The organism is Ruegeria sp. AF5 (assembly GCF_056541905.1).
In genome coordinates this window covers 563,879-619,865 of record NZ_JBQFYZ010000001.1, presented here as the reverse complement: position 1 = coordinate 619,865, position 55,987 = coordinate 563,879, and the positions used below count along the sequence as shown (strand labels likewise).

The window sequence follows — 55,987 nt, the reverse complement described above, 5'->3', positions numbered from 1 at the left end:
GGGCGCAGGTTGGTGTTCAGGCTTATGTGAAGGATTTTGAGCTTGAGGCTGACCAGATGGGCACGATCATTACACATAATGCGGGCTACAACCCGCTGATCGGGGCAAAGTTCTTTGATCGCATTCCGGATCCCGGTGACAGGTTTCTGGGCACCCACCCGCCAAACGCGCAGCGCGTTCACATCGTGCTTGAAACCGCGACGCAACTGGGACTGACGCAATGACCGATCTTGTGCGCCTTGGCGTGATTTTGACGGATCGCGGGTCGAAATATGCGGTATCTGGCGCGCCTGTGGCGTCACGCGCGGACGTCGACGCGGTTTTGGACCAACTGAAGTCCGATAAATCTTATGCCAAGGCCACACATAACACGTGGGCCGCCTCCTTGCCGACCGGCGCGCTGAAGGCCGATGATGGGGAAAGTGGCGCCGGTATGGTAATCCTGCGGATGATCGAGCGTGCAGGGCTGGACAATCACGTGATCATCGTCACCCGCTGGTACGGAGGCAAAAAGCTGGGTGGGGACCGTTTTCGCCGCGTTCAGGATGCAACCCGGGCCTATCTGGACCACATCGGCGCCCAATCTTGACCTGTATCAAAGTCTGACCTTCCGGATGCGCTAGGATTTCGTAAAGCGCGAAAGGGAAAGGATACAGCATGCCCACCCGAGAGTCCTTGCGGCTTCATGCCGGATTGGTGGACGATATGGCCAGAATGCTGGACATCGATCTTGAGGAAGCAGCCATTGGCGGCAAGCTATCTGTCGACCAGATTTCTGACGCAGTTCTGCGATGTACCGATTGTCCGAACCCGGATCATTGTCAGGATCTGCTTAAGAAAATGGCGACCGCTGGGCGGACACCTGAATATTGCCGTAACCAGGAGTTACTGCACAAATTGATGCCTTAACTGTCAGGTTCGCCATGCCACGTCTCGGTGAAATCATGGCCCACCTGCGCTTGGTACTGCGGATGGGCGAGGTCACAGGAACCGACCTGGCCGCAGCCTATCGGGACGGTCACCTGAAACATGAGGATTGGGCCGAGATCGTGCAGCAATGCCGAGGCTGTGCCTGGGCCAGAACCTGCCCTGAGTGGCTGGAACGGCGCGAACAGATTGATCATGCCCCATGCACATGCCCGAACCGTGAGCGTTTCAAGGCCATCAAAGCTTTGCAAGCGGAGGACGCGTGATGCCTCGGGATATTCTGGGTGAGGTCGAAAAGCACTTTTGGTTGACGCGCTCTGTCTCGCGAAGCATGGGAATTTCACTGAGCGAAGCAATGGCCGAAGGGCGGCTTTCGCCCGAAGAATACGCCGAACTGGTCACGCGCTGTCGCGCATCGGGCTGTGATGCGCAATGCACCAGCTGGCTGGCTCAGCGGCAGCATCCAGCGGACACGCCCCCGGATTTCTGTGCAAATTCAGAGACACTGAACCGATTAAAAGGTTGATCAAAGGTCTTTATGCGTTCCATCGCATAGCGGCGCGTTTGCACTGTGTTTGCACCCGCAAAAGTAGACCTTTTTGCTGGTCTCGGCCGTGTATTTCACCGGTTCGAACCCGCTACCTTTATGTGAGCCATCGCAAAAGGGTTGCCGGTTCGACTTTCCACACGCGCACCAGAAATAGGTTTTCCCTTCGACAACCTCGACTGAAAAAGGGGTTTTCTGGGCAATAACGGGTGTGTCTGACATGTGGCTTCTCCGTCTTTAGCTGAAACGTCGCACAGTTTAGGACGATGCAGACAAAAAGGTAGCTGTAATGCCGCAAGGATCATCATTTGGGCTTCGAACTGGCATGGAATCGCTCTTCCTCACAAGGAAGTGACCGTTTCAGTTGCCAGATTGCCGTTCAGCCCGTACTCTGGAAACAGCCCGAAAAGCTGGGCAATATCAGAAAAGTAATAGAGGATTGACGGACATGAAACTGAAACTTGCAGCCGTTGGCGCATTTGCTCTGGTCCTGACCGCTTGTGCGCAGCAGGAAGAACCGACCCCTGTTTACGTACAACCCGACTACGACAAGTATGGCTCGGCCAGCTGCTCGGCAGGCTATGAACTGGCAACAACCGAAGCAGGTCAGACTGTCTGCAACCCGGTTTCTCAGTAAGCTTATCGCAGGCGGTCTGATTGCGGACCGCCTGCACCATTTTCAGGAATTATCGCCGCCATTCATGGCGGTTTTTTTCTACCTGCGCTGTACGGGGTAACTATTCACCCGAGGGCATTATGGGCAGGTTACTGGCGTCAAACGGGTTTCCCCCACAGATCGTATTCCCCCGCCTCGTCCACTTCGACCGTGACGATATCGCCGGGTTTGAGGCCTTCGAAGCCCTCGTCAATGAACAGGTTGCCGTCGATCTCAGGCGCGTCCGATTTGGTGCGGCAGGTGGCGGCTTCGTCATCCACTTCGTCAACGATTACTTGAAGCGTTTGTCCGACTTTAGCTTGCAACTTGGCTTCTGAAATGGCCTGAGCCTTTTCCATGAAGCGATCCCACCGCTCTTGCTTGATTTCGGCCGGGACATGATCAGGCAGGTCGTTTGAGCGCGCACCATCCACGTTTTCGTATTGAAAACAGCCGACACGATCCAGTTGCGCCTCGTCCATCCAGTCCAGCAGGGTTTGGAATTCGGCCTCGGTCTCACCCGGATAACCGACGATAAAGGTCGAACGCAGGGTGATATCGGGACTGATTGCGCGCCAGGCCTGAATTTCGTCCAGAGTTTTGGCCGCTGCGGCGGGGCGGGCCATCCGTTTCAGAACATCCGGGTGGGCGTGCTGGAACGGGATATCCAGATAGGGCAGTATGTTGGACCCGGCGTCCGCCATCAGCGGGATCAACTCGCGCACATGCGGATAGGGATAGACATAGTGCAGCCGTACCCAGGCATCCATCTGACCCAGTTCTCGGGCCAGATCGGTGATGTGGCTGCGCGCCTCGCGGTCTTTCCACGGGATCACATCGTATTTCCGGTCCAGCCCATAGGCCGAAGTATCCTGCGAGATCACCAACAGTTCACGCACGCCATTTTCGACCAGCTTTTCCGCCTCGCGCAGAACCGCATGGGCCGGACGGCTGGCCAGTTTTCCCCGCATATCGGGGATGATGCAGAACTTGCATTTGTGGTTACAGCCCTCGGAGATTTTCAGATAACTGTAGTGGCGGGGGGTCAGTCGAACGCCGCTGGCGGGCAGCAGATCAACGAACGGGTCAGGGTCAGGGGGAACGGCGGCGTGAACCGCATCCAGAACCTGCTCGTACTGATGCGGTCCGGTGACCGCCATGATGCGGGGGTGGTGCTCGCGGATGTAATCCGGTTCGGCCCCCAGACAGCCGGTGACGATGACCTTGCCGTTTTCAACCAGCGCCTCTCCGATTGCGTCCAGCGATTCCGCCTTGGCGCTGTCGAGGAACCCGCAGGTGTTCACAATGACGGCATCGGCCCCGGCATAATCGGGCGAAATGCCGTATCCTTCAGCACGAAGCCGGGTCAGAATGCGTTCGCTGTCGACCAAAGCTTTTGGACAGCCCAGCGACACCATGCCGATCGTCGGCTGGTTTGAACGGGGTGTCTCGGTGATCCGGGCGGCCGGAGCCAGGTCGGGGCGGAGGTTTGGCGGGTTCGTCGTCATGGCGCGGCATATAGTGGGGAAAGCTTCCTCTTGCAAATGTGACGTGCGATTTGAATGATCGCGGCAAAGACAAGCCAAAAGGCGGAGAGCAGATCATGAAATGGCTGATACGCATCCTGTTTATTGTTGTGGCAGTGATTGCGCTGGTAATTGGCGCGCTTTTGCTGATGCCCGGAGACAAGCTTGGCGCGATTCTGGCTGAGCAGGTCAAAGCCCAGACCGGGCGCGAACTGAGATTGAGCGGCGACGTGCGCCTGTCGTTCTGGCCGGTGCTGGGGATGGAAACCGGGCCCGTGCGTTTTGGGAACGCCAGCTGGGCCGGGCCAGAGCCGATGCTGAGCGCTGATAGCCTTGCCGTGGGCGTGGATGCTGCTGCGCTTTTGAATGGGGATCTGCGGATCAAACGCGTTTTCGCGGAAAACCCGGTGCTGCGGCTGGAGCGTTCGCAAGGGCGCGGAAACTGGGAGCTGAGCGCGCCTGTGACCACCGCGACGGCCACACCGTCTGCAGGGACGGTTCCGGCCAGCGCATCGTCGGCCGTAACTTTGGAAGAGTTGCAGCTTAATAATGCGCGACTGATCTATGTGGAAGACGGTGCCACGCAGATGGACTTTCCTGATGTAACCTTGTCGGCCAGTTGGCCTCAGGTCACTGCACCGATGGTAATGGAGGCATCAATGCCTGTACCCGGAGGTGCTGTTCAGGTCGATCTGAAGATTCCGGACTTGCCAGCTTTTGCCGCAGGGTCCGTAACCGCGCTTGAATTGGCCTTGACTGCACCGGGCGGCAAGATCGGCTTTGACGGCCACGTCAATCTGGCCGGAGAGATGGACGGAACCACAAAGATCATCACCCAAGATACAGAAAAGATGCTGGCGGCCTTCGGTCAGGCGGGCGTGACTGTGCCGTCTGGATTGGGTAACGTTGCCGATATCTCTGCGCAAATGACCTATACGCGGGACGGTCGGATTTCCCTGCGAAATATGACAGCGCAGTTGGATGGCAACCGGTTTGTCGGAGAGGCGGATATCACCATTTCCGATCCCCCTCAGATCGTCGCACGCCTGGATGCGGGCGATCTGGACCTGTCGAAGATATCCGAAACCGGCACCGGGTCGGGTGGCGCGTCTCAACCTGCCTCACCAGCTCAGGAAGGTTGGTCAAAAGACCCAATCGACGCATCCGCGTTGGCTTTGGCGAATGGCAATATTCGCCTGACGGCCAACTCAATCGCAGTTCCCGGCATGACGTTTGGGAAAAGTGACCTGACGCTGACACTGGATCACGCGCGGGCGGTTCTTGCGATGCATCCGGCGACGTTGTTTTCGGGTCAGTTGAACGGGCAGGTGGTTGCCAACAATCGCAATGGCCTGTCCGTGGGCGGCAAGGTGACGGCAAGTGAGATTGATCTGAAACAGGCATTGTCAACGTTGGCCGGTGTCGAACGCCTGTCGGGAAGCGCGGCAGGAACCATTGAGTTTCTGGGTGTCGGTCAGTCTGAGGATCAGATCATGCGGTCTCTCAGCGGTAAGGGGAATCTGGATGTCGGGACGGGGGTAATATCCGGTTTCGATCTGGATCGACTTATGGGGCAGGGGACCGGATCGGGCGGAACAACGGTGTTCAACAGCCTGTCGGCCAGCTTCACCATCGATCAGGGTGTGTTGACGAATAACGATCTGCTTATGTCGCTTAAGAATTTCCGCGCCGATGGTCAGGGGGTCGTGGGGCTGGGTGCGCGCAATATCGATTATCTGTTCACGCCCGTAGCTTTGCGGGCCAATTCGGGGCAGGGCATATCGGTGCCTGTGCGTATCGTTGGCCCGTGGAGCAACCCGTCAATCAAGCCGGATCTGACCAAGGTCATCGAAGCAGCGGCAGATGTGAAGGTCAAAGAGCTGGAAAACGACGCGAAACAGAAAGTTTTCGAGAAGGTTGGAAACGAGCTGGATACCACCATCACGGACAGCGATCAGATCGAAGATGCGCTTAAGAACAAGCTTGAAGAAGAGGCGAAGAAAGGGCTGCTCAAACTGTTTGGCGGCAACTGAGCAAGTGTTGCGCTTGGGGCAATCAGATATGCCCCAAGCAGTTTTCTTCAGATGGTCTGGTCGTAATCTCCAACACCGGGTTCGGTTCTGATCACCGCATCGATATCGACAAAGATCGCCCGCATCTCAGCCTCGCTTTCGCTGCTTTCACAGACGACCACCAGATTGGGTGTGTTGGATGAAGCCCGCACCAGCCCCCAGCTGCCATTGTCCAGAATGACACGTGCGCCGTTCACCGTAACGACCTCTTTGATCGCACGGCCTGCGAGTGTTTCGCCCGCATCTCCCTTGGCAACGAGCTTGTCGACCAGACGCTGCAGGATATCGTATTTTTCGGTATCTGCTGCATAAGGTGACATGGTGGGCGTCGACCATGTCTTGGGCAGCGCCTTGCGCAGGTCGGACATGCTTTGATCCGGGTTGCGGTCCATCAGCTTGCAGATCTCGACCGCGACGCGCATTCCGCAGTCGTAACCGCGCCCGACCGGTTCGGCCAGAAAGTAATGGCCCGACTTTTCGAACCCAGCCAGCGCGCCGATTTCTTTGACGCGCCGTTTCATGTGGCTGTGGCCGGTTTTCCAGTAATCCGCCTTGACGCCAAGGGACTGCAACTCGGGATCGCTGGCAAACAGGCCGGTAGATTTCACATCTGCGACAAAGGTCGATCCGGGGTGCAGCTTGGCCAGATCGCGGGCCATGATCACGCCCACCTTGTCGGCAAAGATTTCTTCACCTTCATCATCGACGACGCCGCAACGATCACCGTCACCGTCAAACCCAAGTGCCAGATCGGCACCGCTGGATTTTACCGTTGCCGCCATGTCATGCAGCATTTCCATCGCTTCGGGGTTCGGGTTGTAATTCGGGAAAGTGTAATCCAGCCGGTTATGGCTGGGGACGACCTCAACCCCCATCCGTTCGAAGATTTCGGGCGCAAAGGCCGAAGCGGTACCGTTTCCGGTTGCGCAGACAATCTTTAGCGGGCGGGACACTTTGAAATCACCGACGAGGTCGTCGATATACGCTTCCTTCACGCCCTCGACGAATTCCCAAGATCCACCCTCATGCGTCTGACCTTCGCCGTTTAGAACGATGTCGCGCAATTCAGACATCTCGTCGGGGCCGTGTGTCAAAGGGCGGTCAAAGCCCATTTTGACCCCAGTCCAGCCGTTTGGATTGTGGCTGGCCGTAACCATCGCCACGGCCGGTACATCCAGATGAAACTGCGCGAAATAGGCCATTGGGCTAAGCGCAGGGCCAATGTCTTTCACGCGGATACCGGCCTGCATCAATCCCAGGATCAGGGCGTTTTTGATCGCCAGTGAATAGTCACGATAATCGTTTCCTACGGCGATCACGGGTTCGATCCCGCGCCTGCGCATTTGGGTACCCAGCCCAAGGCCCAGCGCTGTCATGCCTGGAAGGTTGATCTCTTCCGGATATTTCCAGCGGGCGTCATATTCGCGAAACCCGGTGGGTTTGATCATCGCGTCGCGCAGAAAACTCCAGGTGTTCGGTGTTACCTCGGGAATTGGTTTGGTCATAACAAGTCTCAGTAGTTAAATCTGAATAGGATCAGCTTTGGCCAGCGCATCGAAGCGCATCAAAGTGTCAATGAGTTGGGGCATCTGATCCAACGGAATCATGTTGGGCCCATCCGAAGGGGCATTGTCCGGATCCTGGTGTGTTTCAATGAACACCGCGCCAATACCCAGCGACACGGCGGCGCGCGCCATGACCGGTGCAAATTCGCGTTGCCCGCCCGAGGAGCCACCTTTTCCTCCCGGTTGCTGCACGGAATGGGTCGCATCCATCACCACCGGGTATCCGGTTTGGGCCATTTGCGGCAGGGACCGCATATCAGCCACCAGCGTGTTATAGCCGAACGAAGTGCCACGTTCGGTCAGCAGGATATTCGTGTTGCCTGTGCTTTCGATCTTGGACACGATATTGGGCATCTCCCACGGCGCAAGAAACTGACCCTTTTTCACATTGACCACTGCTCCCGTATTGCCCGCAGCCAGCAGCATATCCGTCTGGCGGCACAAGAACGCCGGGATTTGCAGGACATCTACCGCCTTGGCAGCGATGGCGCACTGCGCTTCGGTATGAACATCGGTCAGGACCGGTATGCCCATTGTCTTGCGGATACCGTCCAGAACCTGCAACCCCGCATCAATGCCCATGCCGCGCTTGCCGGACAGCGAGGTCCGGTTCGCCTTGTCATAAGATGCCTTGAAGACATATTGCGCACCGGCTGCATCGCAGGCCTCTTTCATCTTGCCAGCAATCATCTGTGCGTGGTCTGCCGTTTCAAGCTGGCAAGGGCCTGCAATGATGGTCAGCGGAAGGTCGTTGCCGACTGTCAGGTCGGAGATTTTTACATGTTTCATGAGTCTTATGAGGATACCTGTTCACGAAGGACCGACGCGGTAAGCGAGATCATGAGGTAGATACCAGCAAACAACAGGAATGCCAAAATCGTATTTTCGAACTTGCGCGGATAGCTGGGTTCCTGACTTGGGATCGGGTTCACCGAGACGGTCAGGTAACGCACCTGCCGGTTAGCTTCGGATCGGGTCGATTCCATTTGCTGCATTGCCGTTTGCAGCATCATGTCCCGTGCCGCCAGATCCGCCTGAGCGATCTGGATGCGCACGCTCAACCGCGCCAGCGAATTTTCGCCATCGGAAGCATCCTGCATCTCGGCATTTAGTTGTTCCAGCACCTTTTCAAGCCGGGCAATGTCAGCCTTGACGCCGTCGACCTTGGCTTTGTTCGGACGCAGGTTGTCTTGCAGGGCGGCAAGTTCAAGCTCTTTGTCCTGCACCAATATCTCGATCTCGTTGATGCGGGCGCGGAGGCTGGCAATGACATTCTCGGGGTCCAGTACCGCCCCTTGAAGCTGAAGCTCGATCAATTCCTCCTGCGCCTGCCGCCGCGCCTCCTGCGCCGCTTCAAAGCTTTCCAATGCGTCGCGCATCTGGTCTTCGCGCTTCTTGCCGGACAGGGCATTCACCCGGGCTTCGGCGTAAGAAATCAAACGCTCCGAGAACTCGGTCGAGGTCTGTGCGTCTGGTGCAACAACCTCCATCCGGATGACCCCTTCGGTTGGATCATACCCGATTGTAATCATGCGTTTGAACAGCTTGTATGCGTCTTCCAGCGTGGCGTCGGGTGATAGCCTTTGAATCGGATCAATCACTTCCTGCTTGAAGACATCAGAAAAACCGGCGTCTCGATCCAGCAGCAACAAGGCCTCTTTCGATTCCAGGAAAGATTGAACCGAGATTGAATCCTGCGTGGTGGCGAATTGCGTCCCGGCAAGCAGCCCGCCGATGGAACCCGGCCCGCCATCGGCTTGCAGGATCAGAAACTCGGAATCGCTGGCATACATCGGGGTGGCGATGCGATAGAAATAGAACCCCACAACAAAGGTCGGCAGAAACACAAAGGCGGCCAGACGCGCGAACAGGCCAAACAGTTTACGCCTGCGTCGGCGCGCGATGTCCTTCTGAATCTGACCGATTTCAAGGTTCCGCCGCTCAGCCGGGCTGAGCTCGGGTCCCGGAAGGTTTGGCGTGCTTGCGCCTACGGATTGCGGCAACTGAATGCTGATCTTGTCTTTGACCTTCGAACTGTCGCCCTGTGCCGAGGGCTTTGCCGCGGCAAGATCAAGAAGGTTCGTGCGCTGAAACGGATCAATGCCTTTCTTGCGCAGCAAGCGCACCGCATCATAGTCCGATGTTGCTGCCAGTCCGTGTTTCTGCGCGAGTTTACGCGCAATGCGCAACTGGCGACCTGTCAGACCTTCGCGCTTGATGTCGTCAATTTGCGTGCCTGGCTGGGCCTCGGCCGCCGGCGCCTGACCTTGCGTCGCGCCCCGTATGCGCGAGATTGCATCCGCTCGCGCCTCGGCCGAATCGTCCACCTGTCGATTGCTGCGCCAGTTGTACTTTCTAACCTTGGGTTTCGTAGTCATATAGCTGCTTTGCCTCTTCCAAGGAGTCAAACATGTACAATTGCCCGTCCAGCAGAACGGCGGCCTGCTGAGCGAATTTTTCCAAAACAGTCGGGCTGTGCGACACGATCACCAATGTCGTGGTGCGCAACCTTTCCTTCAGGATCGCCCCTGCTTTTTCGTTGAATTCAACATCTGTAGACGCTGGCATCCCTTCATCGACAAGATACATGTCGAAATCCAGCGCCAGCATCAAAGAAAACGTGAATCGTGACCGCATCCCCGAAGAATAGGTGGACAGCGGCTGTTCGAAATATTCACCCAAACCGCAGAGCCATTTGCAATACGCCTCAACATAGTCCGGGTCCATGCCGTAAATCTTGGCGATGTATCGCGCGTTCTCAAGCGCCGACAACTTGCCGGTTACACCCCCGGTGAAACCCATGGGGAACGAGACCCGGCATTCGCGGCGGATCACACCCTCGTCGGGTTTTTCCAGACCGGCCATCATGTTGATCAGCGTGGTTTTGCCAGTACCATTCGGGGCCAGAACGCCCAGCGACGTGCCCAGTTCGACACGGAACGAGACCCGGTCCAGGATCACCTTGCGGCGCGTCCCGGTCCAGAAGGACTTGCTGACATTGTCGAACTCTAGCATTCGGGGCCTGCTGCTCGTTTCCGTTGTGTCGCCGCGCTTTCAGGCGGTCAGAAAGGATGGTTTTTACCGTTCCATGTTGGCTACATTATGTCGAATTATGAAACAAATGTTCAATGCATTGCTGCCGACCCCTCAAACAACTGATCGGTTGTCGGCAATTCCGCTGCACTTCTAGAAATCTACCGCACCATTATTATGTGGTTTCACACCCGATCCTTGCAAAACAGCTTTGGGAGGTTTTGCAACAAGATGAAAGATTTAGATGGCGAAATCCGAGCGTGCCGCCTGTGCGCCGCGTCCTTTGCGCAAACCAAAACAGCCCATGAACCCCGCCCGGTGGTTTGGTTTCGGCGCGGAACACCCATCCTGGTCGCGGGGCAGGCACCGGGTGCGCGCGTGCACGAGTCAGGGCGGCCCTTTACAGACCCGTCAGGCGACAGGCTTCGCCAATGGCTTGGGGTCAATGAACCTGTTTTTTATGATCGTGACCTCGTGTCGATTGTGCCCATGGCATTCTGTTTCCCCGGCTATGATGCCCGCGGCGCGGACCTTCCTCCGCCCGCGATATGCGGTAAAACTTGGCATGACAGGGTGATGCAGGAACTGGGGCAGGTGCCGTTGACGGTGTTGGTCGGTAGCCATGCGCATAAATATCATCTGGGTGCGCGGGGGTCGGTGACGGACACCGTTCGGAACTGGCAGGACCATGCGCCGCGGGTCTTTGCCTTGCCTCATCCGTCCTGGCGGAATACGGCATGGGTAAAGAAAAACCCGTGGTTCGAGGCAGAACTGCTGCCGGTTCTGCGCGCGCGGGTCCAAGAGGTGCTGAATGACTGAAACCACAGCGTTGGACACGGCGCATGCCGCGATGCTGGCAGATCCGCAGAACGATGCTGCCCGTCTGCAGTTTTTTGAACGGCTTGCTGATAGTGAGCTGTTCTTGATGCTGACCGAAGAAGCGGTGGGCGAAAACATCTCGCCCGAAGTGTTCGATGTGGCCGACGGGCGCTTTGTGTTGGCTTTCGACCGCGAGGAACGATTGGCGCGGTTTGCCGGGCGGCCCGTGCCTTATGTTGCGCTGTCGGGGCGCGTGTTGTCGGGGATGCTGGCAGGGCAGGGTATCGGGCTGGGCCTGAACCTGGAAACTGCGCCATCATCCATGCTGGTGCCTGCCGAGGCCTTGGGCTGGCTGGCCGAAACGTTGCAGCATGGCCCCAAAGAGGTCGAGGAAAAGCTGGCCGAGTTCATGCCTCCCGCCGGTTTGCCGGACAGCCTGTTGACCGCCCTTGATGCAAAACTGGCAACTGCTGGTGGGCTTGCCAGTGCAGCCTATCTGGTCGCCACGAAATCCGAGGCGGGCGCTCAGGGTCATTTGCTGGGGTTTGTCGGTGCGGTCGAGGGGGCCGAGCCAGCGCTGGCCAAGGCAGCTTCAGAGGCGTTGACGTTTTCGGGGATCGAAGCGGGGGCGATGGATGTCGGGTTCTTTGCCACAGATGACGCCGCTGCAGCGCTGCTGGCGAAGACGGGGCTTCGCTTTGACCTGCCCGAACCGCAGGTTGCAGATCTGGTGCGCGAGGTTCCGGGCAGCAATCCCGCGAAACCGCCAATTCTGAAGTAACGGCCAAAACGCAAACACGCGGCGCACAATGCACCGCGTGTCACTAGGATGGGACTCTGCTATTCCGCAGCAGCTTCCAGTTTGTCCTGCGTACGTGTTTCGAAATCACTGGCGTCGTGACGCTCGTGAAGCTGCGTGTGCGGCTCGCCAAAGGCGCGGTTGACCATACGGCCACGCTGAACCGCAGGCCGTGCGTCAATCGCCTTGGCCCAGCGCACCACGTTCTTGTAGGATTCCGCATCAAGGAACTCTGCCGCGCTATACAGACGGCCCAGAACCAGTTGACCGTACCACGGCCAGATCGCCATGTCGGCAATCGTATATTCCTCGCCCGCGATATAGGTCTTGTTCGCCAGTTCCCTGTCCAGAACGTCCAGCTGGCGTTTTGCCTCCATCGCAAAGCGGTTGATCGGGTATTCCCACTTTTCGGGCGCGTAGGCGTAGAAATGGCCAAACCCGCCGCCCAGATAAGGGGCGCTGCCCATTTGCCAGAATAGCCAGTTCATGACTTCGGTCCGTTCCGGCCCGGACGCGGGCAGAAACTCTCCGAACTTCTCAGCCAGATGAAACAGGATCGAGGCACTTTCAAACACCCGAGCCGGCTTGTCGCCAGAGCGATCCCAAAGGGCGGGGATTTTCGAGTTTGGGTTGACCTCGACAAACCCTGAACCGAACTGGTCGCCCTCGCCGATGTTGATCAGCCAGGCGTTGTATTCAGCGCCTTCGTGACCCAATGCCAGCAACTCTTCCAGCATAACGGTGACTTTGACACCGTTGGGCGTGGCAAGGGAATACAACTGCAATGGGTGGCGTCCAACCGGCAAGTCCTTGTCATGGGTTGCGCCGGCAATAGGTCGGTTAATGTTGGCGAACTGTCCGCCACTTTCACTGTCCCATGTCCAGACTGCTGGTGGGGTATACGAAGATTGGTCGCTCATGTCTTGCCTTTCATGCCTTTGTCCGGGCCGCGTTCGATGCAGTCTTACAGGTAGTGTTGCAATCCGCCGAGTCCAACCCAGCTTTTCCGGCATAATTTGTAATAATCCGCGACCAAACTCTCACGTTTGCTCGAGAGGGGTCACAGCGGCGCGAGGAGGGCTACGAACAGAATGGGAATCGCATATTGTTTTGCCAGACCTGCCATCACGGCGTCACCGATACCGCTGGAACGAAAAGGATAAACTACATGAAACGCTTTGCTTTGACCTTTGCTGCGGCCATGGCCCTGGCCGTTCCGGCATTTGCCGGGCCGCAATATATTGACGGCACAGGGTTTGCCGTCTCGGGGTATGATGTTGTCGCCTATCGCAACCTGGATCAGGTACCGGTAGGTCAGCCACAGCACGAAGGCGTGCGTGGCAATGCCAGCATTACTGCCGAATACAATGGTGCAACCTGGGCATTCTCGTCCGAGGAAAACCGCGACAAATTTCTGGAAAACCCGGCCTATTATGCCCCGCAATATGATGGGCACTGCGCCTATGGTGTGTCGCGCGGTGGCAAGGTTCCGGCAAACCCGAACTTGTGGCGGATCGTTGACGACAAGCTGTATCTCAACATAACGGATGTGGTCGTCGGGTTCTTCGAAGAAGACATTCCGGGCAACATCAACCTTGCTGAAGGCAACTGGCCGGGTATCGAGCCGTCTGACGCCTCGACCAGCGTGATCCCGAAATTTACCTCGGAAGGTCCGGTGAAAAACTGACCCGGCCAAAATTGCACAAAGCCCGGCTTACCCAGCCGGGCCTTTTCGTTCAGCCAGCAAGCCAGAACTGATCCCGTATCGTCTGGTCGGCGTCAAACCGGATCCTGACGCTCTTGGCACCCGGAAATTTGCGTTCTCGGATCGTATCGGGAATGACGACTTCCCCAGCGCCCGTATCGCTGGATTGAAAGCTCAGGATTTCCGCTGTGGTGTGCCGCGCACTGGTCAGAACGGTCGTTGGCAAAGCCACACGATTTGCGCCTTGATTGACGGGTGTCGTGACGAAGTAAGTCAGGTGCCGCCCAAAGCATCCGACCGCGTCGGGAACATGGTCAGCAACACCGCTGCCGCATTTGGGTTGAATACCAGGCTGACTGTTCATATGCGACAGCGCTTGCCCCGGATTCAGCATTGCCTCACAGGCGGCAATATCTTCCTGCGGAAGCTCGATGATACGTTTCTTCAACCGTGCCCGACGTGGTTGTGGCGGGCCAGCAGCGGCACCGCCCTTTGTCGCCAGCCCTTCTTTGCGTAGAAAATCATAGGCTGCCTTGGCGCGCGAAAACCCGGAACTGTCGCCTTCCTTGTGATCAGGATGCGTGTGAAAGGCGATGTGACGCCAGGCCTCTCGTATTTCACTGGAATTGGCAGACGGGTTCAGGCCCAGATCTGCCAGGGCATCCGTGCGTGCCCTAACCTTATCGACAGGTTCCATACTCAAAACACTCATTAAAAACTACACAGCCCTAGTGTTGCCGAGGGCATGGTTTTGTCAAATTTCATGGTTGATTGAGAGGGAAGCTGACAACAATCGCGATGCGAGGATTCCATTGTTCCGCAAAGGCGTGAATTCGCGGATGTAACTGTGAAACAGGTCACGCATAAGAAAAGGAAAACGCCCGGGAAAATTCGTAACCCGGGCGAATCATTGAATTTTTCAGTTGTCAGGCGACGTTTTGAAGATCGACTTGTGGCGTAATTCCAAGGGCAAAGCACACATCGCGCGTCAATTCCGGGCGGTTGAGGGTATAGAAATGCAGCTTGTCCACGCCACCTTCGATCAGGTCCGAGCACAACTCGGTGCAGATCGCAGTTGCCAGCAGATCCTCACGCCCGTCGCGCACGGCCTTTTCAAAGGCTTGTTCGACCCAATCGGGAATATGCGTGCCGCAACTTCTGGCGAACTTGCGCGCACCTGCCCAGTTTTCTATCGGCAGAATGCCCGGAACGATCGGTTTGTCGATACCCGCCTTTGCGCAGGCATCACGGAAACGGAAGAAGGTTTCGGCCTCGAAAAAGAATTGCGTCAGCGCTTCGTCAGCGCCCGCGTCAAGTTTGGCCTTTAGCCAGTCCACGTCTGCTGACATGTCGGCAGCTTCAGGGTGCTTGTCAGGATAAGCCCCGACACGGATGCTGAACATTTCGGTTTCAGCCAGCGCCTCAATCAACTCAATCGAACTGTTAAAGCCTTCGGGGTGCGGTACGAACCGATCATGCCCTTTTGGCGGGTCGCCCCGCAGGGCCACGATGTCCTGCACGCCCGCACGTGCGAATGTGTCGGCGATCTCCAGCGTTTCCTGCCGCGAAGCGTCAACACAGGTCAGATGCGCAGCGACGTTCAAACCAGAGGATTTATGCAGGGTTGCGACCGCGTCGCGCGTCAGTTCCCGGGTCGTACCGCCTGCACCGTAGGTGACGGAAACAAAACGGGGCTCCAGCGGTGCCAATGTCTGGACCGTATCCCAAAGGCGGAAAGAAGCCTCCAGAGTTTTGGGCGGAAAGAACTCGAATGAAATTTCGGGTTTGGACATGGCTGCCTCACTGGATCAACTGACTATCTTGTGCCATGACGGGCATTGTGAGACAAACTCATATTATTCAACAACAACATGAACGATACTTGAGATGCACATTGAATTCCGCCACCTGCGTACCATCAAGGCGATCCATGAATGCGGTGGGTTGGCGCGCGCTGCCGACCAATTGAACATCACTCAATCCGCATTGAGTCATCAGATCAAAGGGTTGGAGGATCAGGCCGGGGTCGAGCTGTTTCTGCGACGTTCAAAGCCGATGAAGCTGTCAGCCGCCGGTTTGCGTCTGCTGCGGTTGGCCGAGCAGATCCTGCCGCAGGTCGAGGCGGCACAGAATGAGTTTTCATCGCTGCGGGACGGGCGTACCGGGCGGATGCATATCGCCATCGAATGCCACGCGTGTTTCGAATGGCTGTTTCCGGTTCTTGAATCCTTCAGGAAATCCTGGGGCGACGTGGATGTCGATATCCGACCCGGTCTGGCCTTCGACGCCCTGCCAGCCTTGCAGAAGGAAGAGGTTGATCTGGTGGTCTCATCCGATCCCGAAGACCTGCCGGGTGTCGAGTTTGTGGAGCTGTTTGACTACAACCCCGTCTTTGTCGCTGCATCAGCCCATCCACTGGCGGAAAAAGCCTATGTCGAGGCTGAGGATTTCCGAGGCCAGACCCTGATCACCTACCCGGTGGAACGCACACGTCTGGATGTGTTCAGCCAATTGTTGATCCCTGCACGGGTCGAACCCGCCTCGATCAGGCAGGTGGAACTGACAGCTGTCATCCTGCTTCTGGTGGCCTCAAACCGAGGCATCTCGGTTCTGCCGGATTGGGTCGTGCGCGAGGTCAAATACAACTCGGACTATGTGACCCGCCCCCTGACCAAAGAGGGGATTACGCGTCGCCTTTATGCAGCGGTCCGATCAGAAGATCTGGACAAGCCCTATGTGCAGGAACTGGTAAAACTGGCCCGCGAAGAGGCGCGCAAGCTGCAATCCCGGTAGAGGCGTTTTCTGCGGGTCTGTTATGCACATCATTCCTCTTGGCAAGGAAGCCTTGCGGCAGTATACGCGCGGTTTGACCGGACAGGAGCCTTTTTACAATGGTTGGCAGTGCAAATCTCAACATCATGATCAAGGCCGCGCGCAAGGCGGGGCGTTCTTTGGTCAAGGATTTCCGTGAAGTCGAGAATCTGCAGGTGTCGATGAAGGGCGCGGGCGATTTTGTGTCTAAGGCCGATATCGCGGCCGAAGCCATCCTGAAGGACGAGTTGCTGGGTGCGCGCCCGACCTATGGCTGGCTGGCTGAAGAGGGTGGCTCCATCGACGGAGAAGACCCGACCCGCCGCTGGATCGTTGACCCGTTGGACGGCACCACCAATTTTCTGCATGGCCTGCCGCACTGGGCGATTTCCATCGCGCTGGAGCACAAAGGCAAGATCGTAGCCGGCGTGATCTATGACGCCGCCAAGGATGAGATATTCTTTGCCGAAAAAGGCGAGGGCGCGTGGATGAACGACACCCGAATTCGAGTGTCGGGGCGTCACCGCATGATAGAATCGATCTTTGCAACCGGCCTGCCCTTTGGGGGTCGTTCTGACCTGCCTGCAACCCTGCAGGATCTGGCGCGTCTGATGCCCGCTTGCGCCGGTGTGCGCCGTTGGGGTGCTGCGGCGCTTGACATGGCATATGTGGCTGCGGGCCGGTACGAAGGCTTCTGGGAACGCCGCCTGAACGCGTGGGATGTCGCCGCCGGTATCATCATCGTGAAAGAGGCGGGCGGCTTCGTCCAGGCCCTGAACCCCGAGGGTAACGCGCTGGAAGATGGTGAAGTGATCTGTTCGAATGAACCGATCTTTGATCAATTCGCCAAAGTCATCCGGGGCTGATCGCCCACAGGCGCTAACTTAAGCGATCCATAAATCAGTCTTGCTCTGTTTTGGAAGGCGTAAGACTGGTTTCAATCCCGAGTTAAAGGGCCGGAGCGGGCTTGTTTCCGTTCATGGTGATGTAGTTGACATTTGGGTGGCCACACGGGAAGCCGGTGCCTGCCAACGCAGCCGGAAGGTCGCGGTCTCCCAGTCATTTTTGCGGCTTGCCAGCATTTTAGGTCCTGTGGCCATTCACTGTCGTCCGCTTCGGCCTGCGCAGCGTCTGCCGGGATCACGGTTTGTAGGACGTTGGTGTATTGAAGCGGCCCCGCGGGAGTGCAAGCTGGCTGGAAACAACATGCCAGATGCTTTTGGCGGATAAGATCAAGATCTGGTCACATGAACGTTCGGTTGCCTCATTGGTTGACGGAATAACGGTCATGGGACCCGGAAAGTTCGGTCAGGCGTGGCGATTGCACTATCGTTGCGGGGTGACGGACATATTACGGGCCATTGAGGTTACCGACGGGCATAGTGGTGAATGCCACAAGCACTTTCCGGTTCATACCGGGGATATTGCCGATGGTGCCCGCGCCAATGAGAGGCCGTCGCGGCTGGAGTATACTCTGGAGAGCGGTGCCGATTTCATTGTCCGCTCGGGATGGCCCGCGTATCAACAATCGTCACCAAATGGCGATGTGTTCAGCATGACGTGTACAAGTTCGGCTAAAACTGGCTTAGCCGCGAAAGCCAGAGACCGGCGAAGCGCGAGTGGATGGCCTCGCGGAAGGAGAACCTGCTTCCCATAGAGTACTTCCACACTTTGTCTTCACGCTGCCAGCCGATCCCGAGCACCACGTCTGGACATGACAGCTGTGCTATGGGGCCGCTGCTATCCTTCGAGGTGCTTGCTGATGCGCCAGGTCGATTCTCAGATCACCTCTCCAGTAAGTCCCGCAGACGAAAGTACCAGATCGCGGCGGTGCCGTAATATGGGTGCAAGCGATGAAAGGGGAGCTGCTTCATCCGGTCCGCCGGCAACGGCAGAGGAATGGAAGAGTTCGCCAGATGGGCACCAATTGCCGCCCCCAATGCACTGCCAAGCGCCAGACCTCTGCCATTATACCCCAGTGCGGCCGTGACTCCGGCAGCCGGTTGATAGATATGAGGCAGGTGGTCCAAATTCATTGCAGCGCGACCAGACCACATAAATTCCAACTCTTGATTTTCCAAAGAAGGGAAAAGCGCCTTCAAGTCAGCATGGATACGTTTGAAAGAGTTCGGCCCGCGTGGTTCTGCAAAATGTCCTCGCCCCCCCACCATGAGACGGTTCCCCGGGCCAATCCGAAAATAATTAGCGATACGCCGAGTGTCCGATACAACGCAGCCTTCGGGCAAGATTGATTGGCTAATGCTTTCGGGCAGAGGCTTTGTGGCCACCTGAAAACTGTTGGCGGGCACCATTGTCTGGCGCAATCCGGGCCACAGGTGGCTTGTATAGCCGTTGGTCGCCAGCACCACCTGATCTGCTTTGATCTGCCCTTGCTCGCCTACCGACAGTTTCCATCCCGCTCCATCTGATTGTATCCGGGAAACAGGGCTCTTGCCGTAAATCTTACACCCGGCATCCGCAGCCGCTTGTGCAAGCCCGGTGGCATAATTCAGCGGGTGCACACAGCCAGCCCTCCGGTCTTTCCAACCTGCAACAAACCTTCTTGAACCCGTCTGACGAGCGACCTGCGCAGCATCCAGCCATTCGACGGAGGCCCCCCGCTTTTCCCATTGCTGCATCCGGCTTTGCAAAGTGGGGATATGCGAGGTTTTTACAGTTGTCTGAATCCAGCCGTCCTGGCGGTGGTCACATTGGATGTTATGTCTATCGATAATATCAAACACATGTTGCGCAGCACCGCCGACAAATTCGGTGGTTACCTCGCCATACATGCGGTCCAGCTTGTCAGGATCGTACTTGAGGCCGGGAATGACCTGACCACCATTTCTCCCACTGGCACCAAATCCAGGTTGCTCAGCTTCAACGACGATGACGTTTGCACCCGCTTCAGCAAGAGAAAGAGCACAGGAGAGGCCAGTGTAACCTGCGCCTACGATCGCGACATCAGCCTTGCAGTTGCCGGCCAAAGCGGGGAATTTTGGGGTGCTATTTGCCGTAGCGGACCAGATAGAGTCTAGCATTGCGGTCAAACTCCGAATCTCAAAATACGGTCGTCAATTTGCGTTCTCTACCAGGAAATAGAGCTTGCGGACGTGGGAGTGGATTGCCCAGGTGCCTTTCCAACCTTTGGGCAGGGCAAGAAAATCATTCGCGCCAAGGGTTACGGAACGGCCACCATCGGCATCAGTGATCGTCGCCGAACCGGACAGAATGTGACAGTATTCTGCCATGCCACTACGGTCTGCGGTGAACTCGCCCGGAGTGCATTCCCAGTACCGATCTTGGTATCGCCTGTTGGCGATGTGTAAACGTGCGCAGTAGCTTACTGTTGCCCCGGCGTCAGGGTTGTCGGTTTGGGTCTGTAGTCGCCAACTTGGATCGCATCGAGATCTTTCAGGCCAACAAGATTGAACATTGTTGTTCTCCGTAAATGTCATTGGGGCAGCGGCTGGATTTAACCAGCATCATTTCACCCTTGTTCAGGGTGTGTGACCCGCCTTAGGAATTCCTGGGTGCGCGGATGTGTTGGATTTCGCAAAACTTCCTGCGCCTTACCCTGCTCAGCGATTTGACCCTTATCCAGGAACAGCACGCGGTCAGCGACTTCCCGGGCAAATTGAATCTCATGGGTCACCACAAACATGGTCATGTGCTCCTCAGCGAGGGCGCGCATAACCTGTAACACCTCGCCGACCATTTCCGGATCAAGTGCCGATGTTGGTTCGTCGAGCAAAATGGCTCTGGGTTGCATAGCCAAGGCCCGGGCAATAGCGACCCTTTGCTGTTGCCCTCCGGACAGCGAGGCAGGGTAGGCGTTGATTTTTTCGGCTAATCCGACCCGCTCCAGATATCCGATTGCGCGATCCCGCACCTCGGACTTGTCCTGTTTCAGAACATAAAGCGGCCCCTCCATGACATTCTCCAAAGCCGTTCGGTGGGGGAAAAGGTTGAAACGTTGGAACACCATAGCCACTTGCGCTCTAAGTTGGTGAATTGTCGGTGATGCGACATCGACACGCTTCCCATCGATCAGAATGTCACCTGCCTGGTAAGATTCCAGACCGTTTACGCACCGGAGCATCGTTGATTTACCAGAGCCCGAAGGCCCGATAAGGCAAACAACTTCGCCCACTTCGACATTGGCGTTGATACCTTGCAACACGTTCAGTGAGCCGAAGGATTTATGAACCTCCTTGAATTCGATCATTTTGCGTCGCCCATTTTGTTTTCCATTCGCCGGATCGCGATGTTCAGGGGGATGGTCAAGCTCAGGTAAAGCAGCGCAACCAAAGTGAAAATTGTCATGTTGTCGAAGGTTGAAGAAGCCAGTGTTTTTCCCCGCATGGTCAACTCGGCAACTGAAATAACAGAGATCTGTGAACTGTCTTTGAGTAGCATGATCGTATTGTTGCCATAGGGTGGCAGGACAATTCTAAACGCCTGCGGCAGTACCACTCGACGCATCATCATACCGTGCTTCATTCCGATGGCTTTTGCCGCCTCTACCTGGCCGCGGTCTACCGCCTCTATCCCCGCACGAAAGGTTTCGCCGATATAGCAGGAATAGGTCAGCGCCAACCCGATGATGCCAGCCTGAAACGCGGTAAGGTCGATGCCGATTTCGGGCATCACAAAATAGATATAGAACAAAACCACGAGGATCGGGATGCCGCGTATGAATTCTGTCAGATACCGAATACCTTGAGCAAGGACTGGGATTCCTGAAGTTCTGAGCAGAGCCCACAATAATCCCAACAAGGTTGATAAAAGCAGTGCAAGCACTGTGACGGCAATTGTAAGCTTCAATCCACTCCAAAGCAGAGGTAGATACTCGATCGAGCGTTCAAGAAAGGTTGACATTGGCGCTGTTCCTACGGTCGTAGCGCTGGCACATCACTTGGTGAGCTGCCAGCGCCCTCTTGCTGGATAGGGAAGTTTCTCAAAGGCCGTATTTGTTGAAGATGGCCTTCAGCTCACCCGAATTCTGCAACTTTGCTAACGCCCCGTTCACCTGTTTCAGCAGCTCGGCATTTCCTTTGTCTACAGCCAACCCGACTCTGCCCGGTTTCATTGGTTCATAGCCTTCAACCAGACGAACACCCAGATTGGGATATTGTGAAATCTGGTATCCGACAATGGGGCCGTCGCCGAAACCCGCTTTGATCCGACCAAGTTGAACGTCGCGCATGATATCTACGATCGAGTCATACAACTTGATCTCGCCGAATCCCCCAATCTCCGCCAGGGAATCCGCGTACACAGTTCCAACCTGCGCTCCAATCACCTCGCCCGCTAGATCGTCTCGCGTATAGTTTTCAGGGTTGTCCGCAGCGACGAACATGGCGTCCCCATAGCTGTAGGGGCTGTCTGAGAAGTCAACGACCTCTGCGCGTTTGTCGGTGATCAGCATGCCCGCAGAGATAAGATCAATCTTTCCTGTGGTCAGCGCGGGAATGAGTGCCGAAAACGCAGTAACTTCAAATTGCATCTCCATTCCGATTTCCGCACCAATCGCATTTGCAATGTCAACCATGGCTCCTGTCGGTTGTCCGGTTTGGATATCAACAAACGTAAACGGCACACCCGTGGTCGTTACCCCGGCATTAAGAGTTTCCGCGAAAGTGCCGTTCGCAACAGACAGCCAGGTCGCTGCAGCGAGTGTGGTAAGTATTTTCATGTTCATGAAACTTCCCCTTGTTGGTTCTTCACTGTTCTGAGGTCCTGCGGACCCGCCTGACAGGTCAACATTCCTCGAATGTAGATGAGATTGAAAAATTTTCGACATTCTTTCATTAAAATGAAATATTATGCTTATGCGGGCTTCTTCCACGGTCAATGTGAAAAGCTGGGTGTATTTCATGGACATGAAGAGTGGTGGAAGGTATTCTTCGTATTCAAGCAACGAAGAGAGCGTGTCTTTATCATTATGCCAAACAACTCAAATCACTCAGCAGCGGCTGCAACGGATGGAGTAAGCGAAGACGTGCGACTTGGTCGCGCGATACGCGATCGGCGTAAAGAACTGGGACTTACACTGACTTATATCTCTGACGAGGCAGGGATATCGGTGGGCCTACTTAGCCAAATCGAAAGGGGGTTATCGTCGCCGTCGGTTCGGGTCTTGCGCTCGATCAGTGGCGCGTTGCGGTTGTCGGTACTACAGCTGTTCAGTGTAGATGAAAACGAGGCGGCAGATGATGAGAGCTATATCGTTCGGGCCAATCACCGCAGGTCAATTGATCTCAGCAGTAAGGGGGTGCTCAAGTCCTTTTTGACAGCGCACGACGAAGGTGAATTACAGGTCATGGATCTAGATCTTGAGCCGGGAGGCGGATCAGGTGATGTACCGTATTCTCATGCCGGTGAGGAATGCGGGGTCGTGATTGAAGGATGTCTGGAAATATCGATTGATGGCAGGCCGCATATCCTGAACCAAGGGGATTCATTTCATTTTGAAAGTAGCCTCTCTCATCGGTATCGAAACCTTGGCGAGGGAAAATGCAGGGTTATCTGGGCAACGACTCCTCCAATCTGGTAGTGTTGAGGCAGGGGGTTCAGCAATGAACCGCTCAACGTCAAACTTTTTTCGGAGCTTGGGCAACGCACCTGGCTGCTCGGAGCGAAATCTGACACCTCAGGTGCGAACAATTACCGTGCCGGTGAACGGCGAGCGTGCCTTGCAACCCTGAATTTGGAATCTAGTCTCGCAGGGCCAAGCTTGAATGGCTGGTTTTAACCCGCGCGGCGGCGTTGAGAATGAAGCAGCCGCGGCGGTTCCCATGCTGCGAACACGCGCACCAAAACTGGCATGCTGACCCCGAGTTCTCTTGGCACCTTCGCCGCGTTCTGCACGAACGGCAACAACCGCTCACAGGATGCGTAGGCTACCCAATTTTGGTATTCGATCTGGTAAGATAGCGCCCATGGGCTGATCGCCCCTCAGTTCAGCTTTATCGACGCGGAACGCGCGGTATACGTGACTGCGACAGCTTATACTTTGCCTCAGGGTGGGGCGGGTGCCCGTGCGTGCGGTTCCAGAATTGCACGCCACCGCGTCGCAGCCATAGCGGCACACATAGGATCAGCCCTACTGCAAATCCGCCGGTATGGGCCCAGTAGGCGATACCGCCTTCGTCCGGGTTGCTGGTGACGCTGCCAAAGAACTGAATCGCCAGCCATACGCCCAGCATGATGAAGGCGGGGATGGTAAAGACCCTGAAATAGACAACCAGGATCAGCAGAATATCCACACGCGCCTTGGGAAACAGCAGTAGGTATCCCCCCATGACACCCGCAATCGCGCCCGAGGCGCCGACGGTAGGCACCTGAGAGTCCGGCCCTGTAACCACATGGATCAGACCTGCGCCGATACCTGCGACCAGGTAGAACAGCAAAAAGGGCAGATGGCCCATTTCGTCTTCCAGATTGTCGCCGAATATCCATAAGAACAGCATGTTCCCGGCCAGATGCATCCAGCCTCCATGCAGGAACATGGATGTCACAAAGGTTTCCAGACCAACCCCATCGCTGACCCGCGCCGGGATGATGGCGTAGTCGAAGAACAGCCGGTTGATAAGTGGCGCATCATTCATGATCCCCACATAGCTGAGGAAGATCAGGATGTTGGCCGCCAATAAGACGTAGACAACATAAGGCGTGCGCCCCGAGGGGTTATGGTCACGTATCGGAAACATGAGGTGACGCTGGGCTTTTGCGCGCCCAGCGTCAAGGCAAGCTTATGCCGCACCTCCCAACAACGCAGCGTTTCCGCCAGCTGCGGTCGTATCGACACACACATGGCGCTCACCCAGCACACGCGCGCGGTCGGGTCTGCCCGGAATCAGGGGAAGAATGGGGCCGTCCCGACGGGCCAGATGCAGTTCGATCTGCTGCGCGGTTTCAGCATCGCCCCACCAAAGAACACCAGAGATACCGGTCAGGTTCTCCAACCGGTGAAGGTCAAGCATTCCGGTTGCCTGAATGGCCGTGCCACCCAGTGCCTGTACGGCTTCAGCCTGCGCGCGCGCCGCCGTTTCCCCCGGCCCCACGCACAGAAGTGGTGGGCGGGGATATTCGCTCAGCCGGTTCGATTCTCCGGTTGGGCCGGGCAGAGAACGGGTCCGGATTGGGGCAGGTTGGCCTTGAGGGGCAGGTAGGTCTGCCAAATGCTCCCAGGATTCTGTCGTGATTTGCCGATCCGGTGCACAAAACCGGGCCATGTAATTCGGGCCGCCCGCCTTCGGGCCGGTGCCTGACAGCCCTTCACCGCCAAAAGGTTGGGAGCCAACGATGGCACCAATCTGATTGCGGTTTACATAGATGTTTCCGGCATGGATTGCTTCGGTCACATGCTGCACCCGGTCGTCGATCCGGGTTTGCAGGCCAAAGGTCAGCCCGTATCCGGTTGCGTTGATATCCGCGATGACCTTGTCGATTTCCTGCGCTTTGAACCGTGCCACGTGCAACACGGGGCCAAAAATCTCGCGCTCCAGCGCGGCAATGCCCGAGATTTCGATCAGCGTGGGGGCAACAAAGATGCCCTCTGTCGGCGGAGGCAGCTCTTTCAGAACGCGCCCTTCGGCCCGTGCAATAGCGACGTGATCGGCGATGACCTGCCGGGCCTGCGCGTCAATCACCGGGCCGCAATCGGTAGAGATCAGCCAGGGGTCCCCGATGCGCAGGGCGTCCATTGCCCCTTTGAGCATGGTCAGCACGTCATTTGCGATATCCTCTTGAAGGTACAGGCATCGCAGTGCGGAACACCGCTGGCCTGCGGATTGAAAGGCACTTTCAATGATCGATTGCACGGCCTGTTCGGGAAGTGCGGTGCTGTCAACGATCATGGCGTTCAGGCCACCAGTTTCCGCAATCAGCGGCGTGCCGGGGCGCATGGACCCAGCCATTGCCGACCGGATTCTGAGAGCGGTTGTTGTCGAGCCGGTGAAGGCCACGCCAGAAACGCGCGCATCCGATGTCAGCGCCGCGCCCACGGTCGGACCACCCGGCAGCAATTGCAGCGCGTGGCGCGGCACACCAGCCTCATGCAGCAATTGAATGGCGCGGTGCGCGATCAGGGGTGTCTGCGGCGCAGGCTTGGCCAAAACGGCGTTCCCGGTTGCCAAAGCTGCCGATATTTGCCCTGAGAAGATCGCCAGCGGGAAGTTCCACGGGCTGATGCAGGTGAATACTCCAGCGGGCTCGGCGTCAGGTATGTTGGCGGCGTAGTAACGCAGGAAATCCACCGCCTCACGCAGTTCCGCCACGGCGTCAGGTAGCGATTTGCCAGCCTCGCGCGCCAGCAGGGCGAACAATTCGCCGTAGTGTGTTTCATAAAGATCGGCGGCAGAGTTCAGGATGCGGGCACGTTCGGCTGCCGGGGCCTGCCACGGCTTTGCCGAAGACAGCGCCAGTTCCACATCTGCTTCACTTGCCGAGGCGACCGCGCCCGGCTTGTCGGCAGGATTCGCCGGGTTGATTACCTGCTCATCCACCTGTGGTTTGGCAGCGTCAGCCAGCAACGGCTGCGCATACCAGTGATACGCACGGAACTGATCCCGCGCTGCATCAATCTTATCCAGCGTCGGGGTGTGGTGTAGATCGAAACCTTTGGAATTGGGGCGTTCCGGCTTGAATAGTTCGGGCCCGGTGGGCAGTGGGGGCGGCGGTGTCAGCACCGTAACAAACGGATCCGAGGCAACCACTTCCGGCGGGACGTTTTCGTCGACAATCTGGTTGACGAAGGATGAGTTTGCGCCGTTTTCCAGCAGACGCCGCACAAGGTAGGCCAGCAGGTCACGATGCGCGCCAACCGGTGCGTAGATGCGACAACGCGTTTTCTGCCTGTTCATCACAAGCTGATGCAATGTCTCACCCATACCATGCAGGCGCTGGAATTCAAAAGGCTGACCTTCGGCCATGTGCAATATGGCGCTGACTGTATGGGCGTTGTGGGTGGCGAATTGCGGATAGATCCGGTTTGTCATGCCCAGCAATTTGCGCGCATTGGCGATATAGGACACGTCCGTGACCGCCTTGTGCGTGAAGACGGGAAAGCCATCCACGCCTTCGACCTGCGCGCGTTTGATCTCGGTGTCCCAATAGGCGCCTTTGACCAGACGCACCATCAGCTTGCGATCGTGGCGTTCAGCCATGTCATAGAGCGTGTCCAGAACCAGCGAAGCGCGTGGCCCATAGGCCTGAACCACGATGCCAAACCCCTCCCAGCCGGCCAGAGCCGGATCGGACATCACCGCCTCAATCACCTGCAATGACAAAGACAGGCGATCCGCCTCTTCGGCGTCGACGTTTAGCCCCATGCCAGCGGCCTTAGCCAAAAGGGCCAGCGCCCGCAGGCGCGGGACCAGTTCATCCATCACCCGCTTTTCTTGTGCCAGTTCATAGCGGGGGTGCAGGGCCGACAACTTGACCGAAATGCCGGGGTTGGCGCGGATATCATCATGGGTGCAGGCTTCGGCGATGGCCGAGATGGCGCGTGAATACGACAGGTGATAACGCGCGGCGTCCGCCTCGGTTCGCGCGGCCTCTCCCAGCATGTCGTAAGAGTAGGTATATCCCTTGCTTTCCATCCCGCGCGCGCGTTCCATCGCAGCGTGAATGGATTCACCCAACACGAATTGCCGCCCCATTTCCTTCATCGCCCGCGACACGGCGGTACGGATCACGGGTTCCCCCAATCGCTTGATGGCCCCGCGCAGGGCGCCAACAGGCGAGGTCTTGCCTTCGTCCAGAACCTTGCCCGTCAGCATCAGTGCCCAGGTTGAGGCGTTCACCAAGGATGAAGACGAGTGCCCAAGATGCTTACCCCAATCCGAAGGGGCGATTTTGTCTTCAATCAACGCGTCAATCGTGTCGGCATCCGGCACGCGCAACAGCGCCTCGGCCAGGCACATCAGGGCGACGCCTTCGTCGGTGGACAGGCCGTATTCGGCCAAAAACACCTCCATCAACCCCGGAGACGTGCTGGATCGGATGTCGCGCACAAGCTGCGCGGCAGCGGCGCTGATGGCGCCGCGGTCCGTGGCGCTCAGGCTGGCCTGAGAGATCAGGGTTTCAAGGATCGCCGACTGGTCAGCATAGGTTGAGGTGTCGATTAATGTACGCAGGGTATGAGACATGGGTCCTCCGGTCTTTGTGCCAATATAACTGCGAAAACTCAGGACAATCGCCTGAGTTTACGGTAATTGAAGGCGGAATACCTGAAATTTCGCCAGAAGGCAGCGCAAATGAACTTTCCCGACCTGGACCGGTTTGACCGGTCGATTCTGAGAATTCTGGCCGAGGATGGGCGCATTTCGGTCGCCGATCTTGCACGCGAAATCGGTCTGTCGAAATCACCGACACAGGCGCGCCTGAAACGGCTTGAAGCAAGCGGGGTGATCAAGGGATACCGGGCGATGCTGGATCCGATCAGACTGGGGCTGGACCACGTTGCCTTTGTCGAGGTGCGTCTGACCGATACCCGCGAAAAGGCACTGGCCGAGTTCAACGCGGCTGTCCGAAAAACTGCCGAGGTCGAGCAAGCCCATATGATCGCTTCGAATTTCGACTATTTGTTGAAGGTCCGCACAGCCACCATGTCAGAGTATCGTCGTGTTCTGGCCGAAAAGATTTCATCCTTGCCGCATGTCGCCAGCACCTCGACCTTTGTGGCGATGGAGGCGGTTAAGGAAACCGGCAGTTTGGGTGGGTTCGAGCATCAGGCTTGACGGATCGGGATTACGAGCCATCCTTGGTACATGATACACGCTTTCCTCGCCGCTCTTGCTGTTGTTGCCTTGTCCTGCGCGGCGCACGCCCAGTCCTGCCCTGATTCTCCGGATCATTCAGAAGGTGTGGATGCGCTAATCAATCAGGTTCAGAAGGCAGAATCGCAAAGTGATGCGCGCGCTATTTCCAACCAGATGTGGGAGCTTTGGACCGATGCGCCAGATGCGCGTGCACAAGGCTTGCTGGACCGAGGAATGGCGCGGCGGGAGGCCTGGGATTTACCGGGCGCGTTGGACGAGCTTGACCAGCTTGTCGAATACTGCCCGAACTACGCCGAAGGCTACAATCAGCGTGCGTTTGTGAACTATCTTCGACAAGACTTCGCTGCTGCCTTGCAGGATCTGAATGTCACGATCGAGTTGTCGCCGAACCATATAGGTGCGCTGAGCGGGCGCGCCTTGTCACTGTTGGGTCTGAAGCGCCTTGACGACGCGCGCGCGGCACTTGCCGAAGCGCTAGAACTTAACCCATGGCTGTCAGAGCGGGCATTGTTGGAACCCGGCGGTCTTTTGGAACCGCCCGGTCAAGATATCTGACGCCGGGTTTTCGAAAGAACCGCAATGGGAAACCGAACCTATTTGCAAGCAAACTGGTCGTGTTGGACCCATCCGAGTTGTTCACTGGATATCATATGGCATGACTTCTGGCTGACGGGCGCGTCTATCGAAAGCTGAACATCATTGACGAATACACCAACGAGGGGCTGATGATCCGTGTCGATCGCAAGTTCAACTCAACCGATGCGCTGAATGCATTGACTGACCTGTTCATCCTCCGCGGCCCGCCGGAATACATAAGAACCGACAATGGGCCGGAATTTTTCGCCCAGAAGGTGCGAGGGGTGGATCGCAGCTGTCGGGGCGAAGACGGCTTACATCGAACCGGAATCACCCTAGGAGAACGGCTATTGCGAATGCTTCAACGCCCGGTTCCGGGATGAGCTGCTCAACGGTGAAATCTTCTACAGCCTAAGGAAGGCGCAAATCCTGATTGAGCAATGTCGTGTCCACTATCACACCGTCAGGCCGCACAGCGCGTTGGGCTACCGCCGGCCTGCGCCCGAAATAATCGTCCCGATAGACCAGAGGCCCAGGGTGCAGTAACAAACAAACCGGACCACCCGATAGGGGCACGCCGCCGAAGGCGCTGAAGGCGGCTATGCTGACCCTTTTTGAATATCCTGCCGAACACAATGTGGGCCACTTGTACAAAGCCAAACCCGGTTTGGCGGCGCATTACAAATCCTGTGATCCGACCAACTCTTTCAATCCGGGGGTCGGGAAGATGTCCAAGGCGTGAACCTACCGGTGACAATGTCAGATGGGACTTGGGCGCATGTGATAGGCATCCAGCAGAGCTTTGCCGTTTTCATAGAACGCAGTTTCGCCAACCAGTTCTGTTACACCGTAGCGATCCAACTCGGCTTTCACGTCTGGCTCGACCAGCGTGAAAACCAGCCGTATCCCCTTGGATTGCAGGAAATTGGCGATACTGCGCAACGTGAACCCGGCTGTGAAATCGACAACGTCAATTGCCGAGGCGTCGATGCAGAACCATGTCAGTTTTCCGTCTGCGTTCTGAACGATTGTTGTGACTTCCTCGGTGAATATCTGCATGTTCGCGTAGTACATGCCGTGGGAAAACCGGTAGATTACCAGACCGGGCTCGAATTGGTTTGGTGCTTCCAATCCCTTTGAACGCCAGCCACCGGACTCGGTACGCAATACTACCGAATTCTTTGGGTGGTATCCCCGGCGTGTGTGGTCGACCAAAGACAGGACCATGGCAAAAATGACGCCTTGCTCGACACCAACCAGAACAACCACGGTGGCGGTTGCCGTGGCAACCCAGAACTCGGACCGGGCCTGCCTGTAAATTGTTGCCATTCCGTGCAGGTCGATCAGCTTGAGACCGATCAGGAAAACGATGGCCGAAAGTGCTGCTGTGGGAAGATAGGCTAAAGGCTTGGTCAGAAACAGGATAACCAACAGGACTATTACCACTGTTGTCAGTTGCGCCACTTGGCTGCGCCCTCCGGCGCTGGCGACCATCTCGGTCTTTGTGGGGCTGCCATTGACCACGAATGTCCCCGTGAATGCGGCTCCGAAGTTCGCAAGACCCAGTCCGATCAGGTCCGTGTTTTCGTTGAAAGTCTCATCATATCTCGAGGCGTATGCCCGTGATGTTGCGGCGCTTTGTGCCAGAATAACAACGAAGATGGACAAGGCCGTGGGGAGCAATTGTTTGAACAAGGTCCAGCTCCACTGCACGTCCGGGATCGAGAACGAGGGCAAACCGCCGACAACCTCTCCCAACACCGAGATTCCGGAAATGTTGAATGAAAAGGCCCAACTGCACAGGATCACCCCGACAATGGCAACCAATGGCCCCGGGATTTTGCGCGACAGTCTTGTGCATCCCAGGACAATGCCTAACACGGCTGATGAGACGATCACGGTTGGCCAGTTGACGTTGGATATGTTGAAGTAAACGTCCTTCAACCTTGCAAGTGTTCCGTGCCCAGCGGATTCGATGCCCAACAATCCGGGGATTTGACCCGTTGCAACCTGAATGCCCACGCCGGTCAGAAAGCCGACCAATACCGTTCTGGACAGAAAATCAGCCAGAAACCCCAGCCCGATGACACGCGCGGCAATCAAAAGCATGGCAGCCATAAGCGCCAGCAAGGACGCCAGTGCCAGATACTCAGACGTTCCGGACATCGCCAAGCCCGCCAGTCCCGAGGCGGTGATGGCTGCTGTCGCCGAATCGGCACCGACAACAAGGTGTCGGGACGATCCGAACAGCGCAAACAGAGCCATGGGAATCAGGATCGTATACAGCCCGGACATGACCGGAGTGCCGGCGATTTTGGTGTAACCCATGACTTCGGGGATCGCGAGGCAGGCAAAACTCAGACCAGCCAGCATTTCCGCCGGAAGGCGCGCGCGGTCAACAGGCAGAATGCCCTGCAGGATTTGCAGACGCGCCGCTCTCTGATTTCTGTCCTGTTTTTTCATGGGTTACCCTATACCCATTCAACCAGCGAACCGAATGTTCGAACCGTCGGGCTATCTTACAGGCAAATTATCACAGGTAAATTGTGTGGTCTGACGTGCCTCTTTTTCCAGTTTTTCAGTTATTTTCGCCGAACTACGGGAATCCCCCAATTTCGCAAACTGCCGATCAGGGGTAAACATGACCTACCGTACTTACCACACACAAACACGGTATTTACTTTCCCCGATGAGGGGCTGGTCACACCCCCTCGGCCGGCCCCTCTTAACTTTTTGGGGTTTGCGAAAGCCCAAGTCATTCGTTTTATGACTCGTGTCGAGTGAACTTACTTAGTTTTGGATCAATTTGGTCACGAGTGTCGGCAGTGTTTCGGACGCACTGTAAGCAACGGTGTGCGGTATATTGGCCACCGGGGTTTTGCGGTACCCTTCCGTGAACAGCAGAAACGGTATCCTGGCGTTTACAGCTGTTTCTGCGTCGACCTCGCTGTCACCCACATACAAGCGTGTGCCCGAGGTCCCAAGTGCTTTGAAGCTTTCCAGCAGGTGGCCCGGATCCGGTTTGCGAATTGGCAATGTATCACCGCCGAAAACAACGTCGAAGAACCGGGATAAGTTGAGCGCCTCCAGCACGTGACGTGCGGGTGCTTCGGGTTTGTTGGTGCAGATACCAAGAACGCAACCCATCTGTTTCAGTGTTTCCAGGGCCTCCAGAACCCCGGGATAAGGCACTGTCGTTGCACTGACCGCCGCATTGTAATGCTTCAGTGTCTGTTGGGTCAGTTCCGCGTGGCGATCCATGGGCAAATCACAGTGTCGCATCAAACGCTCGACCAGTTTGGGAAGGCCATTGCCAACAAACCCTCTGATCACATCAATGGGCACAGGATCGTGACCCAGACCGTTCAGCGTTTTATTGGCCGCTGCTGCCAGGTCCCCGACGCTGTCGACCAACGTTCCATCCAGATCAAAAACAACTGCTGCGGTCACGTTTTGCTTGCCTTTCAATACCCGCCCCAAGTCTTAACCCGTCGTTTTCAGGGGCGCAATCGGCTCAATGACGCCTGATTTGAAACAGCGCTTGACATTCCTTACTAAAATAATCAGATTTAATGACAGGAACGGAAAGCCAACCCTCTCGGGTCAGCCAGATAAAACGAAACGCAACAGGTATGGCACCATGCCGACTCGCTCTGGAGATGCCCCGATGAACGTACAGAACCCGACCTCAACCCAAGGTTATGCTGTCTCGATGCTGCCTGCGCACAAGGCCGAGGATTTGACCAAAGGTGGCCACCTGGCCCATATCGAGTTGGGTGACCAATTGTATACCCTGCGCATCACCCGTGCAGGTAAACTGATCCTGACGAAATGAGCGCGCATTCATTGCGCGGCGGTGCCGCGGTCGGCCGTCTGGCGGATCTTGATCCAGTCGAAGCGGGTGCGGTGATGTATCTGCGGATGTGGAGCCAGGGTGAAAGCGGTCGCGCTGATATCGCGAGCGATTTTTGCATAGCGCTGGGATCAGATTATGGGCGTGCCGCCATGCTGACGCTGGATCGTCTGTGTTCGCTTTGCGCAACGCATTGTCGACGCCCGCTAATCAGGCACGGTCTGGGGTGTGCATGTCTGGGCGCGGATGAGAATTGTTTTGCCCAAATGGTTGCCGCCGCATCCGAAGGGGCACGCGAAGACGCGATGATGATGGCGTCACTGATCGTGCGCCCGGATTTTGCGCCTGCTCTGGCATCCCTGTCGGAGGAACTGGGCCTGACGCTCCGGCGTATGACGACGGGAAATGCGATTCCGACGACAGGCCACGATACCCGCACTGCCGTTTTGCATTGACTGTGCTTGCAGGACGGTCAAACCCCGGCAAAGCGCCGGGGTCAATCCTTCAGCAGCACCCGCATCCCGCGTGGTGATGGTCGTGACCGCAAACCGGAGCAGGAGAGAAGTCACCGACCTCGGACAGCACGTCCCTTAGCGCCCACAGGATCATGTCCACATCCTCGGCCTCAATCGTCAGCGGTGGGCGGATTTTCAGGATGTTGTCCTTTGGTCCCTCACTGCCGATCAGAATTCGGTGATCACGCATCCGATTTTTGACATAGCTGCAAATCTCGGTTCCTTCGGTTCCGTCGGGATTGATCAGCTCAACACCCAGAAACAGTCCCATGCCCCGTACATCGCCAACGCAACCAAAGTCGGCTTCGATCTGGCGCAGCCCGATTTTCAGGCGGTCACCCATCTGACGCGCATTGTCCTGCAGGCCTTCATCATCGACGATGTCCAATACTTCCTTGCCGATCCGGCAAGACAGCGTCGATCCGCCAAAGGTCGAGAAGAATTCGATCCCGTTATTGAAGCTGTCGGCAATCGCCCGCGTCGTCACCAGCACACCCAGAGGGTGCCCGTTACCAATGGGTTTACCCATCACCACAATATCAGGAAGCGCGCCCTGATGTTCAAATCCAAAGTAATACTCACCCAGGCGACCCAGACCGGTCTGTACCTCATCTGCTATGCAGACACCCCCGGCGGCACGGATTTTTTCATAAACCGCAGGCAGGTAACCTTTGGGCGGAATGATTTGTCCACCGACAGACGGGAAAGTTTCGGCGATGAACCCGGCCAGACCCTGACCCCGGTCCTGCAAGGCAGCAATGGCCGGGTCCACAAGATCAGCAAATTTCTGCGCCCGATCCGCATCGTCACGCTTGAACGAACCGCGATAGTCGTCTGCAACTTCAACCAGTTCAACCCAGTCGGCTTTCCCGATGCCGCCCGGTTTGTTGAACTTGTAAGCCGATATCGCCACAGCCGCATTCGTATTGCCGTGATAGCCATGGTCTGGTGTCACGATCCCCTTGGCCCCGGTATGGGCACGGGCAAGCCGCAGGGCCAGTTCGTTGGCTTCAGTTCCGGAATTGACGAAGAAGCAGACCTCGAAGTGATCGGGCAGTTTGGACAGGATCTTGTCAGCAAAAGCTGTCTGTGCCGGATGCAGGTAGCGGGTATTTGAGTTCATCCGCTTCAACTGATCCGCCGCCACTGCCTGAATACGGGGATGCGCATGACCCACATGAGGGACGTTGTTATAGGCGTCCAGATAGGGGCGGCCCCATTCGTCAAACAGGTGATGTTTCCACCCGCGTACCAGCATGACAGGGTCATCATAAGTCAGCGACAGGTTGCCACCAAAGTGATCGCGGCGGCCTTGCAGGATCGCCTGCTTGTCGGTGGGTTGGTAGAACACCTTGTCATCCGGCAGGTTCAGCAAGGCCGCCGGGTTCGGGCAAACTGCGTGCCATAGCTCCATCTCATCCGGGTCGCCGACACCGGGCCAATCCGCTTCCATGCCATTGGTTGTCAGCGCCAGCTGGAAATGCACATGCGGGGCCCATCCGCCATTCTGGCTGGCGTCGCCCAATCGGGCAAACGCTGCCCCTTGTGCCACCGGATCACCGGGTTTCAACCGGTCACAGCATTCCGGGTCCAGATGACCGTAGAGTGTATAGAACGGATCGCCCTCGGGCGTTCCATGGTGCAGGATTATCACCGCACCGTAATCGAGGTGATGATCTCGGTTCTCGACCACTTCGACCCGCCCGCTCATTGGTGCGTGCAGCACCGTCCCTGCGGGTGCAAACACATCCACCGCCAGATGCACTGTTCGCCGGTCCGAGGCTTTCCATGGCCCTTTGCGAAATCCTGGCTCGGCATAAATCAGGCGGGGTTCGTTGTAATAGCCCAGCCACAGCCCTTCGCCGTATTCTTCACCAACATGTGCGGCCTCGGCCAATGGCATGTGGAAAGGGTTCTGGGGCCACACACAATTTTCAACCGACAACGACCCCATAGGAACATCGCTTAGGTCCTGACCGAACAGTTGGGAAAACCGGCCGCGATGTTCTTGCAGATACGCATGGATGCGTTCTGCGCCGTCCACGACCGGCAGCCCGCACGCTGCCCGAAGACGCGCAGACATCAGTCCGCCGTTGACGGATGCATTCTCAAGAAACCGCCACGCAGGTGCCTGCGAGATTGTCACATATGGATCGTCCGGGTTTTCGACCGCCATCAGGGTCGAGTTGAGGACAGATACTGCCAGTCGCATCCGCAGCAGAGGCCAGATCAGGTCGATCTCCTCGGCTTGCAGTCGGTTTGCGGCATGGTACCCCCGTATGAGAGCAGTTAATGCCCGCTCGGGTCTGGCATGATCTAGCACCACATAGGCCCCGGCGATTGCAAGGTCACAGACGCGCGGTGCTGCACACATGTCACCCAGATCAATCAGGCCGGAAACCCGCCTCCGCTCGCCCAATTCGCCTTCAACCAGAACGTTATAATCATTGGCGTCGTTGTGAATGGCCTGTTTCGGCAGGCCCTCAAGCCTATCCGTGATCGCCGTGAATTCGTTGCAGATATCCCGAAGCAACGCCCGACGCGCGGGATCGCTGATGGCGCCCAGCTTGTCATTGATCCAACTCGCTTGCGTCAGGTCCCATTTGAAATCTGGGCGGTGCAAAGCTTCATGCTGAAACCCCTCCAGCGCGCGATCTGTTGCGCCCACAACACGACCCAATTTCAGGATCAGCTCTTCGGATTTCGGGTTCGCTTGTGCATAGCAAAGCCCGGGCAGGCGTTCCTGCAACCACACCAGCCGCGATTTCCCTTCGGAATCGGAAAGTTCCGGCAACATTGCGCCGTTCAACGCCGGGAACACCTTTGGAAACGGCAACCCGGGAGCTTCCGAGGCGATATGCGCAAGTGCCTCGATCTGAAGATCTACCAGACCCGCATCGCACCCCGCGCGCATGACTTTCAGCACATAGTCCTGGCCATTTGTGGCCTGCGCCAGAAAGTTCAGATCATATTCGCCATCCAGCCGGGTCAACCGTGCGTCCAGCCCCCAGTTTTGGCGCAGCGCGTCCGCCCAGAAGTTCACCAAGTCGCTCATGTCTTTCTCCGTCCCGCTCATCCGGGATCCTCTTCATCTGGCCGAAAATATCCTCGGGGGTGAATTGGCCCAAAGGGACAAGAGGGGGCAGACAGCCCCCCGACCCCTCAATCCAAGGCACGCAAACGTTTGAACAGCGATGAGGTATCCCACCGCCCGCCGCCCAGTTTCTGCACGTCCTTGTAGAACTGATCGACCAGAGCGGTCACCGGCAGAGACGCGCCGGTTTCATTGGCCGTATCCAGACAAATCCCCAGATCCTTGCGCATCCAGTCGACAGCAAAGCCATGTTCGAACTGATCATTCAGCATGGTTTCATACCGGTTTGACATCTGCCAGCTGCCAGCCGCACCCTGGCTGATCACCTCAACAACGGCCTTCCCGTCCAGGCCCGCTTTTTCGGCAAAGTGCAAAGCTTCGCTGAGACCCTGAACCAGACCGGCAATCGCGATCTGGTTGCACATCTTGGTCATCTGGCCCGCGCCGCTGGCTCCGAGTCGACGGCAGATTTTGGAATAGACATTCATCACCGGCTCAGCTGCATCATAAGCTGCCTGATCACCGCCACACATTATCGAGAGAACGCCGTTTTCAGCACCCGCCTGACCGCCCGAAACGGGGGCATCCACAAAAGCGATACCCTCAGATTGGCCAGCCGCATAAAGTTCGCGCGTGACCTTTGCCGAAACTGTCGTGTGGTCGACAAAAATGGCCCCGTCGGACATGCCCTGAAACGCGCCGCCCTCGCCGGTGCAAACCGCGCGAAGGTCGTCGTCATTACCGACGCAGGCCATGACAAACTCAGCACCCGTGACGGCGTCTTCCGGAGTGGTCGCCATCGCGCCGCCATGCTGCGCGACCCAGGCCTCGGCCTTGGTGGTCGTGCGGTTGTAAACGGTGACGTCATGGCCTGCGGCTTGCAGATGTCCGGCCATGGGATAGCCCATGACACCAAGGCCAAGGAACGCGACTTTTGCCATTTTGTGATCCTCTCCGCTGTTCGGTCGGCTTTAGCGAAACAGGCCTGACCGAAATCTCTGGCGAAGACAAAGCAAAGCTGCGCCCAAAGGGCAACCCCAAGTCAGCCTTTCCCGCCCAGATCTCGCAGGATTGGGCAATCGGGCCGGTCGTCCCCCGCGCAGGCCTCGATCAGATGGCTCAGCGTATCGCGCATGGCGTTCAGGTCAGCGATCTTGGTTTCAATCTGAACAAGATGATCGCGTGCAACCTGTTTCACGTCGGCACTGGCACGGGTTTCATCTTCGTAGAGTGCCAGCAGGGTCCGGCAATCCTCGATGGTGAACCCAAGCGCCCGGGCGCGGCCCAGAAAGTTCAGCTTGTGCACGTCCTGGTCGCGAAACCGGCGATAGCCATTGTCGTCGCGCATTGGTTTGATCAGGTTGATGTCCTCATAATACCGGATCGTCTTGGCGGGCAGGCCGGTGCGCGTGGAAACATCTCCGATATTCATGCGCGCACCTCTTTGGTGGCCGTACCTGAGGTTTCCGGCACGCTAGCGCGAATACGGCGCAGGCGCAGCGCATTCGAGACCACAAAAACGCTCGACAGTGCCATTGCACCAGCTGCCAGTGCTGGGGACAGAAGATAGCCGCCAAACGGGTACAGCGCACCGGCAGCCACCGGTATCAGAAGGACATTGTATCCGAAGGCCCAGCCCAAATTCTGGCGAATATTCCTCATTGTCCGGCGGCTGATCTCGGTCGCATTCGCGACGCCCCGCAAATCACCGGACATGAGGACAACGTCGGCTGTTTCGATGGCCACATCCGTGCCGGTTCCGATGGCGATGCCGATATCAGCCGCCGCCAGAGCGGGGGCGTCGTTGATCCCGTCACCGACAAAGGCCAGCACTCCGAACCGGTCCCGTAAGGCCGTGATTGCGTCTACCTTGCCATCAGGCAGTACCTCGGCAGTGACATGATCAATCCCCAGCCGGTCGGCCAGAGCCCGCGCCGTGCGTGCGTTGTCACCCGTGATCATGGCCACGGTCAAACCCATCTGGTGCAACCGTTCCAGCGCTTCCACTGTGCCGGGTTTGATCGGGTCGGAAACGGACAAAGTGGCCGCTGCCTGCCCATCCAGAGCGACGAACAGAGGGGTTGCTCCCTGTGCGGCACGGGCTTCTGCCTCATCCGCCAGGGCTCCAAGGGTGATCCCACGCTGCTGCATCAACCGGTGCGACCCGATCAACACGTCGCGGCCTTCAACCAACCCTTGCAGGCCAAGCCCGGTAAGCGAACGGACATCCGATACCTCTGGCAGTGTCGCGGGCCCCGCGCGGGTGATGGCGGATGCGATCGGGTGTTCCGACCGTGCCTCAAGGGCAGCGGTCAGCCGCAGAACCTCCTCCCGGTCAAACCCCTTTGCCGTAGTCACGCTGTCCAGTTCGGGGCGCCCCAGCGTCAGGGTTCCGGTCTTGTCCAACGCAATGACGCGCGCCTGCTGAAGCTGTTGCAACGCATCCCCCTTGCGGAACAAAACCCCGAGTTCTGCCGCACGCCCGGTGCCCACCATGATCGAGGTTGGGGTCGCCAACCCCATAGCGCAGGGGCAGGCGATGATCAGAACTGAAACACCTGCGACAAGCGCCAGGGGAAGGGCCGGGCTGGGGCCGAAGATCAGCCAGAGCGCGACGGTGATCACCGCAACAGCGATGACCGCAGGAACAAAGCGATAGGTAATCCGATCCACCAACCCCTGGATCGGCAGCTTCGCGCCCTGCGCCTGCTGCACCATTCGAATGATCTGTGCCAGAGCCGTGTCGCCGCCGACGCGGGTAGCGCTTACCCGTAAAGCGCCGGTGCCATTCACGGTGCCGCCGACAACAGGCGCGCCTGCCGACTTGCCAACAGGCACTGGTTCGCCCGTGATCATGCTTTCATCGACGTAAGAGGTGCCTTCAAGCACTTCGGCATCCACCGGTACACGCTCGCCGGGGCGGATGTGCAGGATATCTCCGACAACAATTTCGGCGATTGGCCGGTCCTGTATCTGTCCATCCAGTTCGACCCGCGCGGTTTTTGGTTGCAAACCCACCAGTTTTCGGATCGCAGCACCTGTTTTGCCTTTGGCGCGCGCCTCCATCAACCGGCCGAGAAGGATCAGAACCACGATCACCGCGGCCGCTTCGAAATAGACATTGGCTGTACCTTGCGGCAGCAGGCCGGGCGCGAATGTGGCCGTGACCGAATACAGATAAGCCGCGCCGGTCCCAAGCGCTACCAACGCGTTCATGTCCGGCGTGCCCTGCAACAGCGACGGGATACCTTTGCGGTAAAACACACGGCCCGGTCCGATCAGCAAAGCCGAGGTCAGGGCAAACTGAATCAAATGGCTCGTCTGCGTTCCAATGGTCGCCTGTATCCAACGGTGGAAGGCGGGGATCATGTGCCCGCCCATCTCAAGAATGAATACGGGCAGGGCCAGTGCTGCTGCCAGTATTGTGGAACGGACCAGCCGCTGAATTTCATCGTCTTCCCGGCTTTCTGGTTCCGCAACGCCTTGGATACGCGCGGGGTATCCAATTCCGGTAACAACCTGAGCCAGCGCCTCGGGCGTCGTTGCAGCTGTGGCGTAAGTCACCGTAGCCGTCCGAGTTGCCAGATTGACCTGTGCTTCAATTACGCCAGCGGTGGATGCCAACGCACGCTCGATCTTACCAACGCAGGATGCGCAGCTCATGCCCTCGATGCTCAGATCCGCTTGACTTGTTTCAGCCGGATAGCCGGCTGCATCCAGCGCCGATGTCAGGGCCGAAACCGGCCCGTCAAATTCCACCTGCGCCGTCTTGGTCGCGAAATTGACCGAGGCCGCATCAACACCAGATACATTACGCAGCGCAGCCTCGACACGGCCCACACAGGACGCGCATCCCATGCCGGTGACTTTCAGTTCTGTCAGTGCTTTTTGCGCCATGCGACTCATCCCACGTGGTTTTCTGCCCTCCAGATGGGGGTTCCAGTGACGGGAAGGTCAAGGGGGTCGCGGCAAAATTCTACGATCCCGGCCCGCGCATGTTGTTCTCCATTAAGCGCTGATACAGGCGTGGTGACAGACGGTTGAGCCACCACGATATGTGTGCAACGCGACCGACCGGGATCATGGGCTGCGATTTGTCCAGTCCGCGCAGGATTGCCATGGCGGCACTCTCGGGGCTCATTTCGTCCATTCCGTCCTTGGCCGATCCGGGACGCGCGGTTCCATCGGGTTGCTCCATTGCGTTGCCGGGGTTGGTGGCCACAAAAGACGGCGCTGCAATCTGAACCTGAACGCCATGTGGCTTTTCTTCGGATCGAAGCGATTTGAAAAAACCCTCAAGCGCGTGTTTTGAGGCTGCATAAGCCGTGCGATGGCAGAGCGGAGCGAAACCAGCCACCGACGAGATCGCCAGATGTGTTCCCTTTGACGCGCGGAGAGGCTGCAAAAATACGCGAGCCATCTCAATGGCTGCAAAATAGTTGATATCAAACAGTGCACGGTGACTGGCCGTGTCGGACTGGTCAAACCCCCGAATTTGCGTAACCCCGGCGTTGTAGATGACCAGATCAATGCTGTCGCTTGACGTGATCGCCCTTTGAGCTGCGTTGGCAAGCTGTTCGGGGTCAGTCAGATCACAGGCAATTGGCAGTTGGTTCGGTTCTGTTTGCAGACCGGACACATCAAGATCCAACAGCACCACCCGCCACCCACGGGCTTGCAGTGCACGGCTTAGAGCCTGTCCCAAACCGCCCGCACCGCCAGAGATGACCGCGGTTTTCATAACCCGGCCTGCCGTTGCCACAGCGCAAAAACCTCGGCGCTGGATTTTTCGGGCGTATAGCCGAATTCAGATTTCAGGGCGGAATTATCCAGAACTGGCCGATATTGAAGGAACCGTACCTGTTCCGGCCCATAGCGAGATAAACCCAGTGGGCGAGCCAAGGCTAGGGCCGCTTTCAGCACCCAGGGGGGGAGGCGCAGAACCGGTTTTCCCATGGCGCGCGCCAAGTCGTTCACACCCATCGTGCCGTCACCGGCGACGTTGTAAATCCCGGCTGGTCCGTCGGTTGCTGCGCGCTGAAGGATGCGTGCCAGGTCCCGGGTCCAGATAAAGACAAACGGGCTTTCGCTGCCGGACACCGCCAGCAACCGGGGCTTTCGAAACAGGGCGGTGATCTGGTTCTCGGTTCCGGCTCCCAGAACCGTACCCACACGCAGGACAACCTGCTCAAGATCGGGGGCGGTGCTGCGGGCTTCGGCCAAAATCTCTTCGACCTGACGCTTGTGATCTGAATAAGGAAACTCGGGGTTGCCGCGCAATGGATCGCCTTCGCGCAACGGCACAGGATTGTCTGCATGATAGCCATAAGCGGCACCGGAAGATGTGACGACCAATCTGCGCACCCCGTTTGCGATGGCGGCATTCACCACTTTTCGCGTGCCTTCGACATCGACAGCATAGGCTGCGGCGCGCCCCATCTTTGGCGGCGGCGTTACGACTGAAGCCAAATGCACAATCACATCCGGATTCACCTTGGCAATCGCACGTGCAGGAGCGTCGGTTGTAACATCCATGGACAAAAATGAGGCGTCTTCCGGCAGGTTATCCGGGCGTTTCAGATCGGTTGCAAAGACCTCGTGCCCAACAAGTTCGGGCAACAGCGCTTGCCCGACCATCCCGGCAGCGCCGGTAATCAGGATGCGGGTCATCGCGCGGCCTCGGTTCGTGCCATGACCGAAGCCAAAGCCAGGCCCGAAATAGCGTGCCATACTCCCCAGAATGCAGCGACCACGGCCATGCCGCCAAGACCGTTGAAGAATGCAAAGATCAGGACGAGCCCAAGCCCGGAGTTCTGAATGCCGGTCTCAATGGTGATGGCGCGGCGATCGAAGGGGGACAGCCCGGTCAGAGTGGCCACAACCCAACCGCCCCCCAGCGCCAGGGCATTGTGAAGGATTACAAGCCCGGCAACAGCCCCGGCAAACCCAAGGAAAAACCCCCAGTTGGCAGCCAGAGCAAGTACGATAAACCCAGCAAAGATACCCATCGACAGAAGTTGCAGCGGTGCGCGCAACCGTGCCGTCAAGGCGGGGAGGCGTTGATTCAGCGTAATTCCCAGAACCAGCGGCAGGATCAGCATCAGACCGACCAGGATTGCGATCTGCATTGGGTCGATCTGGGTCTGTTGCAGGATTGCGCGGGTCGGTGGGTAAAGCCCACCCCAAAGCGCAATATTGAAAGGTGTCATGAAGATCGCACAGATGGTGGCGAAGGCTGTCATCGACACCGAAAGCGCTGCATTCCCGCCCGCGCGGTGGGTGATGAAGTTCGAGATATTGCCCCCTGGGCAGGCCGCGACAAGGATCAGGCCAAGCGCAATTGACGGTTGCGGTGCTGCAATCCACACCATCACAAAGGTCAGCGCAGGCAGGACGACGAGTTGTGAAAACAATCCGACAACCACTGGTTTGGGTGCGCGCCTTAAACGGTCAAAATCCCGAGGCGTAAGGTCGATGGCAATCGAGAACATCACGATTGCCAGAATAGCATTCAACAGCGTCAGAGACGCCGGACTGAAATTCAGTGTGATCTGGTCAATACCACTCATGCGGCGGCCTTCCCCAGCCGGTCGATCCAGCCGGTGACAGCCTTTCTGTAGGTATTCTTGTCCACGTAATAGGCCATGCGGGGCAGGTCGATATAGTTCATGCCTCCGGTGGCGCGCGTATAACCTTTTTGCTTTTCTGCGTGCAGATCGGCTGCCACGGGGCAGCCGTGTCGAAGCCCCTTGATGTAGCGCGCCACCATCTCGGCCTGCTCGTGCCTGCCCTGCCAGCCCAGGCCCGTGGCCTCGACCATGCCCAGCACGAACAGATCGTCCCGTTCGGGATGTATCGTGTTCAGATACAGATGCGGGGCGTCGCCCTGCCAGTTCAGCAGGCCCTTGTCGATAAACGGGTAATGCAGTTTGTATCCGGTCGCGGCGAGGATCATGTCATAGTCGTCGCAGGAGCCGTCCTTGAAATGCACGGTGTGGCCCTCCAGCCGGTCGATATCCGGGCGGATGCTCAGATCGCCATGGCCTGCGTGATACAGGACCAGCGAATTCACCACGGGGTGGCTTTCGTACAGCTTGTAATCCGGTTTGGGAAAGCCGTATTTCTGTGGATCGCCGACAAACCAGCCAAGGATCAGGCTGTCGACCTTACGCTTCAGCCACATCGGCAGACGGATCTTTCCACCTATTGTGTCAGCGGGTTTGCCAAAGACGTATTTCGGGACGAAATAATACCCGCGCCGCATCGACAGATCGCAGCGTTTCGCGTGGTGGATGGCGTCGACGGCGATGTCACAGCCGGAGTTGCCTGCGCCCACGACCAGCACACGCTTGCCGTCGAATTGGCTTGGGTACCGATATTGCGAGGCATGGATCAACTCGCCGTCAAATGTACCCGGAAAGCTGGGTACATTCGGTTCCGACAGGGTACCGTTCGCAATGAGTACGCCGGCATATTCGGCCTGATGGTCGCCATCTTGGTCTCGCCAGCACACGCGCCAACCGTCACCCGGATTGCCCAGCGGAGCGACCTGAGTGACTTCCGCATTGAATTTGTAACCCTCTCGCAACCCGAAACGGTCCGCAAATGCGCGGAAATAGTCGCGCATCGCCCGGTGCGAGGGGTACTCGGCAACCGCGTCATCCATGGGGAAATCCGTAAACTCGGTCATGCGCTTGGACGAGATCAGGTGCGCCGACTCGTACATGGTTGATCTTGGAGCATCGATGTCCCACAGACCGCCCACATCCGAATGCAATTCAAACCCCTGAAATGCGATTCCCTGTTCTTTCAGCACCTTGGCCGCGGCCAAACCCATTGGCCCCGCCCCAATCAGGGCGAATGTGTCGCGCGTTTCTGTCATGAACCCTCCCAAAGTTCGTGAGGTTTAAATTGAACGAACGTCCAAAATAAGGCAAGGTGAATTTTATGACGCTGAAAAACGTAGAAAAGCCAAGACAAAGGGCACCGTCCAAGCGATCTTTGGAAACCAAAGCGCGGATCATGGACGCGGCCGAAACAGTCCTTGCCGAACGCGGATTCGAAGGCGCGTCGATCCGCGATATCGCTGCGCTTGCAGGCGTTCAGGTTGGCCTTGTTCAACACCACGGCGGCAGCAAGGAGGAGCTGTTTTTTCGAGCGATCGAACGTCGTGCGGGCAAGCTGGCACAAATCAGAACCGATGCGCTGGCCAAAGCAAGAAAAGCAGGCCCGCTAACATTGCGCAGCATTCTGGACAGTTTTATCCGGCCTTATGTGGAACTGGCAGAAACAGGCGGTTCGGGATGGATGGCGTATGGGCGCCTCGTGGCGCATGTCTCGGTCGATCCCCGCTGGCGCGATATCGCGGCTGAGTGTTTCGACCCGACCGCCCGGCTTTTTATCGACGAAATCGCTGCGCTTTATCCGGATGTTGACCCTGCGCTGCTGGCCAGCGGCCAGGTCTATTCAGTTTCGGCAATGCTGGCGCATCTCAACAGTGGCTGGCGGGTCGGGGCCCTGTCGCAAGGCGGCGGAGTGTCGGAGGCGGAACGCCTGATCGATTTTTGTGCAGCCGGTATCGAAGCGATGGTTCAGGCCAGTCGCGGTTGAACGCGCGGCATTGCTATTGCTGCAAATGGTTGAACAGGATGGTGCTGAACACAGAAGGTGGTGACGTTCGGACGGCGCTGGGTGAGACAAAAAAACCGAACATCATGATCATAAGGATCAGGGCCGCTCCGGCAAGGCACGCCGCAGAAAGCTGAAAGACCGAACGAACCATTGGCTTATTCCCTGTTTATACTCAATAAAATCTGTGGTGTCTTACGCGTCACGAGAGCTTTGACAGCTCTTGTTTCAGCCTTTCATTTTCAGCCTGCAACTGCGCGAGTTGCTGGCCCAAACAGTTCAGATGCGGTCGCAGTTCGGCTTCGGTGAAACGCGGCGTGATGTGGCGCGGGCAGTTCCAGTCAAGCGCCTCAACACGTATGATCACCGCCCGCTCTGCAGGGGCTTCGGCCTCTTCTGGATACAAGCTGGCAGCGGCGGCTTGACCCTCCGTGAATTCGACACGCCCCAGGATCTTCAAACGGCGTTGATTGGCATAATCCATCAGGATCATCGCGACCCGATCGTTGCCGTCCAGATTCCCGCGCGAGATATACTGTTTGTTACCCGAAAAATCGGCATATCCGATGGTTTGCGGCCCCAGTACTTTCAGAAACCCGACCGGCCCGCCGCGATACTGCACATAAGGCCAGCCTGTTTCAGACACCGAGGATTGATAAAACCCGTCGCGCGCCTGAATGAACTGTTTTTCCGGCTCGCCGATCAAATGGCCCTGTTGCGGGCCACTTTCAATGAATTTGGCATAGGTTTTTGCCGATCCCATCCGCTCCTGATGGGCACGGACGGTAGGGGTGAAGGTCAGTTCGGAAAACGCACGCGGCACGGTATGTCCTTTCAAAGACCCAGATCAGAAAGCCCGAGATGGTCATCGGGGCGTTCACCCAATGGCCAATGGAACAAGCGGTCGCTTTCGGCTATGGGGTGATCGTTCAGCGAGGCATGCCGATGCGACATGCGCCCGTCTTCGGCAAATTCCCAATTCTCGTTGCCATAAGACCGGAACCACTGACCGCTATCGTCGTGCCACTCGTAAGCGTAACGAACGGCGATGCGATTACCGGTAAAGGCCCAGAGTTCCTTGATCAGTCGATAGTCCAGCTCCTTGTGCCATTTACGGCTTAGGAAGGCGTGAATTTCGCCATGTCCTGACAGAAATTCCGCCCGGTTACGCCACTGACTGTCATCTGTGTATGCGGGGGTGACGCGGTCGGGATCGCGGCTGTTCCAGGCGTTTTCGGCCATGCGTACTTTTTGTGTGGCAGTTTCGAACGTGAAGGGGGGAAGTGGGGGGCGGGACATGGTGCAGGGGGCTTTCAGGTCAGAGAGGCGGCAAGGATGGCCAGTGTCAGAAGAAATGGAACGTACTGAGGGGGGAATATGCTGGCGCGACGTTTCATCGGTCAAATCCTCTGGTGTACTGATCGGTTAACTTTCTAATAAGGTGTACCGATCTGTTAACTTTTGCAAGGGGAAAAGCAGAAAATTTTCCGCGCGGTTCAAGGCGAGCCATGAATTCTAATGAAAACAATGATTTGTGTTAGGCCGGTTGTACTTCATGTTTCGGGGTAATATGTACAGAACGGTACACCATGGAGCCGAATCATGCGTCCAAACAAACGGGATGAACTTGTCAGCAAAGCTCTGAAGGTTTTTTACCGCGACGGGTTTCACGCGACCGGCATGGATAAGCTGGTGGCGGAAACGGGCGTGTCGAAAACGTCGATGTACAAACATTTCCGCACCAAGGAAGACCTGATCGTAGCCGCTCTGCGCCTGCGGGATGAGAATTTTCGCGAGTGGTTCTATCGGCGCATCGAAGAGATGGCAGAAACACCGGCCGAGCAACTCATCGCTAGTTTTGATGCCTTGAAGGAATGGTTCGAGGAGGATGGGTTCCGGGGCTGCATGTTCATCAAGGCCGGGGCTGAATATCAGGATACAGATCATCCGATCCATGTGCAGGCTGCCGAACATAAGCAGCTGTTGCTGGAGCATTTCACGTCCGTCGCTGAACAAGCTAGTGCGCGTGATCCTCAGAAACTCGCCAGCCAGATCGTGTTGTTGCAGGAAGGGGCAATCGTGTCCGCGGTTTTGCTCAAGAATTGTGATCCTGCGGAAGACGCCAGGGATGCAGCACAGCAATTGCTGGCATTGGCGCTGAGTTAATTTCCTTAAAAACAAGCAGGTTCTTTTAGTTACTTAGCAAAGAAACGTTGCGTTGTTCGAAGTCGGAACGCCACGTCACGTGGATTGGCGGGAATCGGGCCGACCGTTAGGCTTTTGCGAAAGACTGTTTGGAGAGCCTTTGATGTCACTTTTCACTTCGACCGCGGCATGGGTCACCGACGAACACCGCATGTTCGCGGATATGGCTGGCCGGTTCATGGATGACGAACTGTCGCCGAATATCGAAACCTGGGTTGAAAACGGGGCCGTTGATCGCGACTTCTGGCGCAAAGCGGGTGAAACCGGCCTGATGGCTGGTGCAATCCCCGAAGAATATGGCGGCGTCGGCGGTGGTATGGGCTTTGACGCCATCACCGCGTACGAACAGGGCGCACGGGGCGACGCCGGCTGGGGCTATGGTATTCAGTCGATCGTGACCCATTATCTTACCGCTTATGGCAGCGAAGATCAAAAACGGAAATGGCTGCCCAAACTGGCTTCGGGCGAAATGGTCGGTGCACTTGCCATGACGGAACCCAGCACCGGCTCGGATGTTCAGGCTGTGCGCACAACGGCCGAGAAGGACGGAAACTCCTACCGGCTGAATGGCTCGAAAATCTTCATCACGAATGGCCAGACGGCGGATCTGATCATCGTGGCTGCCAAGACTGATAAGTCCGAGGGCGCGCGGGGTGTGTCATTGATCGTGGTCGAAACCGAAGGGGCCGAGGGGTTTCGCAGGGGGCGCAACCTCAAGAAACTGGGGATGAAGGGCAACGACACGGCCGAGCTGTTTTTCGAAGATGTCAAAGTTCCGATGACGAACCTGCTGGGGGCTGAGGAAGGTCATGGGTTTTATCAGTTGATGAAGCAACTGCCATGGGAACGGCTGAATATCGCGATCATGGCGCTGGGTTCGATCGATTTTGCCATTGCCGAAACGGTAAAGTACGTGCAGGAGCGCAAAGCGTTCGGTCAGCGGGTGATGGATTTCCAGAACACACGTTTCAAGCTTGCGGAATGCAAGACCAAGGCCGAGGTTCTGCGCAGTTTCGTCAATGACTGTATCGGCAAGCTGGAGGCAGGCGAACTGGACGCGGCAACCGCCTCGATGGCCAAATACTGGGGCTCGGAGGTGCAGAACGAAATCATGCACGAATGCCTGCAGCTGTTCGGCGGTTACGGTTTTATGATGGAGTATCCGATTGCCCGCCTCTACGCAGACGCGCGCGTGCAGATGATTTACGGCGGCACGAACGAGGTCATGAAAGAGGTGATTGCAAGGTCGCTCGACGTCTGAAGGTATCCGGGCGGCCTCTTGCCTGATGTCATCATCCCTGACGGACTATTCGCTTCTTTTGGACCTCGCAGGCCCGTGCTTGCGGGGTTTTTTCTTTGCTGACCCGACCGCAGTTGCCCACTTGCAAAGGACGTGCAGCGGTATGATGATCCGCCGAAAAGACTCAGAGGTCTGACGTGAACGATCCCGAACAAGCCCTGTGGCGGACCACATGTACCGAATTAGTCACAGCTCTGCCGCTGAGAAGTGACACAAGCGTTGATCTGGCCATCATAGGTGGCGGATATACCGGGTGTTCAGCTGCCTTGACGGCAGCCCGGTCCGGCGCTTCGGTCTGTTTGCTGGAAGCGCAGAAGATCGGATTTGGCGGGTCGGGGCGCAATGTCGGTCTGGTCAATGCCGGGCTGTGGCTGCCACCGGATGACATCCGCGCGCATATCGGTGCAGAGGCTGGCGATTGCCTGATCGATCTGCTGGGCAAGGCACCGTCGGACGTATTTTCCCTGATCGAAGAACACGGCATCACATGCGAACCCATTCGCAACGGAACCCTGCATTGCGCGCATTCCGCCTCGGGGCTGAAGAACCTGCAAACGCGCCACGCGCAGCTAAGCGGGTCCGGCGCGCCGGTAGCACTGCTATCGGTGGATCAGGCCCGTGACCGGACCGGTAGCGATGCCTTCCATGGGGCGTTGTTCGATCCTCGCGCAGGAACCATACAACCCTTGGCTTATGTCATGGGATTGGCGCGTGCCGCGTCTCAGGCCGGGGCGCAGATCCATGAACAAAGCCCGGTACAGACCCTTCGGCACGAAGGTGGGCAATGGGTATTGACGACACCGGGCGGGAACGTACGGGCGAGGTCCGTCATTCAGGCAACCAACGCCTATCACCTTGGCTTGCCAGATACTGCGCCTGCCTATGTTCCCGTTTATTACTTTCAATACGCAACGACCCCGTTGTCGCATAATCTGCGCGCCAGCATCCTGCCGCAGGCAGAAGGGTGCTGGGATACCGGGCTGATCATGACGTCCTTCCGGCTGGATCAGGCGGGGCGGATGATCATTGGCGGCATGGGCGATCTGGGGAATGCAGGACGCAGTGTGCATACCGGATGGGTCCGACGTAAACTGGCTGAGCTTTATCCTCAGCTTGCCGATCAGCCGTTTGAACAGGGTTGGCACGGGCGGATTGCCATGACCTCGGACCATATCCCGAAAATCACGCAGATTGGCCCCAACGCTCTGGCCGCGCACGGATATTCCGGCCGTGGTATTGGCCCCGGCACGGTGTTCGGTCGAATGATGGCCAAAAGTCTTCTTGCAGGTGAGCTTTCGCTTTTGCCCGTTCCTGCGGTGCATGAGCATCGCGAAAGCTGGACGCGCGTGCGCCGCGCCTTTTTTGAATCCGGCGCGGCGCTGACGCATCTGATAAAGGCGCGGATCTGAATTCAGACCGAGCGGGTGATGCCACCATCAACCCGGATATTCTGCCCGGTGATGTAGCCACCGCCTTCGGATGCCAGCAGGGCAACGACCGAGGCGACCTCGTCATAACTGCGCCCATAGCGCCCCATGGGAATGCGCGCGCGGAATTCTTCTTTTTCGGGCAGGCTGTCAATGAAACCGGGCAGGATGTTGTTCATGCGGATGTTTTCGGCAGCGTATTTGTCCGAGAACAGTTTGGTGAACGCGGCCAGCCCGGCGCGAAACACGCCTGAGGTCGGGAAAACCGGGTCAGGTTCGAATGCAGCGAAGGTTGAGATATTGATGATCGATCCACCGCCCTGCGCTTGCATGATCGGCGTCACAAGCCGCGAGGGGCGGACGGCATTCATGAAATAGACATCCATACCGGTGTGCCAATCTTCGTCCGTCAACTCAAGGATCGGGGCACGGGGGCCGTGACCAGCGGAATTGACCAGAACGTCAATACGCCCCCAATGGGCCATGGCCGCATCAACAAGCTTTTGCAGATCCTCCGTGGACTGGTTCGAGCCGGTTACACCGACGCCTCCCAACTCATGCGCCAGCGCTTCGCCCTTGCCCGAGGATGACAGAATCCCGACCTTGAAACCGTCCGCGGCCAGCCGCCTCGCGGAATCCGCGCCCATGCCGCTGCCGCCTGCTGTGATCAGTGCTACTTTCTCCATCTGACGTCTCCGTTTTGATTTGGTTTCAGGATGGCGAATGAATTGCGGTTTGACCAATCCGTTTTGTTGAGTACTCGTAACCGTGTCCCGCAGCCGAACCTGGCCTTTGTTATGCGCAGCTGACGGCTGTCTCAGGTCTGAAGGGACGCTGCGATGGCTTCTATCCGGTCGCGTAACCAGCGGTGGGCGGGGTCATTGGCCGATCTTTGATGCCAGACCATGTAGATGGACACAGGGGGACAGGCGAAGGGTAAAGGTGCGCAATCCAGCGCGGCAAGTGGGCCCTGTTTCATCAGTGCCGTATCTGTCGAGATCAGGTCGCTGCCCTGCACAAAGGCCGGGATCGCGTTGAAATGCGGCAGGGTTACAACCGCAGGATTGATCTGGCTTTGATCAACGCCGCGCATAACGGCACGGGCGTTTCGGCCATCGGCAAAGCGCACTTCGACATGGTCGCTGTGGCAATAGTCCTGCCAGCTGTCCGGGGGCGTGCGTTGCGTGGCGTCGTAGAACACCATCAGCGGGCTTTCGATCAGTCTTTTCTGGAAAATATCCGGTCCGTCGGGCGGCAGCGGGGTTAGCATCAACTGGCACCGGTCGCTGCGCAACAATTCGGGGTCGGGCACACCCGATGGGATGAATTCCAACCGCAGGCGCGCGCCTTCGGCGCGTGTGTCACGCAGCAACCATGGAAAGATCAGCTCTCGTGGCATGTCATTGGTGGCGATGCGGATGTTGATCTGTTCCGACAAAGGATCGAACGGCCGGCCGTCGGTCAGCGCGCGCATCCCGTCCAGTACCTTTTGCGCAGGCTCTTTCAGGGACAGGGCGCGTTCGGTTGGCGTCAGACCCTGACCTGAGCGAACAAACAGCGGGTCGCCCAGGACCTGCCGCAGTTTGGCCAGAGTATGACTGATCGCAGATTGCGTAACCCCCAGCCGATCTGCGGCTTTCGAGACCGAGTTTTCCTCGAGTATCGTCAAAAAAGTGCGTAGAACCTTGCCGTCGAGGTCAATGAAATCGAATTTGCTCATACCATTTATGATTAATCATGAATGGTTTTGCTGTCCATGGCGGGGTACGGGACGGGCATCAACAGGAGATATTCGATGGGGATCCGTTTATTCTCGGACAGAAACCGGCCCGTTCATATGGGCGGCTACCCGCTGGAGCGTTTGGCCCGGCAAGATGACATGCCGGATCTGTCGCTTGTGCCCGCTTTGGCCGAGCTGAGTTTCCACCGACCGGAACACCCTGACAGCATCGTCAATGCGATGGGTGAGTTTCAGGCGATGATGGACGCCATCCGCGACGGAATGGTGAACCCGGTTGCGTCCGAGATTCCATCGGACCCGCAGGAACGGGCCAACCACATAAAAGCGTTCAGCTACTTCAACGATGCGTCGATGATGGGGTGCGGTCCACTGCCATCTGACGCCCTGTTGCTTGAGGCCCGCCGCAATCCCGATATTGACCGGCTTGCCCACGCGTTGCGCACCCGTCAGACCAAAACGCTGGCATCCGGGATCGACGTCATCATGGCTGATCTGAAAGACAGTATGGAGGCTGCGCCCAAGCCGATCGACAGCCATCGGCACAGCATTGTCTTTCTTTATGAACACAACCGCGATCCCGACCCGTCCGAACCCGGCGCTGATTGGATAGTCGACGCGCAGGACCATCGCGCCTGTCTGCTGGCGACCGAGAATGCGGTGGTCATCGCCAATTACATCCGCCTTTTGGGCTTTGACGCACGGGCGCACAGCATGATGTCAACCGACGTTGATTTGGGCAAGCTGGCGGTCACCGCCGGGTTGGCTTCGGTCGAGGATGGAGAGGTTGTCGTGCCCTGGCTGGGCAAGCGCTTTGGTTTGGCCGCCGTGACGACTGACATGCCGATCGCCCATGACAAACCGCTGAAGCCTATGGCCGATCAGCCCTGGTTCCGGACGCAGGGGCCGGCATGGTGGTTGGGCACGGGCTTTGCCAAGAACGCCCTCAACCGTGACCCATATGCCAAACGGCGCTATGTGGACGGGGCCCATCCCTTCGAAAAGCTCAAACGGGTCGAAACCCCGACAACCTATATCGACGAAGAGAACGTTGCCCGCGTTCCCAAGCGCGCCGACATGTTCGCCCGCGCTCAGTTCGGCGACATGGGGAAGCCATTGCAGGACGCCGCGAAAGGCGGGTATTACGTCCGCAAGGCAGCGCCCAGCTTTGCCCAACGCCGTGCTTTGGGTGCGTTTGTACTGTTGCAGGACGGTGAAAGCGCTGACGCGCCCAAGCCATCTGACGCACAACGCAACGCAGCAAACATCAAGGCTGCGACCTATTTTCTGGGGGTCGATGCGGTGGGTCTCAGCCGCTGCCCGGAATGGGCCTGGTATTCCCATGACGCGACGGGCGAAGAAATCGTGCCGCCCCATGATCAGGCCGTCAGCATGATCATCGATCAGGGTTATGAAACGATGGAGGGTGCCAGCGGCGACGACTGGATCAGCGTCGCCCAATCGATGCGCGCCTATCTGCGATTTTCGCTGCTGGGTGGCGTGATTGCACAGCAGATCCGCAATCTTGGCTACAAGGCCAAGGCGCATACGGTGATGGATGGCGAAGTTCTGCAACCTCCGCTTTTGTTGCTGTCCGGTCTGGGCGAAGTCAGCCGGATCGGCGAAGTGATCCTGAACCCCTATCTTGGGCCGCGACTGAAATCAGGCGTGGTGACCACGGATATGCCGATCGTGCATGACAGGCCCATCGATTTCGGTCTGCAAAGCTTTTGCGAGTCTTGCAACAAATGCGCGCGCGAATGCCCATCGGGCGCGATCACGGCTGGGCCAAAGCTGATGTTCAACGGCTATGAAATCTGGAAATCCGACAGCCAGAAATGCGCGACCTACCGCGTGACCACTCCGGGAGGCGCAATGTGCGGGCGGTGCATGAAGACCTGCCCTTGGAACCTTGAGGGTATCTTCAAGGAGCGCCCGTTCCGTTGGGCCGCGATGAACATCCCCTCGGCGGCGCCTGCATTGGCCAAGCTGGATGATGCGGTTGGCAATGGCGGTTTGAACGACACCAAGAAATGGTGGTGGGATATCGAGTTGCAGCCCGACGGGGCGTATCGGCCAACAACACACCCTTTGAACCGGCGCGATCTGCAAAAGGATCTGTACCTTAGATACGAAGATCAGACATTGGCGGTCTACCCGGCCTATCTGGCCCCGCACCCCTGGCCCTATCCGTTTGCAATGGATCGCGAGGCAGGAATTGCCGCCTATGAGGCCTTGGTGACAGCCGAAGAGTACAAGGCGCGTAAAGCTGCGGGGGATATGTCGATCATTCATCGTTATCAGGTCGCAGGTGACGCGCCGGTGATGCGGGTCGCTGTGACCAAGGTCGACAAGATGACCTCGGATGTCACCAAGTATGAGTTTTCCTCCCTTGACGGTGCGCCGCTTCCTGAATGGTCCGCAGGTGCGCATCTGGATGTGCTTGTCGCGCCAGAGTTCCTGCGCCAATACTCCATGTCTGGTGACCCGTCGGAACGGGGGTCTTATCAGATCGGTGTTTTGCGCGAGGATGAAGGGCGGGGTGGCTCGGCCTTGCTGCACCGAATTTTCAACGAAGGGCGCAAGGTTTTCATCTCGAAACCGATCAACCATTTCGAACTGAAAGAAGGGGCGTCCAAAACCTTTTTGATGGGGGGTGGTATCGGTATAACCCCGATGATCGCATTTGCTCATCGCCTGCATTCATTGGGCATGGATTTCGAGTTGCACTACTCGGCCAGCACGCAGGGTGGGGCGGGGTATCTGGATGATCTGGCGGGGATGCCCTGGGCGAACCGCGTCCACTACCATTTCTCGGATGAAGGCACGCGCGCTGATCTGGATGCGATCCTGTCGGGGTATCAGCAGGGATGGCACGTCTATACATGCGGGCCTGATCGGTACATGGAAGGGGTCATGCAGGCCGCGGAACATCAGGGTTTCCCCGAAGAGGCCCGACATCTTGAGTATTTCTCGGTCCCGGAAACCCCGGACTACGAAAATCATCCATTTACCCTGAAACTCGCGCGTTCAGGTAAAACGTTGCCTGTGCCCGCAGACAAGGATGCCGCTCAGGTTCTGAACGAGGCGGGTTTTCGCGTGGATGTGAAATGCGCCGATGGTATCTGTGGTGTGTGCAAATGCGGTGTCCTTTCGGGCGAGGTCGAGCATCGGGATTTCGTACTGTCCAAAAAGCAGCGCCAAGGGGCGATGATTCTGTGCCAAAGCCGCGCTGTGGCGCCGGATGGTGTGATCGAGCTCGATCTGTAAGCATGGTCAGAAAGCGACCTTTGGACGGTGAAATTTGGTCGCTCGGCCCATGGACGTCAGGTGGGTGGTGAATTAACGTCGCCCGGAACCCAGATATCCCTGACCAACAGGTGCGAGGTAGCATTATGGATTATCACAGCCCCGCCAGCTTTGCCGAGGCTTCGGCTCTGGCCGCAAATGCGACGGGCATCACGCGCTTTCTGGCGGGCGGCACCGACGTTTTGGTGCAGCTGCGCTCGGAGTTGGTGACGCCTGATACGCTGATCGACATCAAGAAAATCAACGGTGTACACGACATCACCCGCAATGCTGATCGCAGCTGGACGTTGGGAATTGCCGCAACCGGTGCCGAAATGAGCGAACATCCCGAATTAGGTCGTGACTGGCCCGGTGTGGTCGAGGCGATGGACCTGATCGGATCAACCCAAGTGCAGGGGCGCGCAACACCGACTGGTAACCTGTGTAACGGCTCACCTGCGGCTGATTCCGTGCCCGCCATGGTCGCCGCTGGTGCGACCGTCACCGTGACCGGCCCGGACGGCACTCGCGAAGTCGCGGTCGAGGATATTCCGACCGGCCCCGGCAAAACCTCACTGGCCAAAGGCGAACTGATCTCGGCGGTCAATATCCCTGCGCGTGGTGAAAACGGCGGCGATGCCTATCTGCGGTTTATCCCCCGCACCGAAATGGACATCGCGGTGGTTGGCGTTGGTGTGAACCTGCGTCTTGACGGCGACACCATCACCGAGGCCCGCGTTTCGCTGGGCGCAGTGGCCCCGACCGTTCTGCTGGTCGAAGACTGTGCCAAGGCCATTATCGGCAGCACGCTGGATGATGCGGCCCTGGATGCGCTGGCCGCCGCCGCCTCTGTCGCCTGTAACCCGATTGACGACAAGCGCGGCACGATCGCGTTCCGTACCGAGGTCGCAGGCGTTCTGGCCAAGCGCGCCGCGAAAATTGCCTATGCCCGCGCGAAGGGAGAAAACGCATGAAAAAGCTCCACGTAACCACCACCGTGAATGGCGATGCGGTCGAATACCTGTGTGATCCGCGTGAAACCCTGCTGGATTGTCTGCGTGACAAGCTGAACCTGACAGGCGCGAAAGAGGGGTGTGGCACCGGCGATTGCGGCG

At 57.5% G+C, this 55,987-nt stretch carries 53 protein-coding genes and 4 pseudogenes (2 of these 57 cut by a window edge); 27 read left to right on the top strand and 30 right to left on the bottom strand.

Features of this window, described 5'->3' with window-relative positions; translation table 11 throughout:
• The 5 genes from ACR0DS_RS03060 to ACR0DS_RS03040 form a co-directional block, all read left to right on the top strand.
• Positions 1-224: the final stretch of a M48 family metallopeptidase gene (locus tag ACR0DS_RS03060; RefSeq protein ID WP_480557772.1), read on the top strand. 484 nt of this gene lie to the left of the window's left edge; the window shows 224 of its 708 coding nt (coding positions 485-708); the start codon falls outside the window, past its left edge; its stop codon occupies positions 222-224.
• Positions 221-589 (top strand): YigZ family protein, encoded by a 369-nt coding sequence (locus ACR0DS_RS03055; protein ID WP_480487612.1) that lies wholly within the window; start codon positions 221-223, stop codon positions 587-589. Before ACR0DS_RS03060 ends, ACR0DS_RS03055 begins: the two co-directional genes overlap by 4 nt.
• Before the next feature lie 68 nt (positions 590-657).
• Positions 658-909, top strand: coding sequence for a DUF6455 family protein (locus ACR0DS_RS03050; RefSeq protein ID WP_267366457.1), 252 nt, complete (start codon positions 658-660; stop codon positions 907-909).
• Between the two features lie 14 nt (positions 910-923).
• Positions 924-1,193, top strand: coding sequence for a DUF6455 family protein (locus ACR0DS_RS03045; protein WP_267366459.1), 270 nt, complete (start codon positions 924-926; stop codon positions 1,191-1,193).
• A complete protein-coding gene (locus ACR0DS_RS03040; RefSeq protein WP_480557770.1) occupies positions 1,193-1,453 on the top strand; it encodes a DUF6455 family protein in 261 nt (86 codons plus the stop codon). Before ACR0DS_RS03045 ends, ACR0DS_RS03040 begins: the two co-directional genes overlap by 1 nt.
• On the opposite strand, the gene ACR0DS_RS03035 is transcribed toward ACR0DS_RS03040, so the two are convergent.
• The gene (locus ACR0DS_RS03035) at positions 1,454-1,696 is read right to left on the bottom strand and encodes a CDGSH iron-sulfur domain-containing protein (protein WP_480539280.1); all 243 of its coding nucleotides are present in this window, start codon (positions 1,694-1,696) and stop codon (positions 1,454-1,456) included.
• 226 nt (positions 1,697-1,922) lie between these two features.
• On the opposite strand from ACR0DS_RS03035, the gene ACR0DS_RS03030 reads away from it, so the two are divergent.
• Positions 1,923-2,111 (top strand): hypothetical protein, encoded by a 189-nt coding sequence (locus ACR0DS_RS03030; RefSeq protein ID WP_209504738.1) that lies wholly within the window; start codon positions 1,923-1,925, stop codon positions 2,109-2,111.
• A 137-nt stretch (positions 2,112-2,248) separates the two neighbouring features.
• Here the strand turns inward: ACR0DS_RS03030 and rimO are convergent, their stop codons facing one another.
• Positions 2,249-3,637, bottom strand: a complete 1,389-nt coding sequence (gene rimO / locus ACR0DS_RS03025) for a 30S ribosomal protein S12 methylthiotransferase RimO (RefSeq protein ID WP_480557768.1) — start codon at positions 3,635-3,637, stop codon at positions 2,249-2,251.
• 95 nt (positions 3,638-3,732) lie between these two features.
• Here rimO and ACR0DS_RS03020 point away from each other — a divergent pair, with 95 nt between their 5' ends.
• Positions 3,733-5,688 (top strand): AsmA family protein, encoded by a 1,956-nt coding sequence (locus ACR0DS_RS03020; protein ID WP_480557766.1) that lies wholly within the window; start codon positions 3,733-3,735, stop codon positions 5,686-5,688.
• Positions 5,689-5,735: 47 nt separating this feature from the next.
• Here ACR0DS_RS03020 and ACR0DS_RS03015 read toward each other — a convergent pair whose 3' ends face one another.
• The 4 genes from ACR0DS_RS03015 to ACR0DS_RS03000 are packed head-to-tail and all read right to left on the bottom strand — an operon-like array spanning position 5,736 to position 10,307.
• Entirely contained in the window at positions 5,736-7,232 is a 1,497-nt protein-coding gene (locus ACR0DS_RS03015; protein ID WP_480557764.1) for a phosphomannomutase/phosphoglucomutase, read from the bottom strand.
• Positions 7,233-7,247: 15 nt separating this feature from the next.
• Positions 7,248-8,081, bottom strand: a complete 834-nt coding sequence (gene kdsA / locus ACR0DS_RS03010; RefSeq protein ID WP_480557762.1) for a 3-deoxy-8-phosphooctulonate synthase — start codon at positions 8,079-8,081, stop codon at positions 7,248-7,250.
• 5 nt (positions 8,082-8,086) lie between these two features.
• Complete coding sequence (locus ACR0DS_RS03005; protein ID WP_480539274.1) at positions 8,087-9,670, bottom strand: capsule biosynthesis protein; 1,584 nt, start codon at positions 9,668-9,670, stop codon at positions 8,087-8,089.
• Positions 9,648-10,307, bottom strand: coding sequence for an ABC transporter ATP-binding protein (locus ACR0DS_RS03000; protein ID WP_209504732.1), 660 nt, complete (start codon positions 10,305-10,307; stop codon positions 9,648-9,650). Before ACR0DS_RS03000 ends, ACR0DS_RS03005 begins: the two co-directional genes overlap by 23 nt.
• Before the next feature lie 249 nt (positions 10,308-10,556).
• On the opposite strand from ACR0DS_RS03000, the gene ACR0DS_RS02995 reads away from it, so the two are divergent.
• Positions 10,557-11,144, top strand: a complete 588-nt coding sequence (locus tag ACR0DS_RS02995; protein WP_480487628.1) for a uracil-DNA glycosylase family protein — start codon at positions 10,557-10,559, stop codon at positions 11,142-11,144.
• A complete protein-coding gene (locus ACR0DS_RS02990; RefSeq protein ID WP_480487630.1) occupies positions 11,137-11,925 on the top strand; it encodes an SseB family protein in 789 nt (262 codons plus the stop codon). The genes ACR0DS_RS02995 and ACR0DS_RS02990 overlap by 8 nt, the downstream gene beginning before the upstream one ends.
• 59 nt (positions 11,926-11,984) lie before the next feature.
• On the opposite strand, the gene yghU is transcribed toward ACR0DS_RS02990, so the two are convergent.
• Positions 11,985-12,863 (bottom strand): glutathione-dependent disulfide-bond oxidoreductase, encoded by an 879-nt coding sequence (yghU, locus tag ACR0DS_RS02985; RefSeq protein WP_480487632.1) that lies wholly within the window; start codon positions 12,861-12,863, stop codon positions 11,985-11,987.
• A gap of 248 nt (positions 12,864-13,111) precedes the next feature.
• Here yghU and ACR0DS_RS02980 point away from each other — a divergent pair, with 248 nt between their 5' ends.
• Positions 13,112-13,630 (top strand): YHS domain-containing (seleno)protein, encoded by a 519-nt coding sequence (locus tag ACR0DS_RS02980; protein ID WP_480475567.1) that lies wholly within the window; start codon positions 13,112-13,114, stop codon positions 13,628-13,630.
• A gap of 49 nt (positions 13,631-13,679) precedes the next feature.
• Here the strand turns inward: ACR0DS_RS02980 and ACR0DS_RS02975 are convergent, their stop codons facing one another.
• Both ACR0DS_RS02975 and metF read right to left on the bottom strand, forming a co-directional pair.
• Entirely contained in the window at positions 13,680-14,360 is a 681-nt protein-coding gene (locus ACR0DS_RS02975; RefSeq protein ID WP_480556430.1) for a DnaJ domain-containing protein, read from the bottom strand.
• A 214-nt stretch (positions 14,361-14,574) separates the two neighbouring features.
• Positions 14,575-15,441, bottom strand: coding sequence for a methylenetetrahydrofolate reductase [NAD(P)H] (metF, locus tag ACR0DS_RS02970; RefSeq protein ID WP_480557760.1), 867 nt, complete (start codon positions 15,439-15,441; stop codon positions 14,575-14,577).
• A gap of 94 nt (positions 15,442-15,535) precedes the next feature.
• On the opposite strand from metF, the gene ACR0DS_RS02965 reads away from it, so the two are divergent.
• The 3 genes and pseudogenes from ACR0DS_RS02965 to ACR0DS_RS02955 form a co-directional block, all read left to right on the top strand.
• Complete coding sequence (locus ACR0DS_RS02965) at positions 15,536-16,441, top strand: LysR family transcriptional regulator (protein WP_480482174.1); 906 nt, start codon at positions 15,536-15,538, stop codon at positions 16,439-16,441.
• A gap of 98 nt (positions 16,442-16,539) precedes the next feature.
• Positions 16,540-17,325: an inositol monophosphatase family protein gene (locus tag ACR0DS_RS02960; protein WP_480482172.1), complete on the top strand. Its 786-nt coding sequence runs from the start codon at positions 16,540-16,542 to the stop codon at positions 17,323-17,325.
• Between the two features lie 733 nt (positions 17,326-18,058).
• Positions 18,059-18,153, top strand: a pseudogene (locus ACR0DS_RS02955) (transposase zinc-binding domain-containing protein); the annotation flags it as partial.
• A 90-nt stretch (positions 18,154-18,243) separates the two neighbouring features.
• On the opposite strand, the gene ACR0DS_RS02950 reads toward ACR0DS_RS02955, so the two are convergent.
• The 5 genes from ACR0DS_RS02950 to ACR0DS_RS02930 form a co-directional block, all read right to left on the bottom strand.
• Positions 18,244-19,500, bottom strand: coding sequence for an NAD(P)/FAD-dependent oxidoreductase (locus ACR0DS_RS02950; protein WP_480557758.1), 1,257 nt, complete (start codon positions 19,498-19,500; stop codon positions 18,244-18,246).
• Between the two features lie 33 nt (positions 19,501-19,533).
• The gene (locus ACR0DS_RS02945; protein ID WP_480557756.1) at positions 19,534-19,710 is read right to left on the bottom strand and encodes a cupin domain-containing protein; all 177 of its coding nucleotides are present in this window, start codon (positions 19,708-19,710) and stop codon (positions 19,534-19,536) included.
• A gap of 239 nt (positions 19,711-19,949) precedes the next feature.
• Positions 19,950-20,687, bottom strand: coding sequence for an amino acid ABC transporter ATP-binding protein (locus ACR0DS_RS02940; protein ID WP_480557754.1), 738 nt, complete (start codon positions 20,685-20,687; stop codon positions 19,950-19,952).
• Entirely contained in the window at positions 20,684-21,340 is a 657-nt protein-coding gene (locus ACR0DS_RS02935) for an amino acid ABC transporter permease (protein ID WP_480557752.1), read from the bottom strand. The genes ACR0DS_RS02940 and ACR0DS_RS02935 overlap by 4 nt, the downstream gene beginning before the upstream one ends.
• Positions 21,341-21,419: 79 nt before the next feature.
• The gene (locus ACR0DS_RS02930; RefSeq protein WP_480616676.1) at positions 21,420-22,163 is read right to left on the bottom strand and encodes an ABC transporter substrate-binding protein; all 744 of its coding nucleotides are present in this window, start codon (positions 22,161-22,163) and stop codon (positions 21,420-21,422) included.
• A 114-nt stretch (positions 22,164-22,277) separates the two neighbouring features.
• On the opposite strand from ACR0DS_RS02930, the gene ACR0DS_RS02925 reads away from it, so the two are divergent.
• On the top strand, positions 22,278-23,018 hold the full coding sequence (locus ACR0DS_RS02925) for a cupin domain-containing protein (protein ID WP_480557748.1): 741 nt from the start codon (positions 22,278-22,280) through the stop codon (positions 23,016-23,018).
• A 412-nt stretch (positions 23,019-23,430) separates the two neighbouring features.
• Here the strand turns inward: ACR0DS_RS02925 and ACR0DS_RS02920 are convergent, their stop codons facing one another.
• Together ACR0DS_RS02920 and putA are read right to left on the bottom strand one after the other, a co-directional pair.
• Positions 23,431-24,174 carry a rhomboid family intramembrane serine protease gene (locus tag ACR0DS_RS02920; RefSeq protein ID WP_480557746.1) on the bottom strand — a complete coding sequence of 248 codons (744 nt, stop codon included), beginning with the start codon at positions 24,172-24,174 and terminating at the stop codon, positions 23,431-23,433.
• A 42-nt stretch (positions 24,175-24,216) separates the two neighbouring features.
• Positions 24,217-27,615, bottom strand: coding sequence for a bifunctional proline dehydrogenase/L-glutamate gamma-semialdehyde dehydrogenase PutA (putA, locus tag ACR0DS_RS02915; RefSeq protein ID WP_480557744.1), 3,399 nt, complete (start codon positions 27,613-27,615; stop codon positions 24,217-24,219).
• A 108-nt stretch (positions 27,616-27,723) separates the two neighbouring features.
• Between putA and ACR0DS_RS02910 the strand changes: the two genes are divergently transcribed.
• The 4 genes and pseudogenes from ACR0DS_RS02910 to ACR0DS_RS02895 form a co-directional block, all read left to right on the top strand.
• On the top strand, positions 27,724-28,206 hold the full coding sequence (locus ACR0DS_RS02910) for an Lrp/AsnC family transcriptional regulator (protein WP_480482166.1): 483 nt from the start codon (positions 27,724-27,726) through the stop codon (positions 28,204-28,206).
• Positions 28,207-28,236: 30 nt separating this feature from the next.
• On the top strand, positions 28,237-28,803 hold the full coding sequence (locus ACR0DS_RS02905) for a tetratricopeptide repeat protein (protein WP_480482164.1): 567 nt from the start codon (positions 28,237-28,239) through the stop codon (positions 28,801-28,803).
• A gap of 113 nt (positions 28,804-28,916) precedes the next feature.
• Positions 28,917-29,370 (top strand): annotated as a pseudogene (locus tag ACR0DS_RS02900) (integrase core domain-containing protein); the annotation flags it as partial.
• 22 nt (positions 29,371-29,392) lie between these two features.
• Positions 29,393-29,566, top strand: a pseudogene (locus ACR0DS_RS02895) (D-lactate dehydrogenase); the annotation flags it as partial.
• Positions 29,567-29,583: 17 nt separating this feature from the next.
• Here ACR0DS_RS02895 and ACR0DS_RS02890 read toward each other — a convergent pair.
• Positions 29,584-31,287, bottom strand: coding sequence for a SulP family inorganic anion transporter (locus ACR0DS_RS02890; RefSeq protein WP_480482162.1), 1,704 nt, complete (start codon positions 31,285-31,287; stop codon positions 29,584-29,586).
• A 327-nt stretch (positions 31,288-31,614) separates the two neighbouring features.
• Positions 31,615-32,274, bottom strand: coding sequence for a phosphoglycolate phosphatase (gph, locus tag ACR0DS_RS02885; protein WP_480557742.1), 660 nt, complete (start codon positions 32,272-32,274; stop codon positions 31,615-31,617).
• A gap of 217 nt (positions 32,275-32,491) precedes the next feature.
• Here gph and hemP point away from each other — a divergent pair, with 217 nt between their 5' ends.
• The gene (gene hemP, locus ACR0DS_RS02880; RefSeq protein WP_480557740.1) at positions 32,492-32,659 is read left to right on the top strand and encodes a hemin uptake protein HemP; all 168 of its coding nucleotides are present in this window, start codon (positions 32,492-32,494) and stop codon (positions 32,657-32,659) included.
• Positions 32,656-33,132 carry a hypothetical protein gene (locus tag ACR0DS_RS02875; RefSeq protein WP_480475589.1) on the top strand — a complete coding sequence of 159 codons (477 nt, stop codon included), beginning with the start codon at positions 32,656-32,658 and terminating at the stop codon, positions 33,130-33,132. The genes hemP and ACR0DS_RS02875 overlap by 4 nt, the downstream gene beginning before the upstream one ends.
• Positions 33,133-33,181: 49 nt before the next feature.
• Here the strand turns inward: ACR0DS_RS02875 and ACR0DS_RS02870 are convergent, their stop codons facing one another.
• From ACR0DS_RS02870 to ACR0DS_RS02835, 8 genes and pseudogenes are all read right to left on the bottom strand, one after another.
• Complete coding sequence (locus ACR0DS_RS02870) at positions 33,182-36,247, bottom strand: aminotransferase class III-fold pyridoxal phosphate-dependent enzyme (RefSeq protein WP_480557738.1); 3,066 nt, start codon at positions 36,245-36,247, stop codon at positions 33,182-33,184.
• A 107-nt stretch (positions 36,248-36,354) separates the two neighbouring features.
• Positions 36,355-37,233: pseudogene (locus ACR0DS_RS02865) on the bottom strand (NAD(P)-dependent oxidoreductase); the annotation flags it as partial.
• A gap of 95 nt (positions 37,234-37,328) precedes the next feature.
• Positions 37,329-37,718, bottom strand: a complete 390-nt coding sequence (gene cueR / locus ACR0DS_RS02860) for a Cu(I)-responsive transcriptional regulator (RefSeq protein ID WP_480557736.1) — start codon at positions 37,716-37,718, stop codon at positions 37,329-37,331.
• Positions 37,715-40,183 (bottom strand): heavy metal translocating P-type ATPase, encoded by a 2,469-nt coding sequence (locus ACR0DS_RS02855; protein ID WP_480557734.1) that lies wholly within the window; start codon positions 40,181-40,183, stop codon positions 37,715-37,717. The genes cueR and ACR0DS_RS02855 overlap by 4 nt, the downstream gene beginning before the upstream one ends.
• Positions 40,184-40,262: 79 nt before the next feature.
• A complete protein-coding gene (locus ACR0DS_RS02850) occupies positions 40,263-41,027 on the bottom strand; it encodes an SDR family NAD(P)-dependent oxidoreductase (RefSeq protein WP_480557732.1) in 765 nt (254 codons plus the stop codon).
• Positions 41,024-41,956 carry an SDR family oxidoreductase gene (locus ACR0DS_RS02845; RefSeq protein WP_480616674.1) on the bottom strand — a complete coding sequence of 311 codons (933 nt, stop codon included), beginning with the start codon at positions 41,954-41,956 and terminating at the stop codon, positions 41,024-41,026. The genes ACR0DS_RS02850 and ACR0DS_RS02845 overlap by 4 nt, the downstream gene beginning before the upstream one ends.
• Complete coding sequence (locus tag ACR0DS_RS02840; RefSeq protein ID WP_480482148.1) at positions 41,953-42,855, bottom strand: bile acid:sodium symporter family protein; 903 nt, start codon at positions 42,853-42,855, stop codon at positions 41,953-41,955. The genes ACR0DS_RS02845 and ACR0DS_RS02840 overlap by 4 nt, the downstream gene beginning before the upstream one ends.
• The gene (locus tag ACR0DS_RS02835; protein WP_480487653.1) at positions 42,852-44,168 is read right to left on the bottom strand and encodes a flavin-containing monooxygenase; all 1,317 of its coding nucleotides are present in this window, start codon (positions 44,166-44,168) and stop codon (positions 42,852-42,854) included. The genes ACR0DS_RS02840 and ACR0DS_RS02835 overlap by 4 nt, the downstream gene beginning before the upstream one ends.
• Before the next feature lie 65 nt (positions 44,169-44,233).
• On the opposite strand from ACR0DS_RS02835, the gene ACR0DS_RS02830 reads away from it, so the two are divergent.
• Positions 44,234-44,896, top strand: a complete 663-nt coding sequence (locus ACR0DS_RS02830) for a TetR/AcrR family transcriptional regulator (RefSeq protein ID WP_480557728.1) — start codon at positions 44,234-44,236, stop codon at positions 44,894-44,896.
• A gap of 220 nt (positions 44,897-45,116) precedes the next feature.
• Here ACR0DS_RS02830 and ACR0DS_RS02825 read toward each other — a convergent pair whose 3' ends face one another.
• Both ACR0DS_RS02825 and ACR0DS_RS02820 read right to left on the bottom strand, forming a co-directional pair.
• Positions 45,117-45,737, bottom strand: a complete 621-nt coding sequence (locus ACR0DS_RS02825; protein WP_480557726.1) for a pyridoxamine 5'-phosphate oxidase family protein — start codon at positions 45,735-45,737, stop codon at positions 45,117-45,119.
• 11 nt (positions 45,738-45,748) lie between these two features.
• Positions 45,749-46,213 (bottom strand): nuclear transport factor 2 family protein, encoded by a 465-nt coding sequence (locus tag ACR0DS_RS02820; protein WP_480475610.1) that lies wholly within the window; start codon positions 46,211-46,213, stop codon positions 45,749-45,751.
• Positions 46,214-46,516: 303 nt separating this feature from the next.
• Here ACR0DS_RS02820 and ACR0DS_RS02815 point away from each other — a divergent pair, with 303 nt between their 5' ends.
• The 3 genes from ACR0DS_RS02815 to ACR0DS_RS02805 all read left to right on the top strand — a co-directional run bounded on the left by ACR0DS_RS02815 (position 46,517) and on the right by ACR0DS_RS02805 (position 49,828).
• On the top strand, positions 46,517-47,080 hold the full coding sequence (locus tag ACR0DS_RS02815; RefSeq protein WP_480493663.1) for a TetR/AcrR family transcriptional regulator: 564 nt from the start codon (positions 46,517-46,519) through the stop codon (positions 47,078-47,080).
• A 142-nt stretch (positions 47,081-47,222) separates the two neighbouring features.
• On the top strand, positions 47,223-48,380 hold the full coding sequence (locus tag ACR0DS_RS02810; protein WP_480493665.1) for an acyl-CoA dehydrogenase family protein: 1,158 nt from the start codon (positions 47,223-47,225) through the stop codon (positions 48,378-48,380).
• Positions 48,381-48,556: 176 nt separating this feature from the next.
• Complete coding sequence (locus ACR0DS_RS02805) at positions 48,557-49,828, top strand: NAD(P)/FAD-dependent oxidoreductase (RefSeq protein ID WP_480557724.1); 1,272 nt, start codon at positions 48,557-48,559, stop codon at positions 49,826-49,828.
• Between the two features lie 2 nt (positions 49,829-49,830).
• Here the strand turns inward: ACR0DS_RS02805 and ACR0DS_RS02800 are convergent, their stop codons facing one another.
• Together ACR0DS_RS02800 and ACR0DS_RS02795 are read right to left on the bottom strand one after the other, a co-directional pair.
• Positions 49,831-50,532, bottom strand: coding sequence for an SDR family oxidoreductase (locus ACR0DS_RS02800; protein ID WP_480482134.1), 702 nt, complete (start codon positions 50,530-50,532; stop codon positions 49,831-49,833).
• Positions 50,533-50,663: 131 nt separating this feature from the next.
• Positions 50,664-51,566, bottom strand: a complete 903-nt coding sequence (locus tag ACR0DS_RS02795; protein ID WP_480482132.1) for a LysR family transcriptional regulator — start codon at positions 51,564-51,566, stop codon at positions 50,664-50,666.
• Between the two features lie 75 nt (positions 51,567-51,641).
• On the opposite strand from ACR0DS_RS02795, the gene ACR0DS_RS02790 reads away from it, so the two are divergent.
• The 3 genes from ACR0DS_RS02790 to ACR0DS_RS02780 all read left to right on the top strand — a co-directional run.
• Positions 51,642-54,854: a reductive dehalogenase gene (locus tag ACR0DS_RS02790; RefSeq protein WP_480557722.1), complete on the top strand. Its 3,213-nt coding sequence runs from the start codon at positions 51,642-51,644 to the stop codon at positions 54,852-54,854.
• A 125-nt stretch (positions 54,855-54,979) separates the two neighbouring features.
• The gene (locus ACR0DS_RS02785) at positions 54,980-55,846 is read left to right on the top strand and encodes an FAD binding domain-containing protein (protein ID WP_480557720.1); all 867 of its coding nucleotides are present in this window, start codon (positions 54,980-54,982) and stop codon (positions 55,844-55,846) included.
• On the top strand, positions 55,843-55,987 hold the 5' end (the start) of the coding sequence (locus ACR0DS_RS02780; protein ID WP_209597982.1) for a (2Fe-2S)-binding protein. 335 nt of this gene lie beyond the right edge of the window; 145 of the gene's 480 nt are visible here — the first part of the coding sequence; the start codon lies at positions 55,843-55,845; the stop codon falls past the right edge of the window. Before ACR0DS_RS02785 ends, ACR0DS_RS02780 begins: the two co-directional genes overlap by 4 nt.

Coding starts and splice junctions, on each gene's coding strand:
- ACR0DS_RS03055 (WP_480487612.1), top strand. CDS start 221: ATGACCGATCTTGTGCGCCTTGGCGTGATTTTGACGGATCGCGGGTCG.
- ACR0DS_RS03050 (WP_267366457.1), top strand. CDS start 658: ATGCCCACCCGAGAGTCCTTGCGGCTTCATGCCGGATTGGTGGACGAT.
- ACR0DS_RS03045 (WP_267366459.1), top strand. CDS start 924: ATGCCACGTCTCGGTGAAATCATGGCCCACCTGCGCTTGGTACTGCGG.
- ACR0DS_RS03040 (WP_480557770.1), top strand. CDS start 1,193: ATGCCTCGGGATATTCTGGGTGAGGTCGAAAAGCACTTTTGGTTGACG.
- ACR0DS_RS03035 (WP_480539280.1), bottom strand. CDS start 1,696: ATGTCAGACACACCCGTTATTGCCCAGAAAACCCCTTTTTCAGTCGAG.
- ACR0DS_RS03030 (WP_209504738.1), top strand. CDS start 1,923: ATGAAACTGAAACTTGCAGCCGTTGGCGCATTTGCTCTGGTCCTGACC.
- rimO (WP_480557768.1), bottom strand. CDS start 3,637: ATGACGACGAACCCGCCAAACCTCCGCCCCGACCTGGCTCCGGCCGCC.
- ACR0DS_RS03020 (WP_480557766.1), top strand. CDS start 3,733: ATGAAATGGCTGATACGCATCCTGTTTATTGTTGTGGCAGTGATTGCG.
- ACR0DS_RS03015 (WP_480557764.1), bottom strand. CDS start 7,232: ATGACCAAACCAATTCCCGAGGTAACACCGAACACCTGGAGTTTTCTG.
- kdsA (WP_480557762.1), bottom strand. CDS start 8,081: ATGAAACATGTAAAAATCTCCGACCTGACAGTCGGCAACGACCTTCCG.
- ACR0DS_RS03005 (WP_480539274.1), bottom strand. CDS start 9,670: ATGACTACGAAACCCAAGGTTAGAAAGTACAACTGGCGCAGCAATCGA.
- ACR0DS_RS03000 (WP_209504732.1), bottom strand. CDS start 10,307: ATGCTAGAGTTCGACAATGTCAGCAAGTCCTTCTGGACCGGGACGCGC.
- ACR0DS_RS02995 (WP_480487628.1), top strand. CDS start 10,557: ATGAAAGATTTAGATGGCGAAATCCGAGCGTGCCGCCTGTGCGCCGCG.
- ACR0DS_RS02990 (WP_480487630.1), top strand. CDS start 11,137: ATGACTGAAACCACAGCGTTGGACACGGCGCATGCCGCGATGCTGGCA.
- yghU (WP_480487632.1), bottom strand. CDS start 12,863: ATGAGCGACCAATCTTCGTATACCCCACCAGCAGTCTGGACATGGGAC.
- ACR0DS_RS02980 (WP_480475567.1), top strand. CDS start 13,112: ATGAAACGCTTTGCTTTGACCTTTGCTGCGGCCATGGCCCTGGCCGTT.
- ACR0DS_RS02975 (WP_480556430.1), bottom strand. CDS start 14,360: ATGAGTGTTTTGAGTATGGAACCTGTCGATAAGGTTAGGGCACGCACG.
- metF (WP_480557760.1), bottom strand. CDS start 15,441: ATGTCCAAACCCGAAATTTCATTCGAGTTCTTTCCGCCCAAAACTCTG.
- ACR0DS_RS02965 (WP_480482174.1), top strand. CDS start 15,536: ATGCACATTGAATTCCGCCACCTGCGTACCATCAAGGCGATCCATGAA.
- ACR0DS_RS02960 (WP_480482172.1), top strand. CDS start 16,540: ATGGTTGGCAGTGCAAATCTCAACATCATGATCAAGGCCGCGCGCAAG.
- ACR0DS_RS02950 (WP_480557758.1), bottom strand. CDS start 19,500: ATGCTAGACTCTATCTGGTCCGCTACGGCAAATAGCACCCCAAAATTC.
- ACR0DS_RS02945 (WP_480557756.1), bottom strand. CDS start 19,710: ATGGCAGAATACTGTCACATTCTGTCCGGTTCGGCGACGATCACTGAT.
- ACR0DS_RS02940 (WP_480557754.1), bottom strand. CDS start 20,687: ATGATCGAATTCAAGGAGGTTCATAAATCCTTCGGCTCACTGAACGTG.
- ACR0DS_RS02935 (WP_480557752.1), bottom strand. CDS start 21,340: ATGTCAACCTTTCTTGAACGCTCGATCGAGTATCTACCTCTGCTTTGG.
- ACR0DS_RS02930 (WP_480616676.1), bottom strand. CDS start 22,163: ATGAACATGAAAATACTTACCACACTCGCTGCAGCGACCTGGCTGTCT.
- ACR0DS_RS02925 (WP_480557748.1), top strand. CDS start 22,278: ATGAAATATTATGCTTATGCGGGCTTCTTCCACGGTCAATGTGAAAAG.
- ACR0DS_RS02920 (WP_480557746.1), bottom strand. CDS start 24,174: ATGTTTCCGATACGTGACCATAACCCCTCGGGGCGCACGCCTTATGTT.
- putA (WP_480557744.1), bottom strand. CDS start 27,615: ATGTCTCATACCCTGCGTACATTAATCGACACCTCAACCTATGCTGAC.
- ACR0DS_RS02910 (WP_480482166.1), top strand. CDS start 27,724: ATGAACTTTCCCGACCTGGACCGGTTTGACCGGTCGATTCTGAGAATT.
- ACR0DS_RS02905 (WP_480482164.1), top strand. CDS start 28,237: ATGATACACGCTTTCCTCGCCGCTCTTGCTGTTGTTGCCTTGTCCTGC.
- ACR0DS_RS02890 (WP_480482162.1), bottom strand. CDS start 31,287: ATGAAAAAACAGGACAGAAATCAGAGAGCGGCGCGTCTGCAAATCCTG.
- hemP (WP_480557740.1), top strand. CDS start 32,492: ATGAACGTACAGAACCCGACCTCAACCCAAGGTTATGCTGTCTCGATG.
- ACR0DS_RS02875 (WP_480475589.1), top strand. CDS start 32,656: ATGAGCGCGCATTCATTGCGCGGCGGTGCCGCGGTCGGCCGTCTGGCG.
- ACR0DS_RS02870 (WP_480557738.1), bottom strand. CDS start 36,247: ATGAGCGACTTGGTGAACTTCTGGGCGGACGCGCTGCGCCAAAACTGG.
- cueR (WP_480557736.1), bottom strand. CDS start 37,718: ATGAATATCGGAGATGTTTCCACGCGCACCGGCCTGCCCGCCAAGACG.
- ACR0DS_RS02855 (WP_480557734.1), bottom strand. CDS start 40,183: ATGGCGCAAAAAGCACTGACAGAACTGAAAGTCACCGGCATGGGATGC.
- ACR0DS_RS02850 (WP_480557732.1), bottom strand. CDS start 41,027: ATGAAAACCGCGGTCATCTCTGGCGGTGCGGGCGGTTTGGGACAGGCT.
- ACR0DS_RS02845 (WP_480616674.1), bottom strand. CDS start 41,956: ATGACCCGCATCCTGATTACCGGCGCTGCCGGGATGGTCGGGCAAGCG.
- ACR0DS_RS02840 (WP_480482148.1), bottom strand. CDS start 42,855: ATGAGTGGTATTGACCAGATCACACTGAATTTCAGTCCGGCGTCTCTG.
- ACR0DS_RS02835 (WP_480487653.1), bottom strand. CDS start 44,168: ATGACAGAAACGCGCGACACATTCGCCCTGATTGGGGCGGGGCCAATG.
- ACR0DS_RS02830 (WP_480557728.1), top strand. CDS start 44,234: ATGACGCTGAAAAACGTAGAAAAGCCAAGACAAAGGGCACCGTCCAAG.
- ACR0DS_RS02820 (WP_480475610.1), bottom strand. CDS start 46,213: ATGTCCCGCCCCCCACTTCCCCCCTTCACGTTCGAAACTGCCACACAA.
- ACR0DS_RS02815 (WP_480493663.1), top strand. CDS start 46,517: ATGCGTCCAAACAAACGGGATGAACTTGTCAGCAAAGCTCTGAAGGTT.
- ACR0DS_RS02810 (WP_480493665.1), top strand. CDS start 47,223: ATGTCACTTTTCACTTCGACCGCGGCATGGGTCACCGACGAACACCGC.
- ACR0DS_RS02800 (WP_480482134.1), bottom strand. CDS start 50,532: ATGGAGAAAGTAGCACTGATCACAGCAGGCGGCAGCGGCATGGGCGCG.
- ACR0DS_RS02795 (WP_480482132.1), bottom strand. CDS start 51,566: ATGAGCAAATTCGATTTCATTGACCTCGACGGCAAGGTTCTACGCACT.
- ACR0DS_RS02790 (WP_480557722.1), top strand. CDS start 51,642: ATGGGGATCCGTTTATTCTCGGACAGAAACCGGCCCGTTCATATGGGC.
- ACR0DS_RS02785 (WP_480557720.1), top strand. CDS start 54,980: ATGGATTATCACAGCCCCGCCAGCTTTGCCGAGGCTTCGGCTCTGGCC.